General features: G+C 65.4%; 53 protein-coding genes (2 of these 53 running past the window's edge). 31 read left to right on the forward strand and 22 right to left on the reverse strand.

Features of this window, described 5'->3' with window-relative positions; translation table 11 throughout:
• Positions 1–1,101 carry the 5' portion of an MFS transporter gene (locus JQ617_RS32100; protein WP_212029843.1) on the reverse strand. The gene continues 102 nt to the left of window position 1, outside the view, so only the first 1,101 of its 1,203 coding nucleotides appear in the window; the start codon lies at positions 1,099–1,101; its stop codon lies off the left edge, out of view.
• A gap of 104 nt (positions 1,102–1,205) precedes the next feature.
• Positions 1,206–1,685 carry a cupin domain-containing protein gene (locus JQ617_RS32105; protein WP_212029845.1) on the reverse strand — a complete coding sequence of 160 codons (480 nt, stop codon included), beginning with the start codon at positions 1,683–1,685 and terminating at the stop codon, positions 1,206–1,208.
• A 234-nt stretch (positions 1,686–1,919) separates the two neighbouring features.
• On the opposite strand from JQ617_RS32105, the gene JQ617_RS32110 reads away from it, so the two are divergent.
• On the forward strand, positions 1,920–2,204 hold the full coding sequence (locus JQ617_RS32110; RefSeq protein WP_145663994.1) for a hypothetical protein: 285 nt from the start codon (positions 1,920–1,922) through the stop codon (positions 2,202–2,204).
• 80 nt (positions 2,205–2,284) lie between these two features.
• On the forward strand, positions 2,285–3,001 hold the full coding sequence (locus JQ617_RS32115; RefSeq protein ID WP_212029846.1) for a peroxiredoxin-like family protein: 717 nt from the start codon (positions 2,285–2,287) through the stop codon (positions 2,999–3,001).
• Between the two features lie 171 nt (positions 3,002–3,172).
• Here JQ617_RS32115 and JQ617_RS32120 read toward each other — a convergent pair whose 3' ends face one another.
• Entirely contained in the window at positions 3,173–4,060 is an 888-nt protein-coding gene (locus JQ617_RS32120) for a LysR family transcriptional regulator (protein WP_212029847.1), read from the reverse strand.
• Positions 4,061–4,258: 198 nt separating this feature from the next.
• Here JQ617_RS32120 and JQ617_RS32125 point away from each other — a divergent pair, with 198 nt between their 5' ends.
• Positions 4,259–5,407, forward strand: coding sequence for a patatin-like phospholipase family protein (locus JQ617_RS32125; protein ID WP_212029848.1), 1,149 nt, complete (start codon positions 4,259–4,261; stop codon positions 5,405–5,407).
• Positions 5,408–5,478: 71 nt separating this feature from the next.
• The gene (locus tag JQ617_RS32130) at positions 5,479–6,429 is read left to right on the forward strand and encodes an oxygenase MpaB family protein (protein ID WP_212029849.1); all 951 of its coding nucleotides are present in this window, start codon (positions 5,479–5,481) and stop codon (positions 6,427–6,429) included.
• A gap of 307 nt (positions 6,430–6,736) precedes the next feature.
• Here JQ617_RS32130 and glgA read toward each other — a convergent pair whose 3' ends face one another.
• Positions 6,737–8,152: a glycogen synthase GlgA gene (gene glgA, locus JQ617_RS32135; RefSeq protein WP_212029850.1), complete on the reverse strand. Its 1,416-nt coding sequence runs from the start codon at positions 8,150–8,152 to the stop codon at positions 6,737–6,739.
• 183 nt (positions 8,153–8,335) lie between these two features.
• On the opposite strand from glgA, the gene JQ617_RS32140 reads away from it, so the two are divergent.
• From JQ617_RS32140 to JQ617_RS32175, 8 genes are all read left to right on the forward strand, one after another.
• Positions 8,336–9,532: a CaiB/BaiF CoA transferase family protein gene (locus JQ617_RS32140; RefSeq protein ID WP_212029851.1), complete on the forward strand. Its 1,197-nt coding sequence runs from the start codon at positions 8,336–8,338 to the stop codon at positions 9,530–9,532.
• 131 nt (positions 9,533–9,663) lie between these two features.
• Complete coding sequence (locus tag JQ617_RS32145) at positions 9,664–11,199, forward strand: ABC transporter substrate-binding protein (protein ID WP_212029852.1); 1,536 nt, start codon at positions 9,664–9,666, stop codon at positions 11,197–11,199.
• 7 nt (positions 11,200–11,206) lie between these two features.
• A complete protein-coding gene (locus tag JQ617_RS32150) occupies positions 11,207–12,157 on the forward strand; it encodes an ABC transporter permease (protein WP_212029856.1) in 951 nt (316 codons plus the stop codon).
• A complete protein-coding gene (locus JQ617_RS32155) occupies positions 12,144–13,016 on the forward strand; it encodes an ABC transporter permease (protein ID WP_212029857.1) in 873 nt (290 codons plus the stop codon). The genes JQ617_RS32150 and JQ617_RS32155 overlap by 14 nt, the downstream gene beginning before the upstream one ends.
• Entirely contained in the window at positions 13,013–14,005 is a 993-nt protein-coding gene (locus JQ617_RS32160; protein ID WP_212029858.1) for an ABC transporter ATP-binding protein, read from the forward strand. Before JQ617_RS32155 ends, JQ617_RS32160 begins: the two co-directional genes overlap by 4 nt.
• Entirely contained in the window at positions 14,002–14,973 is a 972-nt protein-coding gene (locus JQ617_RS32165; protein WP_212029860.1) for an ABC transporter ATP-binding protein, read from the forward strand. Before JQ617_RS32160 ends, JQ617_RS32165 begins: the two co-directional genes overlap by 4 nt.
• Positions 14,974–15,050: 77 nt before the next feature.
• The gene (locus tag JQ617_RS32170; RefSeq protein WP_212029861.1) at positions 15,051–16,118 is read left to right on the forward strand and encodes an alcohol dehydrogenase; all 1,068 of its coding nucleotides are present in this window, start codon (positions 15,051–15,053) and stop codon (positions 16,116–16,118) included.
• Positions 16,119–16,224: 106 nt separating this feature from the next.
• Entirely contained in the window at positions 16,225–17,304 is a 1,080-nt protein-coding gene (locus tag JQ617_RS32175; RefSeq protein WP_212029863.1) for an isocitrate/isopropylmalate dehydrogenase family protein, read from the forward strand.
• 42 nt (positions 17,305–17,346) lie between these two features.
• Here JQ617_RS32175 and JQ617_RS32180 read toward each other — a convergent pair whose 3' ends face one another.
• The 5 genes from JQ617_RS32180 to JQ617_RS32200 form a co-directional block, all read right to left on the reverse strand.
• A complete protein-coding gene (locus JQ617_RS32180; RefSeq protein ID WP_212029865.1) occupies positions 17,347–17,628 on the reverse strand; it encodes a hypothetical protein in 282 nt (93 codons plus the stop codon).
• A 276-nt stretch (positions 17,629–17,904) separates the two neighbouring features.
• Entirely contained in the window at positions 17,905–18,720 is an 816-nt protein-coding gene (locus JQ617_RS32185; RefSeq protein ID WP_212029867.1) for an enoyl-CoA hydratase, read from the reverse strand.
• Between the two features lie 118 nt (positions 18,721–18,838).
• A complete protein-coding gene (locus JQ617_RS32190) occupies positions 18,839–20,188 on the reverse strand; it encodes a L,D-transpeptidase family protein (protein WP_212029869.1) in 1,350 nt (449 codons plus the stop codon).
• A gap of 407 nt (positions 20,189–20,595) precedes the next feature.
• Entirely contained in the window at positions 20,596–20,967 is a 372-nt protein-coding gene (locus JQ617_RS32195) for a helix-turn-helix domain-containing protein (protein ID WP_027558475.1), read from the reverse strand.
• 30 nt (positions 20,968–20,997) lie between these two features.
• Positions 20,998–22,044 carry a LysR family transcriptional regulator gene (locus JQ617_RS32200; RefSeq protein ID WP_212029871.1) on the reverse strand — a complete coding sequence of 349 codons (1,047 nt, stop codon included), beginning with the start codon at positions 22,042–22,044 and terminating at the stop codon, positions 20,998–21,000.
• A gap of 470 nt (positions 22,045–22,514) precedes the next feature.
• On the opposite strand from JQ617_RS32200, the gene JQ617_RS32205 reads away from it, so the two are divergent.
• Both JQ617_RS32205 and JQ617_RS32210 read left to right on the forward strand, forming a co-directional pair.
• Entirely contained in the window at positions 22,515–22,781 is a 267-nt protein-coding gene (locus JQ617_RS32205) for a hypothetical protein (protein ID WP_063691420.1), read from the forward strand.
• 203 nt (positions 22,782–22,984) lie between these two features.
• A complete protein-coding gene (locus JQ617_RS32210) occupies positions 22,985–23,716 on the forward strand; it encodes a cytochrome c biogenesis CcdA family protein (protein ID WP_212029873.1) in 732 nt (243 codons plus the stop codon).
• A 157-nt stretch (positions 23,717–23,873) separates the two neighbouring features.
• Here JQ617_RS32210 and JQ617_RS32215 read toward each other — a convergent pair whose 3' ends face one another.
• Positions 23,874–25,085: a 3-hydroxybenzoate 6-monooxygenase gene (locus JQ617_RS32215; protein WP_212029874.1), complete on the reverse strand. Its 1,212-nt coding sequence runs from the start codon at positions 25,083–25,085 to the stop codon at positions 23,874–23,876.
• Between the two features lie 21 nt (positions 25,086–25,106).
• On the reverse strand, positions 25,107–25,661 hold the full coding sequence (locus tag JQ617_RS32220; protein WP_063691414.1) for a MarR family winged helix-turn-helix transcriptional regulator: 555 nt from the start codon (positions 25,659–25,661) through the stop codon (positions 25,107–25,109).
• 177 nt (positions 25,662–25,838) lie between these two features.
• On the opposite strand from JQ617_RS32220, the gene JQ617_RS32225 reads away from it, so the two are divergent.
• The 3 genes from JQ617_RS32225 to JQ617_RS32235 all read left to right on the forward strand — a co-directional run bounded on the left by JQ617_RS32225 (position 25,839) and on the right by JQ617_RS32235 (position 28,784).
• Positions 25,839–26,906, forward strand: coding sequence for an amidohydrolase family protein (locus JQ617_RS32225; protein ID WP_212029876.1), 1,068 nt, complete (start codon positions 25,839–25,841; stop codon positions 26,904–26,906).
• Positions 26,875–28,233 (forward strand): MFS transporter, encoded by a 1,359-nt coding sequence (locus JQ617_RS32230; RefSeq protein ID WP_212029878.1) that lies wholly within the window; start codon positions 26,875–26,877, stop codon positions 28,231–28,233. Before JQ617_RS32225 ends, JQ617_RS32230 begins: the two co-directional genes overlap by 32 nt.
• Positions 28,234–28,319: 86 nt before the next feature.
• Positions 28,320–28,784, forward strand: coding sequence for a DoxX family protein (locus tag JQ617_RS32235; protein ID WP_212029880.1), 465 nt, complete (start codon positions 28,320–28,322; stop codon positions 28,782–28,784).
• Between the two features lie 81 nt (positions 28,785–28,865).
• Here JQ617_RS32235 and JQ617_RS32240 read toward each other — a convergent pair whose 3' ends face one another.
• The 8 genes from JQ617_RS32240 to JQ617_RS32275 form a co-directional block, all read right to left on the reverse strand.
• Positions 28,866–29,783, reverse strand: coding sequence for an MBL fold metallo-hydrolase (locus JQ617_RS32240; RefSeq protein ID WP_212029882.1), 918 nt, complete (start codon positions 29,781–29,783; stop codon positions 28,866–28,868).
• Positions 29,784–29,872: 89 nt separating this feature from the next.
• A complete protein-coding gene (locus JQ617_RS32245) occupies positions 29,873–31,078 on the reverse strand; it encodes an NAD(P)/FAD-dependent oxidoreductase (protein WP_212029883.1) in 1,206 nt (401 codons plus the stop codon).
• Positions 31,079–31,190: 112 nt separating this feature from the next.
• The gene (locus JQ617_RS32250) at positions 31,191–31,481 is read right to left on the reverse strand and encodes a hypothetical protein (protein ID WP_212029885.1); all 291 of its coding nucleotides are present in this window, start codon (positions 31,479–31,481) and stop codon (positions 31,191–31,193) included.
• Positions 31,482–31,578: 97 nt separating this feature from the next.
• A complete protein-coding gene (locus JQ617_RS32255) occupies positions 31,579–32,538 on the reverse strand; it encodes a helix-turn-helix domain-containing protein (protein WP_212030034.1) in 960 nt (319 codons plus the stop codon).
• A 265-nt stretch (positions 32,539–32,803) separates the two neighbouring features.
• Positions 32,804–33,937 carry a mandelate racemase/muconate lactonizing enzyme family protein gene (locus tag JQ617_RS32260; RefSeq protein WP_212029887.1) on the reverse strand — a complete coding sequence of 378 codons (1,134 nt, stop codon included), beginning with the start codon at positions 33,935–33,937 and terminating at the stop codon, positions 32,804–32,806.
• A 16-nt stretch (positions 33,938–33,953) separates the two neighbouring features.
• Positions 33,954–35,462, reverse strand: a complete 1,509-nt coding sequence (locus JQ617_RS32265; RefSeq protein WP_212029888.1) for a sensor histidine kinase — start codon at positions 35,460–35,462, stop codon at positions 33,954–33,956.
• Positions 35,463–35,609: 147 nt separating this feature from the next.
• Positions 35,610–35,759, reverse strand: coding sequence for a hypothetical protein (locus tag JQ617_RS32270; RefSeq protein ID WP_212029889.1), 150 nt, complete (start codon positions 35,757–35,759; stop codon positions 35,610–35,612).
• Entirely contained in the window at positions 35,756–36,100 is a 345-nt protein-coding gene (locus tag JQ617_RS32275) for a DUF1236 domain-containing protein (protein ID WP_212029890.1), read from the reverse strand. Before JQ617_RS32275 ends, JQ617_RS32270 begins: the two co-directional genes overlap by 4 nt.
• Before the next feature lie 137 nt (positions 36,101–36,237).
• On the opposite strand from JQ617_RS32275, the gene JQ617_RS32280 reads away from it, so the two are divergent.
• From JQ617_RS32280 to JQ617_RS32295, 4 genes are all read left to right on the forward strand, one after another.
• A complete protein-coding gene (locus JQ617_RS32280; RefSeq protein ID WP_063691401.1) occupies positions 36,238–36,471 on the forward strand; it encodes a hypothetical protein in 234 nt (77 codons plus the stop codon).
• A 363-nt stretch (positions 36,472–36,834) separates the two neighbouring features.
• The gene (locus JQ617_RS32285) at positions 36,835–37,833 is read left to right on the forward strand and encodes a TRAP transporter substrate-binding protein (protein ID WP_212029892.1); all 999 of its coding nucleotides are present in this window, start codon (positions 36,835–36,837) and stop codon (positions 37,831–37,833) included.
• Positions 37,834–37,917: 84 nt separating this feature from the next.
• A complete protein-coding gene (locus tag JQ617_RS32290; protein WP_212029893.1) occupies positions 37,918–38,433 on the forward strand; it encodes a TRAP transporter small permease in 516 nt (171 codons plus the stop codon).
• A complete protein-coding gene (locus JQ617_RS32295) occupies positions 38,430–39,749 on the forward strand; it encodes a TRAP transporter large permease (protein ID WP_212029894.1) in 1,320 nt (439 codons plus the stop codon). The genes JQ617_RS32290 and JQ617_RS32295 overlap by 4 nt, the downstream gene beginning before the upstream one ends.
• Positions 39,750–39,800: 51 nt before the next feature.
• On the opposite strand, the gene JQ617_RS32300 is transcribed toward JQ617_RS32295, so the two are convergent.
• Positions 39,801–41,075 carry a serine hydrolase domain-containing protein gene (locus tag JQ617_RS32300; protein ID WP_212029895.1) on the reverse strand — a complete coding sequence of 425 codons (1,275 nt, stop codon included), beginning with the start codon at positions 41,073–41,075 and terminating at the stop codon, positions 39,801–39,803.
• Positions 41,076–41,237: 162 nt separating this feature from the next.
• Here JQ617_RS32300 and JQ617_RS32305 point away from each other — a divergent pair, with 162 nt between their 5' ends.
• Positions 41,238–42,155 (forward strand): intradiol ring-cleavage dioxygenase, encoded by a 918-nt coding sequence (locus JQ617_RS32305; RefSeq protein WP_212029896.1) that lies wholly within the window; start codon positions 41,238–41,240, stop codon positions 42,153–42,155.
• 16 nt (positions 42,156–42,171) lie between these two features.
• On the opposite strand, the gene JQ617_RS32310 is transcribed toward JQ617_RS32305, so the two are convergent.
• Positions 42,172–43,908 carry a bifunctional protein-serine/threonine kinase/phosphatase gene (locus JQ617_RS32310; protein WP_212029898.1) on the reverse strand — a complete coding sequence of 579 codons (1,737 nt, stop codon included), beginning with the start codon at positions 43,906–43,908 and terminating at the stop codon, positions 42,172–42,174.
• 60 nt (positions 43,909–43,968) lie between these two features.
• Positions 43,969–44,808, reverse strand: a complete 840-nt coding sequence (locus tag JQ617_RS32315) for a formate/nitrite transporter family protein (protein WP_212029899.1) — start codon at positions 44,806–44,808, stop codon at positions 43,969–43,971.
• A gap of 674 nt (positions 44,809–45,482) precedes the next feature.
• On the opposite strand from JQ617_RS32315, the gene JQ617_RS32320 reads away from it, so the two are divergent.
• The 9 genes from JQ617_RS32320 to JQ617_RS32360 form a co-directional block, all read left to right on the forward strand.
• Entirely contained in the window at positions 45,483–46,802 is a 1,320-nt protein-coding gene (locus JQ617_RS32320; RefSeq protein WP_212029901.1) for a CmpA/NrtA family ABC transporter substrate-binding protein, read from the forward strand.
• Between the two features lie 60 nt (positions 46,803–46,862).
• Positions 46,863–47,759 (forward strand): nitrate ABC transporter permease, encoded by an 897-nt coding sequence (gene ntrB, locus JQ617_RS32325; protein WP_212029903.1) that lies wholly within the window; start codon positions 46,863–46,865, stop codon positions 47,757–47,759.
• Between the two features lie 13 nt (positions 47,760–47,772).
• Positions 47,773–48,567: an ABC transporter ATP-binding protein gene (locus JQ617_RS32330; RefSeq protein ID WP_212029904.1), complete on the forward strand. Its 795-nt coding sequence runs from the start codon at positions 47,773–47,775 to the stop codon at positions 48,565–48,567.
• A 338-nt stretch (positions 48,568–48,905) separates the two neighbouring features.
• Positions 48,906–50,285: an MFS transporter gene (locus JQ617_RS32335; RefSeq protein WP_212029906.1), complete on the forward strand. Its 1,380-nt coding sequence runs from the start codon at positions 48,906–48,908 to the stop codon at positions 50,283–50,285.
• A 121-nt stretch (positions 50,286–50,406) separates the two neighbouring features.
• Positions 50,407–50,835: a globin family protein gene (locus JQ617_RS32340; protein WP_212029907.1), complete on the forward strand. Its 429-nt coding sequence runs from the start codon at positions 50,407–50,409 to the stop codon at positions 50,833–50,835.
• Positions 50,836–50,845: 10 nt separating this feature from the next.
• On the forward strand, positions 50,846–52,063 hold the full coding sequence (locus JQ617_RS32345; RefSeq protein ID WP_212029908.1) for an NAD(P)/FAD-dependent oxidoreductase: 1,218 nt from the start codon (positions 50,846–50,848) through the stop codon (positions 52,061–52,063).
• A 1-nt stretch (position 52,064) separates the two neighbouring features.
• Entirely contained in the window at positions 52,065–54,770 is a 2,706-nt protein-coding gene (locus tag JQ617_RS32350; protein ID WP_212029909.1) for a nitrate reductase, read from the forward strand.
• Between the two features lie 378 nt (positions 54,771–55,148).
• On the forward strand, positions 55,149–56,051 hold the full coding sequence (locus JQ617_RS32355) for an SMP-30/gluconolactonase/LRE family protein (RefSeq protein ID WP_212030035.1): 903 nt from the start codon (positions 55,149–55,151) through the stop codon (positions 56,049–56,051).
• A 45-nt stretch (positions 56,052–56,096) separates the two neighbouring features.
• A protein-coding gene (locus tag JQ617_RS32360) for an aldo/keto reductase (protein ID WP_212029910.1) crosses the window boundary here: on the forward strand, positions 56,097–56,625 show its 5' portion. It continues 311 nt past the right edge of the window; the window shows 529 of its 840 coding nt (coding positions 1–529); its start codon is at positions 56,097–56,099; the stop codon falls past the right edge of the window.

Raw genomic sequence — 56,625 nt, forward strand, 5'->3', positions numbered from 1 at the left:
CACGGCGGTGCCGACCAGCCCGCCGCAGAAGTAGCACGCTAGATAGGTCCCGCTGGCGATGCCGCGGTTGTCGGTCGCCGCCTGTCCGACGAAGCCAGTCGCGGCGGCCTGCGCGAAGAAGGTGCCGACACCGACCATGACCATGCCGGCGAGCACTTCGCCGAGATGCGGTGCCACCATCAGCGGCAGGCCAACGCCTGCGACAGCGAGCGAGCTCCATATCGTGGGCCGCGTTCCGAGCCGCGCGGCCACCTTGCCGGCCAGGAGCGTCGTCACGACCGAGGGCAGGAAGACGACATAGACGAGGCCGAGATCCATCATGCCCAGCGACAGCGGCGGCCGGACCAGCACGAAATTCACGAATGTGAAGGTGCCAATGAAGGCGAACAGGATGCAGAAGCCGATGCCGTAGGCGGCGCGCAGGCGTGGATTGCGCCAGTGCGCGATGGTGGCGGCGAGCGGCGATGTCGCCGGCATCATCGCCTGCATCGGCTGCACGCGTCCGATGGTGAAATGAACCAGCACCGCGCCCGCCAGGTTGAGCGCCGCGAACAAATAGAAGTTCCAGGCAAGGCCAAGGCCGTCGGCGACCGCCGCCGAGATCAGCCGGCCGACGAGGTTGCTGGCGACGTTGCCGGTGATGTAGGCGGCAAACGCGCCACCGGCGTCCGTGGCGCTGCATTGCTCGCCGAGATGGGCAAGGGTGAGCGCGAAGGCGGACGCCATGCAAAGGCCCTGCGCGACGCGCAAGGCGGTGAAGACGGCAAGATTTGGTGCGGATGCCAAGAGGCTGGTGGGGATCGCCAGCAACGTCAGGCTGAGCAGGATGCCGGTCCGCCGTTTGATGTGCGGGCTGAAGAAGCCGACGACGAGGCTGGCTGCCGCCATGCCGAAGGTGCTGGCGTTGACCGCAAAACCCATCGCTGCCGGTGTGACGCCGTAGTGCCGCGTCAGCGAAGGCAGGATCGCCTGCGTCGCGAACAGGTCGACGACGGTCAGGAATGCGGTGAGGCCGATCACGAGCGAGCGGAGCGCGAGACCCGGCGAATGCGCCTCCATCGTCATGGCGGACAGTCTGATGGGCGCGGAAAGATCGGTCATGGCGTGATTGTCCCTTGAGGAATGTGGCGCCCGGCATGCGGGCAGCACGGGGGATCCCGGGCGCCACACCCGGCAACGATGCGCTGGGGCTGGAGGCGCGCTCGTTACATGTGATGGTCGTTGGGATCCTTGCGGACGTCGCCGACATAGAGAATGACGGTCTCCTTGCCGAGGTTCTTCCACCAGTGCGAGGTGCCATAGACTTCGGGACGGATGTCGCCGGCCTTGTGCACGATCGGGTCGACGCAATTGGAGGCGTATTCGACGATCTCGCCCTGCTGCACGAAGATCAGGGCAGGGCGGTCGTCATGGCTGTGCCAGGGTACGATGCCGCCGGGCTCGATGGTCAGCTTGCGAAAGCGCAGTTCGCGGCCCTCGATGTGGGCCGGCTGCTTGCCGAGATCGATCGCGCCGAGCGTGACGTCGGTGACGCCGACCGGCTTGTAGTCGACCATCTGCTGCGCGTTCGGCTTCAGCTTGCCGGCGGGACACTCGCCGGCGAAGACCGGCGTCGCAAATGTGAGCGTGCCGAGAACGGCAACGCCTGCCAAAACCACGCGCGACCCTGCGAGATGCCTGGACATGAACAGTCTCCTGTGTTGGCCGCAACCGTGATGGCCGCCGGCTATGGCAGGAGCTTCGTCGAGACCGTGGCCATTCTGAAATGCCGGTTTGCTTTCGATGCGATAGCGTAGCGCTATGTCGATGCGCGCCGGCTATCGAACCGATTGGGCATGGGCATTTCCGTTTTGAGGACATCCGTCGTCCGATGACAGGGCGCCCGATTGGCGGGCGTTCACGTCAATCCGGAGCATCCCATGACGAAAGTGTCCAAGACCCTGATCTTCACTGCCGCCTTTGCGGTGATTGCCACCTCGGCCTTCTCGGAAGCCGCCTGGGACATGAAGGCCGGCATGGCCTATGTCTATGGCGGGCCGGGCAAGATGTCGGCGATGGCCATGGCCCCGGCCGAGAAGAACCACGAGGCCATGATGAAGAACGCCAAGAAGGTGCCCGAGAACACCGTCTTCTTCATGGACAACGGCACGCTGTACTCCACGTCGGGCCGGCTCGATCCCACCGGCAATTTCTACGTGAACTGAACCGGCCTTCGCGCAACGGCCGCCCTTGCGGGCGGCCGGATCCGGAACCTAGAATTGAGCCCCAATTGCGGGAGCGGAAGATGACGTCTCTCTCACCAGCCGACGCCGATCGACTGAGGCTCGCCTTCCAGCGCTGCCGCGACATGGAGGGGACGCTGAACGAGCAGCTGCGCGCCTATGCCGACGCCAGCCGTCAGGTGTTTCCGGCCTATGGCGAGGCGGTCGATCGTCTGGTGACCCGCTTGAGCGGCAATGGCGGCGGCGAGACCGCGCCGCAGCCGGGCGATGCGATGCCGCCCTTCATGCTGCCGGATCAAGGCGGAAGTCTCGTCGCGCTGCCTGCGCTGTTGGCGCACGGCCCGGTCGCGGTGATGTTCTTTCGCGGCCACTGGTGTCCCTACTGCCGGCTCAATGTCCGCGCCGTGGTCCAGGCCCAGGATCGCATCAAGGAGGTCGGCGCGCAGATCGTCGCGATCATGCCGGAGACGCAGGAATATGCCCGGCAGCTCACAGATGATTCCGGCGCGCCGTTTCCTATCCTGACCGATCTCGACAACGGCTATGCGCTGTCGCTCAATCTCGCGATCTGGCTCGGCGCCGAGATCCAGGGCCTGCTGTCCTATCAGGATATGGCGAAATTCCACGGCAATGACGGCTGGATGCTGCCGATCCCGGCCGTGTTCGTCGTCGGCCGCGACGGGATCGTCAAGGCCCGCTTCGTCGATCCGGATTTCCGCAAGCGCATGGAGATCGATGATCTGCTCGCGGCCCTGGAGGGCGCGAGCCGGGAGAATTGAGCTTGGCCTTCTTCCCTTCTCCCCTTGCGGGAGAAGGTGGCGCGAAGCGCCGGATGAGGGGTATGTCTCCTCAAACTCAGGTCGACATTTGCGGAAACATACCCCTCACCCGTCTCGCCGCTCTGCGCCGATCCACCCTCTCCCGCAAGGGGAGAGGGTAAGCAGCACGCGCTACCCCGCAATCTCCCGCCAGTCCGCCCCGCGCAGCATCCGCATCACCGCATTGGCGACGGCCGTTCGCTGCCGGCCGGCGACGCCGTAAAGGCTGACGGTGCGGCGTGCATCGAGACCGGTGACCGCGGTGCGCTTGAGGGTCTCCGGCACCGGCGAGGTGTGGGGCACCATGGCGATGCCGATGTCGGCTTCGACCAGCTCGATCAGGTCGCGCTCGCTCGAGATCTCGTGACCGTGATCGACATCGATCCCGTGCTCGCGCAGGCTGGCGGAGATACGGCGGGAATGCTCGCAATAGGTCCGGCCGAGCATTTGCTCGGCGCGCAGATCGTCCGGCTCGATCGTGTCGTGCCCGGCGAGCCGGTGCGCTTTGCTGACGACGAGATCGAAGCCTTCCGTGAACAGCGGCCACACGTCGAGCCGGTCCCAGGCTTCGTCGATCTCGGCGGCGATGCCGAGCTCGGCTTCGCCCTTCTTCAGGAAATCGCCGACCTCGCGGCTGGTCCCGCGCAGGAAGCGCAGCTCGAGCCGGTTGAACTGCCGCCTGATCTCGTTGAGATGGGGAATGAGCAGCGCCAGGTCGATCGAATGTGTCAGCGCGATGCGCAGCGCGCCGATCTCGCCGCTCCTGAATGAGGAGGCGAGCGAGCGCGCGCCGGTGGCGGCGTCATAGCATTGCTTCAGCAGCGGATGCATGCGCTGGCCGAGTTCGGTCAGCTGCGCTGCCGGTCGCTCCCGGCGGAACAGGTCGCCGCCGAGCTCGGCCTCGAGCTGCTTGATCGCGCGCGTCAGCGAGGGCTGCGTCACGTTGCATTCCTCGGCGGCGCGGGTAAAATTCAACAGCTGCGCCACCGCGAGGAAATAGCGGACCTGGTGCATTTCCATGGATCGGCTCCCAGCAGGATCGACCGGAATCTAGCCGATCCGGACAGGGAATGACATCCCGGGCGCGATAGCGCATGCGTATGGTTATGGAAGCCAGCCGGCATTTCCAAAAGGCCCGACAATCGCCGAGAACGGCAGAATGTAACAATGGCCTTGCGCCCGACGAATGGTAACCACAGGGCTCGACAGGAGCGAGACATGAGCGGCATGCAGGACAATTTGCAGCGTAAGGGTACGGACCTGCCGGGGCAGGTCGTTCTCGTGCTCCAGGGCGGCGGCGCGCTCGGCTCGTACCAGGCCGGCGTCTACCAGGCGCTGCACGAGGCCGGCATCGAGCCGGACTGGATCATCGGCACGTCGATCGGCGCCATCAATGCGAGCCTCATCGCGGGCAATGCGCCGGAGCACCGGCTGGCACGCTTGAGGGAGTTCTGGAAGCGGATGGAGCAGCAGCCGGTCTGGGACTGGCGCGCCGCGTTTCCCGGCTTCAACGAGAAGCTGGCCTATTGGTCGACCGTCACTCACGGCATCTCGGGCTTTTTCCGGCCCAATCCGCTGGCGCATGTTGGCGATTCCTATCCGCTCGGCGCCGATCACGCCGGCTATTACTCCACCGCGCCGCTGGAAAAGACGCTGAGCGAGCTGGTCGATTTCGATCTGGCCAATCGCTGCGCGCCGCGCCTGACGGTCGGTGCGGCACATGTCGGCACCAGCGAGATGCGCTATTTCGACAGCCGCGACGGCGAGCTGACGGTGAAGCATGTGATGGCGTCGGGCGCGCTGCCGCCGGCCTTTCCGGCCGTGCGTATCGACGGCGAGCTCTATTGGGACGGAGGCATCCTGTCGAACACGCCGACGGAAGCGGTCTTCGACGACAATCCGCGCCGGGATTCGTTGATCTTCTCCGTGCATCTGTGGAATCCCGTCGGGCCCGAGCCGACCACGATGGCGGAGGTGATGAACCGGCACAAGGACGTGCAATATTCCAGCCGCATCGCCAGCCAGATCGTGCGGCAGCAGCAGGCCCATCGGCTGCGCCATGTCATCAACCAGCTCGCCGCGCGGCTCCCCGAGGGCGAGCGCACCGATCCCGCAGTCATGGAGCTGATGAGCTATGGCTGCCCGACCCGCATGCATGTGGTGCGGCTCCTGGCGCCGCAGCTCGAGCACGAGACCCATACCAAGGACATCGATTTCAGTCCGACAGGCATCACGCGGCGCTGGCATGCGGGCTACGCGCACACGCGATCGGTGCTGGCGCGCAAGCCGTGGATCGGCGAATTCGATCCGCTCGCCGGCGTGGTGCTGCACGAGCATATCGACGAGATGCCGATGGCGGCGGAATAGGGCCGGCCTTCATCGAATTGCCACAGGCCTTGCGGATCTTCGGCCGTCCGCCACAGTCGAAGGCCATGCCAATGGTGTCCGGTAACGACCTTGAAGCCGCCCTCGACCAGGTCCGCGCGCGCGCGGCGGGACCGGTCGCCGGCGTGTTCGGTCCTGACACCGCGACCTGGCGGATCGACCGCGAAGCCGTCATCTTCCTCGGCGCCGGGCGAGCGCTGCTGCTGCAACTGGCCCATCCCTGGGTCGCCGCCGCCATCGCCGAGCACTCCAAGACCTTTGCCGATCCGATCGGCCGCTTTCATCGCACCTTCGACATCGTCTTCGCGATGGTGTTCGGCTCGCTCGACCGTGCCTTGCTGTCCTCGCGGCAACTGCACCGGCGCCACGGCATGATTGTCGGCACGATGCCCGAGACGGTCGGCCCGTTCGCGGCCGGCTCGCGCTACTTCGCCAACGACATCCCGTCGCTGCGCTGGGTTCACGCCACGCTGGTCGAGACCGCGCTGATGGCGCACGACCTGGTTCTGCGGCCGCTCGGCGCCGAGGAGCGCGAACGTTACTGGACCGAGAGCCGGACGTTTGGCGCGCTGTTCGGATTGACGGCGGACGACCTGCCGGCGGACTGGGCCGGCTTTGCAGATTACACTAGCGCGATGGCGCAATCGGAGACGCTGACCGTCAGCCCTGCCGCGCGTGAAATCGCCGCGCAGATTTTTGGCGGCGCGCGTCCGTGGCTCCGGCCGCCGCGATGGTATCGCGCGCTCACGGCGAGCCTGCTGCCGGACCGCTTGCGCGCCGGTTTCGGATTCGAGCTCGATGCGCGTGACAGGAAGGCTGCCGACAACGCGCTGAGATGGATCAGGCGCGTCTATCCGAAACTATCCGACCGGTTGCGCTATGTCGGACCCTATCAGGAGGCGCAGGCACGGCTGCGCGGCGAGGTGCAGCCGGACTGGATGACCCGCTGCCTCAACCGCGCCTGGATCGGCCGGCCGCAGATGGACGTGCGCGGGAAGGGGTGAGAGCCCAAATCTATCATCCGTGTCCCGGACGCGCTGCAGCGCGCAGCGCTGGAGCGTGGTTGAGACGTGGGCCCCGGCTCAGCAGCGCACCACGTCGCAGGGGCGACGCGCTGCGCTGCGTCCGGGGCACGAGAGCGGGGTGAGGCGCGCGCTGCTTCCACATCCGTCGTTGCGAGCGTAGCGAAGCAATCCAGGCTGTCACTGCGGAGGCAGTCTGGATTGCTTCGTCGCTTCGCTCCTCGCAATGACGGTGGTAAGGGCTGCGCTCGCAAAGACGGAGAACGAGGAAGCGCAACGCCCCCCGGCCTCACGCCGAGGCCAGCTTCCGGTACAGCGCGCTGTAGCTCCCTGCCGAGATGCTCCAGGAGAACGAGCGGCCCATGGCGCTGCGGCGCATGGTGTCGAGCTGGTCCTGGGCCATGAAGGCCTCGAAGGCGCGGCGGACGCCGCCGAGGAAGGATTCGTGCGAGGGTCTTGAGAACAGGAAGCCGGTCTCGCCGTCGGTGATGGTCTCGGCAAGGCCGCCGGTCTGGTGGCCGATCGGCAGCGAGCCGAAGCGCTGGGCGTACATCTGGCTGAGGCCGCAAGGCTCGAACCGCGACGGCATCAGCGTGAAATCGCTGCCCGCGAAGATGCGCCGCGCCTGGGCGTCGTTGAAGCCGATGGTGACGCCGATGGCGTCGGGACGGCGGCGATGCGCGTCGATCAGTGCCTGCTCGAGCGCCGGCTCGCCGGAGCCGGTGACCACGATCTGCCCGCCGGCATCGACGATCTCGTCGGCCGCCGATAGCACGAGATCGATGCCCTTCTGATGCACGAGGCGTGCGACGATCGCGAATATCGGGCCGCGCGAGACCGCGAGGCCGAACTGCTTGCGCACATAATCCGCATTGGCCTTCTTGCCGACCCAGTCGCCGGCGCCGAATTGCTGGGCGAGCTGGGCACAGTAGCGCGGGTCCCAGCTCTCGTCGATGCCGTTGAGGATGCCGGTGAGCTCGGCCGCGTCCGAGCGGAGCCGAAGCAGCCCTTCCAGGCCGCAGCCGAACTCGGCCGTGGTGATCTCCCGCGCATAGGTGCCGCTGACGGTGGTGAGGTGCGAGGCGTAGACGAGCCCGGCCTTGAGGAAGGAGAGCTGGTCGTAGAACTCGACGCCGTCGATATGGAAGGAGCTCTCCGGTGCGCCGATCCGCCGCAGCGCCTCCTTCGGGAAGAGGCCCTGATAGGCAAGGTTGTGAATGGTCAGGATCGACGGCAGCCTGGCGCCGCGCCAGGCGAGATAGGCCGGCACGAGCGAGGCCTGCCAGTCGTTGGCATGGACCAGGTCCGCTGCCCAATTCTTGTCCACCTTGCCCATGGCCAGCTCAGCGGCTGCCGAGGCGAAGCGCGCGAAACGGATGTCGTTGTCGGGCCAGTCGCGCCCGGACTCGTCGCCATAGGGGTTGCCGGGCCGGTCGTAGAGCTGTGAGCACAACAGCACATAGACGGGCAGACCGTCCTTGGTCGCGGCACGGCCGAGCGAGCAGGCGGGCATCTCCGCGAAGGCGGGGCAGCGGCCAACGACCTGAATATGCGTGAGTTGCTCGATGATGTCGCGATAGCCGGGCAGCATGATCCGGATATCGGCGAAGCTGCGGAGCGCGCGGGGGAGGGCGGCGGAAACGGCGCCGAGTCCGCCGACGCGGACAAAGTCGTCCATCTCTGTCGTGACGAACAAGACCCTCAAGAACGCTTGCCCTCTTCCGATCCCGATTGCTGCTATGCAAGATCGGGTCCAGTTGCCCCTGGAAATCTCAGCCTGCCCGCGAGACGCGTTCGTTCGGTAAAGACTTTCCTACTCAGTCGCCGCCCTCTAGGGTCGGCGCACCAACAACAGAGAACGTTGATCGTTCCTAGGGGACCGCCGGGGATGCCGCTATCAGATAAGCACGAACGCACGACGACAAAGGCCTTCGCGGGCCTGCGGGTGCTGGATTTTTCGACCACCATCGCCGGCCCCCATTGCGCGCGGATGCTGGCCGACATGGGCGCCGAGGTCATCAAGATCGAGACCGACGGCGGCGAGACGATGCGGACCCGCCCGCCGCTGCGCAAGGGCTGCAGCACCGCGTTCGGCCAGCTCAATGTCGGCAAGAAGAGCCTGGTGCTCGACCTCAAGTCCGAGGAGGGCCGGGAGACGGTCCGCCGGCTGGCCGCGACGTCGGACATCCTGGTCGAGAACTTCCGCCCCGGCGTGATGCACCGGCTGCGGCTCGACTATGACAGGCTGCGCGCGGTCAATCCGAAGCTGATCTACTGCTCGATCTCCGGCTACGGCCAGACCGGCCCCTCGGCCGAGCTGCCGGCTTATGCGCCGGTGATCCACGCCGCCTCCGGCTACGATATGGCGCATCTCGCCTACCAGCCCGGACGCAGCCGGCCGGACTATTGCGGCATCTACCATGCCGACGTCCTCACCGGCACCTACGGTTTCGGCGCGATCGCCTCGGCGCTCTATCAGCGCAGCGTGACCGGGCTCGGCCAGCACATCGACGTCTCCATGCTGGAATCGATGCTGACCTTGACGCTGACCGAATTGCAGAGCGCTCAATTCGCGGTGACGCCGCCGCCGCGCCCGATGTTCGGCCCGACCGAGTCGGCGAGCGGCTATGTCATGATCACGGTCGCCAGCGAGAAGACCTTTCAGGCGCTGATGGGGGTGATCGGCCGCCCCGAATGGATTTCCGATCCGCGCTTCGCCGCCTACGCCCCGCGCCGCGAGAACTGGGCCGAGTTGATGGACGGCGTCGAGGTCTGGTCGCGGCAGCTGTCGACCGATGCATGCCTCCTGGCGCTCAGCGCTGCCGGCGTCCCGGCCTCCGCCTATCGCAGCGTCTCCGAGGCGCTGGCCGATCCGCAGCTTGCGCATCGGCAGGCGCTGTCCGAAGTGCGGGACGAGGGCGGCTCGTTTAGGGTGCTCAACGTACCGTTCCGGATGTCCGGCGCCGACACGACGCCCGCCCAGACGGTGGCCGCGCTCGGCGAGCATACGGATGCGCTGCGCGACGAGATCGGCCGCGCGGAGGAGACGTCAATTCCGACAGGCAAAACAGCCGCGACACATTAAGCAACACGCGCCGCACATGCGGCGTTTGATCTCGTATGCGTTCCTCTTGCCGTGGCGTGCATTTGTCGCCAAGCTCGCGCCCGAGTCATTCAACGATCCGAAACATCGGACGAGGGATCCCGGGAGGAACCATGACGAAGATTGTTGCCGCGGCGCGCTGCATTGCGCCGATTTTCCTTGTTGCGGCATTTGCACCTGCCACGCCGGCGCAGGCGCAAAAATCGGGCGGCAGCATCACCGTCGGTCAGGAACTCGATATTACGGGGTTCGATCCGCTCAAGGTCGGCGTCTACGACACCTCGACCTTCACCGCGGCGGCCGCGATCTTCGACACGCTCACCACGCTCAATGACAAGGGCGAGGCGGCGCCAAAGCTCGCGGTGTCCTGGACCCATTCGGACGATTACAAGAGCTGGACCTTCAAGCTGCGCGAGGGCGTGAAATTCCACGACGGCACGCCGTTCAACGCGCAGGCCTTCAAGGAGAATTTCGACCGGCAGAAAGACCCCGCCAACAAGTGCCGTTGCGCCTTCTACATCACCAACGTCAAGGAGGTGCTGGCGCCCGACGAATACACCGTCGTCTACAATCTCACTGACCCCTCGGTGAACCTGCCGGCGACGAACACCATCCAGAGCCAGAACAATGTCGTGCATTCGCCGACGGCCTGGAAGACCAAGGGCGACGATTACAATCGCAATCCCGTCGGCACCGGTCCCTACATCCTGAAATCATGGACCGCCGGCGACCGCATGGTGCTCGAGAAGAACCCCAATTACTGGGACAAGGGCCGCCCCTATCTCGACCGCATCATCTTGAAGCCTCTGCCCGATGCGCAGTCGCGCTTCGCCTCGCTGCAATCGGGCGAGGCCGACATCATCTGGGACGACGAGAACGACGCCGACAACATCATGAAGGCGCAGAAGGACCCCAAGCTCTCCGTGCACACCTACAAGGGCTCGGGCGCGCAGGTCTACGCCTTCAACACCAAGGTCGCGCCGTTCGACGACGTCCGCGTGCGGCAGGCGCTGGTGATGTCGATCGACCGGCCAAAAATGTCGCAGGCGATCAGCAACGGCCTGAGCCGGCCCGCGAGCAATCCCTACGGCGACGGCTCCTGGGTCAAGTGCAAGGACGACGGCGCGCTGCCGTTCGATCTCGAAAAGGCCAAGGCGCTGCTGAAGGATTATGGCAAGCCGGTCGAGTTCAAGACGCTGGTCACCGCGACGCCGCGTGGCCGCATGATCGGGCAGGTGCTGCAGCAATTCTGGAAGCGCGCCGGCGCCAATATGGAGATCGAGCAGGTCGATCAGGCCACGATCCCGCCGCGCGCCTTCACGCGTCAGTTCCAGTTGATACCCTGGCGCATCGTCGATCTCGCTGATCCCGATCCCCAGATGTATGCAAACTTCCGCAGCGGCAGTCCGTTGGCGCTCGCCAATTTCGTCGATCCGGAGCTCGACCGGCTGCTCGACCATTCCCGCGTCACCGCAGATACCGCGGCGCGGATCGAGGATTATTGCGCGATCAGCCGCCTGATCAACAAGGAGGCCATCTGGTTCTGGACGTTCCAGAACACCTACTACGCGCTGTCGAGCACGAAGCTGAAAGGCTTCCCGAAAATCTACAACGGCGTGATCGACGTCTCCTCCACCTGGCTGGAATGAACGCGCGATGCTGAACTTCGTCGTTCGGCGGCTGCTGGCTATCCTGCCGGTGCTGCTCGCCGTCTCGCTGCTGACCTTCCTGATCGCCTCGCTGCTCCCCGGCGATCTCGCCTATGTCATCCTCGGTGACCAGGCGACGCCTGAGAATGTCGCGGCGCTTCGCCGCGACATGGGGCTCGACCAGCCGTTGTGGTGGCGTTACCTGAGCTGGCTCGGCCACGTGCTGCAAGGCGATCTCGGCCGCTCCTTCCGTACCGGGCAGACGGTGCTGCAGGCGGTCGCCGAGCGCATTCCGGTCTCGCTCCAGCTGATGCTGATGGCCGAGTTCATTGGCCTCCTGATCGGCGTTCCCGTCGCGATCGCTTGCGCCGCGCGGGCCGGCGGGGCGTTCGACCGCTTCATGACCGGCAGCGCGTTCGCGATGCTGTCGATGCCGTCCTTTCTGATGGCGATCCTCCTGATCTATCTGTTCGCGGTCGAGCTGCACTGGCTGCCGGCGACCGGCTATGTGCCGTTCACCGAGGAGCCGCTGGCGAATTTGCGCTTCTTCGTGCTGCCGGCGCTGACCCTGGCGCTGGCGGAATGGCCGGGCATCATGCGGGTGCTGCGCTCCGACATGATCGCGACCCTGCAGGAGGACTATATCGCGCTGGCAAAGGCAAAGGGCCTCAAGCCGTCGCGCATCCTGTTCGTGCATGCGCTGAAGCCCTCGTCGCTGACGCTGGTGACGGTGACCGGCATCAATATCGGCCGCCTGCTCGGCGGCACGCTGATCGTGGAGACGATCTTCGCTCTGCCGGGCATCGGCCGGCTGCTGGTCGGCGCCATCTACACCCGCGACCTCGTCATCCTGCAGGGCGTGGTGCTGCTGGTCGCCTGCGGCTTCGTCATCGTGAACTTCATTGTCGACATGCTCTATGCCGTGCTCGATCCGAGGATCCGCCATGGCCACGCTTGAGCTGTCGATCCAGGACGAAGCGACGGCCGCACCTGTCAGGCGCAGGCGCAAGCTCGGCGTTTTGTTCTGGCTGGCAAGCGCCTGGCTCGCGATCATCCTTACGCTCGCGATCCTCGCGCCGCTGCTGCCGCTGCAGAACCCCGTCGACATGGACATGCTGGAGCGCCGTGCCGCGTTCTCCACCGAGCATTGGCTCGGCACCGACGGGCTCGGCCGCGACGAGCTCGCCCGTTTGATCTTCGGCGCGCGGGTTTCGCTGACGGTCGGGCTGATCGCGCCGATGATCGGTCTCGTGTTCGGCGGCGCGCTGGGCCTGCTCGCCGGCTATTTCCGCGGCCGGTTCGAGACGCTGGTGGTCGGCAGCATGGACGTGCTGCTCGCCTTTCCGCCGCTGATCTTCGCGCTGGCGGTGACCGCCTATCTCGGCCAGTCCATTCCCAATCTCACCGTGATCCTCGGTGTGCTCGGCATTCCCGCGTTCATGCGGGTGGCGCGGGCGGCGACGCTGACGCTGGCGCGGCGTGAATTCGTGATCGCGGCCGAGGCGTTGGGCGCCAGCCATGCGCGTATCGTCCTGCGCGAATTGTTGCCGAACGTGATCCTGCCGCTGCTCGCCTTCTTCCTGCTCGGCGTCGCCGTCACCATCGTGGTCGAGGGCGCGCTGTCGTTCCTCGGGCTCGGCGTGCCGCCGCCGATGGCGAGCTGGGGCAGCATGATCGGAGAGGGGCGCGACAGCCTAGATGTCGCGCCGCGGCTGGCCTTCCTGCCGGCAGCGGGGCTGTTCCTGACCGTACTGGCGTTCAACCTCGTCGGCGACACCATGCGGGCGCTGACCGACCCGCGTCAGGGGGCGCTGTGACCATGCCGCTCCTGACCATCGAGGATGTCGCGGTCGAGCTTCCGACGCCGCGCGGGAACTTGCGTGCCGTCGACCATGTCGATCTCTCGCTCGAAGCCGGCCGCACGCTCGGCATCGTCGGCGAGTCCGGTTGCGGCAAGACCATGCTGTCGCGCGCGGTGCTGCAGCTGTTGCCCAAAAAGGCCAAGTTGACGGGCCGCGTGATGTTCGACGGCGTGGATCTGGTGCGGCTCGATTCCGAGCGCCTGCGGCAGTTGCGGGGCCGCGATCTCGCGGTCGTGTTCCAGGATCCCATGACCTCGCTCAATCCGGTGCTGACCATCGGCACCCAGTTGATGGAGACGATCCAGGAGCATCTGGAGCTCGATGCTTCTACAGCGAAGGCGCGCAGCATCGAGCTGCTTGCCGCCGTCGGCATTCCCGCGCCGGAGCAGCGGCTCGCGCAATATCCGCATCAATGCTCCGGCGGCATGCGCCAGCGCATCGCGATCGCGATCGCGCTGTCCTGCGAGCCGAAGCTCTTGATCGCGGACGAGCCCACCACCGCGCTCGACGTCACCATCCAGGCGCAGATCCTCGACCTGCTGGCGCGCGAGCAGCGCCGACGCCACATGGCGATGATCATCATCACCCATGATCTGGGCGTCGTCGCCGGCCGCGCCGACGAGGTCGCGGTGATGTATGCGGGAAGGGTGGTGGAGCGTGCACCGACGCCGGCCTTGTTCAAGCGCATGCACATGCCCTACACCGAGGCGCTGCTGGCGGCGATCCCGAAGCTGGAGACCGCGCCGCACACGCCGCTGCCCGCCATCTCCGGCCGTCCGCCCGATCCGACGCGGCCGCTGAAGGGCTGCTCCTTCGCGCCGCGCTGCCGCTATGCCGCGGGACGTTGTCATGAAGCCAAGCCCGAATTGAAAAGCGCGGAGATGCCTGACCATCTCTATGCCTGCTTCCATCCGATCCAGGTCACCGAAGAGGTCGGCGCATGATGCAGATGGCCGTGCGCGACGTGCCGCTCCTGAACGTCGACGATCTCGTCGTCGAGTACGGTCTCGGCAACAAGACCGTGCATGCGGTGTCCGGCGTCAGCCTCCAGGTCGCGCGCGGCGAGACGCTGGGGCTGGTCGGTGAATCCGGCTGCGGCAAGTCGACGCTTGGGCGTGCGGTGCTGCAATTGCGCCGCGCCAAATCCGGCCGCGTGCTGTTCGACGGCGAGGACCTCACCGCGATGGAAGGCGAGGCGCTGCGCAAGATGCGGCGCCGGGTGCAGCTCATCTTCCAGGACCCGATTGCCTCGCTCAATCCGCGACGGCGCATCGGCGACATCGTGGCCGAGCCGCTGATCATCGCCGGTGTCAAGGACGCAGCCGAGCGCAAGCGCCGTGTGCACGATGTGCTCGCTGCGGTCGGGCTCGATCCCGATCTGGTGTCGGGGCGGCTGCCGCACGAATTCTCCGGCGGGCAGTGCCAGCGCATCTGCATCGCCCGCTCGCTGGTGCTCAATCCCGAGTTCATCGTCTGCGACGAGCCGGTCTCGGCGCTCGATGTCTCCATCCGCGCGCAGATCCTCAACCTGCTGGAGGAGATGAAGGCGCGCTTCGGTCTGACGCTGCTGTTCATCGCCCATGACCTTGCGGTGGTCAAAGCCGTGAGCGATCGCGTCGCGGTGATGTATCTCGGCCGGCTCTGCGAGGTGGGTCCATCGGAGCAGCTGTTCGCAAAGCCCGCGCATCCCTACACCGCCCTGTTGTTGCAGGCGATCCCGGTGCCCGATCCGGACGTACGTCCCGCCGAGAGTGTAGCGACCGGCGAGCCGCCATCGCCGATTGCACCGCCCTCCGGCTGCCGCTTCCGCACCCGCTGCCCGCGGGCGGACCAGCGATGCAGCGCGGAGATACCGGAGTTGCGCGAGGTCGCACCCGGCCAGTTCGCCGCTTGCCACCATCCGCTGGCCTGAACTAAGACCGGTTTGTCTCGCCCCGCCGGCCATGGCATGGTGGCGCCGAGAACGACAAGCGTGCCGGGAGGACGCCGATGAAGAGTTTCAAGGTCGCTGATTTCAAGGCGCCGCTGCAGGAGTTCGACGAGGCCACGCCGCAGCCGTCGGGCACGCAGGTGCTGATCAAGGTGAAGGCCGCCGGCGTCTGCCACAGCGACCTCCACATCTGGGAAGGCGGTTACGATCTCGGTCATGGCCGCAAGCCGCTGTCGCTGAAGGATCGCGGCATCAACCTGCCGCTGACGATGGGGCACGAGACCGTCGGCGAGGTCCTTGCCTTCGGGCCGGACGTGAAGCCGACCGACCAGGGCGACCTCAAGCTCGGCGATGTCGGCCTGGTCTATCCCTGGATCGGTTGCGGCAAATGCGCGACGTGCCTGGCCGGCGACGAGAACATGTGCCTGACGCCGCGCTCGCTCGGCGTCTATTGCGACGGCGGCTATTCCGATCACATGCTGGTGCCGCATCCGCGCTATCTGCTCAATCTGAAGGGGCTCGACCCCGCGTCGGCTGCGCCCTATGCCTGCTCGGGCGTCACCACCTACAGCGCGCTGAAGAAGGTCGAGCAGCATTTCGACACGCCAATCGTGATGTTCGGCGCCGGCGGCCTCGGCCTGATGGCGCTGTCGCTGCTGAAGGCGATGGGCGGCAAGGGCGCGATCATGGTCGACATCGATGCCAGGAAGCGCGAGGCGGCCGAGAAGGCCGGTGCGCTCGCAACCGTCGATCCCAAGGCGCCGGACGCGCTGGAGCAGTTGGCCAAGAAGGCGGGCGGCCCGATCCGCGCCGTGATCGACCTCGTCGGCAACTCCGCCACGACTCAGCTCGGCTTCGACTGCCTGACCAAGGGCGGCAAGCTCGTCATCGTCGGCCTGTTCGGCGGCGGCGCGACCTGGGCGCTGCCGCTGATTCCGATCAAGGCGGTGACGATCCAGGGCAGCTATGTCGGAAACCTGCGTGAAACGCAGGAACTGCTCGACCTCGTGCGCACCAAGAAGGTGCCGCCGATCCCGGTGACGACAGCTCCGCTCAACAAAGCCAACGACGCGCTGGTGCAATTGCAGCAGGGCGCGGTGGTGGGGCGGACCGTGCTGACGCCGTAACTCTTCGTCATTCCGGGGCGGTCCGCAGGACCGAACCCGGAATCTCGAGATCCCGGGTTCGGCTCTTCGAGCCGCCCCGGGATGACTCCTCTCCTCAGGAACCCCCATGTCCGCAAACAACGCCTTCCACATCGCCGTGCTCGCCGGTGACGGTATCGGTCCCGAAGTCATGGCGCCGGCGCTCGAGGTGCTGCGCAAGGTCGGCGAGAAATCCGGCCTCGGCTTCCGCTTCACCGAGGCCCCCGCCGGCGCCAACAATTATCTCGCCACCGGCAAGTCGATGCCTGACTCGACGATCAAGCTGTGCGAGGAGGCGGACGCGATCCTGCTCGGCGCCTGCGGCCTGCCGTCGGTGCGCTACCCCGACAACACCGAGATCGCGCCGCAGATCGAGCTGCGCTTCATCTTCGATCTCTATGCCGGCGTGCGTCCGGCGCGCCTCATTCCCGGCGTGCCGAGCCCGATCGTCGGCGCGGACAAGCGCGGTATCGATCTCGTCGTGATCCGCGAATCCACCGAAGGGCTGTTCGCCTCGATGGGCAAGGGCGTCGTCACCCACGAGGATGCGCGCGAGACCATGGTGATCACGCGCCGGACCTCCGAGCGCCTGTTCGACTTCTCGTTCCGCCTCGCCGAGCGGCGCAAGGCGCGCGGCAAGCCCGGGATGCTGACCTGCGTCGACAAGGCGAACGTGTTCAAGGCCTTTGCCTTCTTCCGCGGCATCTTCGACGAGATCGAGAAGAAGCATCCTGATGTGAAGACCGATCGCCTCTATGTCGATGCCTGCTCGGCGATGCTGGTGAAGCGGCCCTGGGATTTCGACGTGATGGTGATGGAGAACATGTTCGGCGACATCGTCTCCGACATCACCGCGAGCCTGATCGGCGGCCTCGGCATGGCGCCGTCGGCCGACATCGGCGACAAATACGCCGTGTTCCAGCCCTGCCACGGCACCGCGCCCGATATCATGGGGCAGGGCAAGGCCAATCCCACCGGCATGATCCTGTCGGCCGCGATGATGCTGGACTGGCTCGCCGAGAAGCACGGCGTCGAGAACGCGGCGGAAGCCGGCGAGACCATCGAGCGCGCCGTGGACCAGGTCTATGCCGGCGGCATCAAGCCGATGGAGTTCGGCGGCAGCAACGGCACGGCTGATATCACCAAGGCGGTGTTGGGAGCGCTGTAGTTAAACGCCGAAAGGAAAGGGGCCCTCGGGCCCCTTTGTCGTTCACCAGCGGCGCCAGTGGCGATGGCCGTAGCCCCACGGGCGACCATAGAAGCGGCGCGGGCCGCCGTAATAGCCATAAGCTCCGCCGTAATAGTTCGGGCGCCACCAGCAGCGGCCCCATTGATTACAGACCATCCGGACCTGATCGATGTTCGCAGCCGGGCCGCTCGCCACGCGATCGGCCTGCGGGATGCCATTCGGCATCGCCGCGAGCGCCTGTCCCGACGCCAGCGCCACACCGCCCAAGGCGGCAAGACCAAGAACAGCAAACCTGAGTTTCATCGCAATCTCCCTCGTTGGTGGCGGAAGAACTTGCGGCAGATCAGTTGGTTGCTATCGCAGTGCGGGCGGAAGAGGAATTTAATCTTCCTGAATGTCCGTTCACGCTGGCTGTCCAGGGAGCTCCGGATTACGGCGTCGACGTCGTGTGCGGTCTCTCCACATCGTCATTGCGAGCGTAGCGAAGCAATCCAGAATCGCTACGCGGAAAGATTCTGCTCCGTCGCTTCGTGCCTCGCAATGACGGTGGTGAGAGAGCTGCGCTCGGCGGCGGGAAAATCACTTCCCCTGGAACTTCGGCTTGCGCTTCTCCATGAAGGCCTGCCGGCCTTCGCGGAAATCCGCGCTGTCCATGCAGGCGGTGCCGATCGCCTTGATCGCATCCATGTCGCGTGCGCTCTCGTCCTTGAGCACCTGCGCGATGGTGATCTTGGCGGCCTTGATCGCGAGCGGCGCGTTCTGCGAGATCGTCTCGGCGATCGTCATGGTCTCGCCCCAGAGCTCGTCGACCGGGAACACGCGCTCGACGAGGCCAATGCGCAGCGCCTCGTCGGAATCGATGCGCATGCCGGTGTACATCAGCAGCCGCGCCCAGGAAGGCCCGACCAGCGACACCAGGTGCTTGAGGCCGTCATAGCCATAGGCGATGCCGAGTTTCGCCGCGGGGATGCCGAACTGGCTCCCATGGGAGGCGAAGCGGATGTCGGCGAGCATCGCGACCTGCATGCCGCCGCCGAGGCAGAAGCCGTCGATGCAGGCGATGGTCGGCTTGGGATAGTCGGCGAGCAGCGCGCGTTGGGCGGCGCTGCGCCTGGCATATTCCTCGGACGCGGCGGCGTTGTGGCGCGTCTTCTCGAACTGGCTGATGTCGGCGCCCGAGACGAATGCCTTGCCGCCGGCGCCGCGCAGGATCACGACGCGCACGGCATCGTCGTCGCGCAGGGCCGTGAGCGCCTCGCCAAATCCCTCCCACATCTCCAGCGACATCGCGTTGCGCTTGTCGGGATTGTTGAAGGTGATCACGCCGACGCCGCCTGTGGCGTGCTGGAGGATCCTGCCGTCGGCGTAGGATTTTTCGCTGGAGAGGTCGGGCATCACGCGCTCGCTTGTTGTTGGCGAGATGCAATGTGCGGCCGGGCCGAGGCCGCGGTCAACCGCGGCAGGGGATGCGGCTTTGCATCCGCCCGTGCCGCGATTGCATGGCGCGAAGCGCCTATTGCGTTACATGCATGTGCGCGGTCAGCGGATGGCCGGCGGCGTTGCCGAAGAACGCCGCCTCTTCGGCGGTGGCCTCCAGCAGCTGCTCGTCCTGGTTATAGACGTCGTTGCGGAACTGGATGGTCTGGTCCTTGGTCATCCACGCCGTGAGATAGATCCAGGCCACCGGCACCTTCTTCGCCATGGCGACTTCGAGGTGCTGGCCGCTGGCGATTTCCGCGTCGATTGCGGCGCGGGTCCATTTCGGCTGGTCCTTGAGCAGCCAGGCGGCGAGGTCGCGCACGTTGTCGACGCGCGAGCAGCCGTGGGAATCGAAGCGGTAGTCGTCGCTGAACAGATTGCGCTGGTTGGTGTCGTGCATGTAGACCGAATAGGAATTCGGCATGTCGATCTTCACCGCGCCGAGCGCGTTGAAGGTGCCGTTGTGCTGGCGCACCGTGAAGTTCGGCGTGTGCGTGCCCGACCAGTCGACCGAATGCGGATCGATCGGATTGTCGTGGGCGTCGAGCACCTCCATGTGCATGCGCGACAGATAGGTCGGGTCCTTGAGCATATGCGCGGAGATCTCGGTCTTGGCGATCGAGGACGGCACCGTCCAGGTCGGGTTGAGCACGACGCTGCTGATCTGCGCCGTCAGCGTCGGCGACGGCTTTTCGGTCTTGCCGACGATGACGCGATAGCGCCGCACCACGACGTCGTTCTCGACCGCCTCGGCGAAGGCGGCGGGAATGTTGACCACGACATAGCGCTGGCCGAAACCGAAATTCATGTTCTCGAGCCGTTCGAGCGAGGCTTCGAGCTGGCGGATGCGCTTCTGCACGGAGACGTTCATCGCCGCGAGCGTGCGCGGGGTCACCGTGCCCGTCGGCGCGAGGCCGTGGCGCGCCTGGAAGCGCTTCACCGCATCGGCGAGATCCTGGTCGAAGGCGCCGCTGGCCTTGTCGGCGGCAAGATCGCCCGAGAGGATCAGCCGCTTGCGCAGGAGCTCGTCGCTCGTGCCCTGCACGCCGGGCGTGAACTTGGCATCCGCGGGGATCGTCGGCCAGCCGCCGCGCACGGCGAGCGCGGAATAGCTGAACGCAGCCTCCTTGATGCGCTGGGCGGAGCCTTCGTCATAGGTCGGCTCGTGCGTCATCGCGAGTGCCGCGGCTGAGCGGCTCTCCGGCGTCGAGGCGGGCGCCGTCGCGGTTTTGGGTGGGGCCGCGTGGGCCGGATTGGCCGCCGCAGGCACCGTCCCGGCCGTCGCGGCCTTGGGTGTCGCCTGTCCGACGGTCTCGGTTTGCGCCAGCGCAGAGGCGCTGGCGAGCATGCCGACGGCAATGATCATCGCATGGCGTTTCGACATGTGTCCCATCTTCCCCCAAGAGAACGAAGCCCGGGCGGGCCCTCGCATCAGCAATTTCCGGCGGCCGCGCTGCATGCGCCGATTCGTGCAATCGGCGGGAAATTAGGACACCGGTGTTGAGGTCCCATTAAGCACGGCCGTCGAAAGCTCCGCTCATACAGGCGGAGGCTCTCGATTGGGTCGCGGCAAGGGCGCGAAGGGTTCGCCAAAAGCGTGGGGCGGGAAGGGGAAAAAGCACAAGAAAAAAGGGCGGTCAGCCCGCCCCGAGAACCAAGGCCACGCGCGAAAAGGCGCGCGGGCCAAATCTGATTCAGCAGATCCGATCCAGTCGGCCTCGTCCAATCCGGCCGCGCCCCCGCGACGCGGCGGATTGAACAATCGGCCGTCAAGGCCGGACCGTCGATGGCTCAGCCTTCGTTCGCTGCGATCGATTCCATCAGCGAGACGAGCTGGCGCTGCACCGTCTGATCCTTGATCTTGCTGTAGGCGCGCAGCAGGCGGAGGCTGAAAGCCGAATCGAGGAAGAGCAGGCTCTCGACTTCGCGTGCCTTGTTGTCGCCGTCATAGAAGAAGGTGACGGGCACATCGAGCGCGGAGGCGATCTGCTGCAGGCGAGCTGCGCCGACGCGATTGACGCCCTTCTCGTACTTCTGGACCTGCTGGAAGCTCACGCCGAGCTTCTCACCGAGCTCGGCCTGCGAGATCTTCATCTCGACGCGCCGCAGACGGATCCGCTTGCCAAGCTCAATGTCCGGCTTGCCGGCACTGCGCTGCTTCATTCTTTTCGCCGCTGTTTTCATCGTCGTTTCTCACCGTTCTTCGGTTGAAAATCCCCCGAAGAGCTGGGTCAGGGGTTCGCCCATATACGAGTCCTCGAATTCATGCGGGTGCACGAACTCTTCCTTAAACCACGGGAAGCGAGCCGGATTGAAAGCCTCGATCAGCCAATCAATCATGTGCCGTACCCGCGGGATGCGGCCGCTACCGGGATGGTAGGACAACCATATATCCAACGGTCGGTTCAATTCGACCTCCAGTGGAATCAACTTCCCGCCAAGCGCAATGGCGTAGCTCGGGAAGACGCCGATTCCGGCGCCATTCGCGACCGCCCAGTAGTTGGCGCTTGAGACGTTGGTCTTCATGACCAGAAGGTCACGTTCCTGAACGCCCGGGAAGAAGCTCTCAAAGGTTTCCTTGGCGGCGAGCTGGTCGGCGAATTGCAGCACCAGCCGGTGCTTGATCAATTCGTAGGCCGTACGCGGCGTGCCGTGTTTCTCAAGATATTTCTCGGAGGCCCAGAACATCAGATGCATGCGGCCGAGCCGCACCAGCTTGACGTCGAGCGCCGAAGGCCTGGAGAGGTGGATGGCGACGTCGGCCTCGTGGCGCGAGACGTCGGCCGAGCGCATCGCGCAATGCAGGTCGACCAGGATCTTCGGGTAGGCCTGCTGGAATTCGACAAGGCGCGGGGCGAGCCAGAACGTGCCGAGGCCCTCGGTGACGGCGACACGGACCTCGCCCGACAGGGCATTGCCGGTCGAATCGCTGGTGCGCAGCACGTCGAACGCCGCCGCTTCCATCCGCTCGACGGCGGAGACCACGAGCGCGCCTTCGTCGGTCAGATGAGTGCCGTGCACGTCACGGGTGAACAGTGTGGTGCCGGTCTGTCGCTCGAAATCGTCAATGCGGCGGCGGACAGCGTTGATCGACAGCGACAGGCGTTCGGCCGCCGAGCGAAAACTTCCGCAACGGACGACTTCGAGGAAAATACGCGCCGCATCCCAATCGGAGAGGCTGCTGAGATTTGTTTTCGGGCGTTCCTCTGGAGGAACGCCCCTTTCCGCCAAGGAGTGCATACAAGTCCCTTCGGTCCGCTAAACTGGCAGAATCTGGCGCAAACCACAACCACGACGGGTTGGGGAACGTAGAGTTTTGAACGTCATCCTTACTACCTTGCGGGTGGTATGATGTTGCTGTCAGATATGGGGAATTGGGCGGACGATCGCCTGGATGAGGGGTGTCGCGTGAGTTCCGTTGCGAGCCTTGAGATGGCTGCGGGATTGTCGGCGCTGTCCGGAATGGACAACCTTGCGCAGCGAGCGCTGCGGCTTTCCGCAATGGATCAATCACGACACGACGGGCGTTCTTCGCCCGATGTTCAGCGGCGCATTGCAGCGGCGCGCACCAAAACCGCGGTTTCAACGCAGAAACACACTGAAATCATGTTCAGAGCCGTAGGGGCCTCGTGTTATCCTCGGCCTCCCATGGGGGCCAAAGGGGTCGTCGCCAATACGTCTCACAGGCCGAATTAACGGAAAGAACGCCGGTGTCGCATTCAGACGAACAGTTGCAGTCGGTGCTGGAAACGCTCGAGCAGTGCCGCAGGACGCTCAACGAGATGAACAGCCGTGAGTCGGCCGAGCTGCTGTCGATCGTCATTCTCGACGTGCGGATGAAGCTCAAAGGAATTGACAGTGCCGATCTCAAGGCACTGTGCGACGAAATGCTGCGGAGCGCCGGAAGCGAACCGCAGCCCCCTTCCAAGCAGACGCAGGACCAGCCCCGGCGTCCGCTGCTCCGCGTGGTGAAGTAGCCGCGCCGCCTGGTCTCGCTTTTTGGCGAGATTTGTGCGCGTCCCGATGCCGCATCTGTGATCACGGACGGCATCGGGAGGAGCCCTGGTTTTGTGCGCCTCTGTTGCGCATTTCCCGGCATCGGCTACACCAGAGCCGGTGCTCCCGGCCGCGCGCATTTCCCGCGTGCCGCACTGGAGCCTGAGATGGCTCCGACTGCATCATGCAAAATGTTTCGATCCCGGCGGCGCTGATTGCCGGCCTCGTCAGCTTCCTCTCCCCTTGCGTCCTGCCGCTGGTTCCGCCCTACCTGATCTATCTCACGGGCGCGACCATCGAGCATGTCGAGAGCGAGGAGCCGGCATCGGCCTCCAAGCGCGCGATCATGATGTCGGCGCTGTTGTTCGTGCTCGGCTTCTCCACGGTGTTCGTCGCGCTCGGCGCCAGCGCCTCGCTGGTCGGCGGGCTGATCCGCGCCTGGTCGGCCGAGCTGTCGATCCTCGCCGGCATCGTCATCATCATCATGGGCCTGCACTTCCTCGGCCTGACGCGCATCGGCCTGTTGATGCGCGAGGGCCGCCTGCCGATCCCCAAACCGGTCGGCCTCTGGGGCGCCTACATCATGGGGCTCGCCTTCGCCTTCGGCTGGACGCCCTGCATCGGCCCGATCCTGGCTGCGATCCTCTCGATCGCGGCGGCGGAGGCAACGGTGGCGAAGGGCGCGGGGCTGCTCGCGGTCTATTCGGCGGGCCTCGGCATTCCCTTCCTGATCGCGGCCCTTATGATCGAGCAGTTCTCAAGACTGTTCGCGCGCATGAAGGGCCATCTCGTCAATGTCGAGCGCGCCATGGGCGTGCTGATGGTGATCACCGGAATCGGCTTCCTCACCGGCGCGGTCTCGAATGTCAGCATCTGGCTGCTCGAGACGTTTCCGGCGCTGCAGACGATCGGATAGGTCGAACCGCTTCGTCGGAGACGTCAGTCCGATCGACGGTATCTCGACCGTCTAGCGGCCGGCGATCCAGGGACCGAACCAGCGAGGCTGGGCCACGAAGTGGCTCAACCCGCACAAGCGCCGGCGGCGCCGGTCGTCGTCTGCGAGGGCTGCCCGCTCAGTGCCGAGCGAGATGTCCGATTGAATTCCGTTCCGGGAACGGCGACTGATACAGCCAGGCGACATTCTCGCAGAAGCGTTCCAGGCTGGTCTCGCGCATCATCTGATTGCGCAGCAATGCGTGGACGCCCGCGGGGTGATAGACGTGATCGCCGAGCTCGCGCGCCTGGAGCTGGACCCGCGCGGTGCGCAGCAGCCGGGCATTCCTGTATCCCGCGAGCGCATGGGCGACGTCTCCTTCCGTCTGGTCGAGCTCCTCGGCGAGGCAGACCGCATCCTCCAGCGCCATGCAGGCCCCTTGCGCGAAATATTGCAGCATCGGATGCGCGGCATCGCCCAGCAGCACGACGCGGCCGTCGGTCCAGCGATCGGTCGGATCGCGGTCGCAGGTCACCCACGCCTTCCAGTCCCTTCCGTGATGGATGATCGCCTTGGCGCGCGGATGCACGTCACGAAAACCTTCCAGCACCTCGTCATGGGTGACGGGCCTTGCCGCGAACGCCTCAGTGGGATCGTTGTGGCAGGTGATCGCGAGATTGAACACCTTCCAGCCCGAGAGCGGGTAATGCACGAGATGGCACTTGGCGCCGGCCCATAGCGTCGCGGCGTTCCAGCGCAGATCCTCGGGCATCTGCTCGGTCGGGATGACGGATCGATAGGTGGTGTGGCCGGCGACCCGGGGCGCGCCGTCCGCGACCATCTGCTGGCGAATGTGGGACCGCAGCCCGTCCGCACCGATCAGGAGGCATCCGGCAATGCGCTCGCCGGACTTGAGCAGGGCCGTGGCCCCCGCGCCGTTCTGCTCGTAGCCGACGACATCGCAGTCGGTCCGCAGCGTGACAAGCGGGTTCGCCTCGCAGGCGCGCACGAAGATGCCGTGGAGATCGCCGCGATGAACCACCGCGTAGGGATTGCCGAAGCGCTGCCGGAAATAGCTGGTCAGATCGATGCTGGTGATCTCTTCCGCCGAGATCGCGTCCATCAGGCGAAGCTGATCGATGAACACGGAGATCGCGCGCGCGGCATCGCCGAGCGCGAGCCGGTCGAAGGCGTGGAATGCGTTGGGACCGAGCTGAATGCCGGCGCCGATCTCCTGATAGCGCGCCGCGCGTTCCAGGACCGTGACCCGAAAACCCTTCTGCGCCAGGGCGATCGCGGCTGCCAGTCCGCCGATGCCGCCGCCGGCTATGATGATGGGATCCTGTCGCATGTCCTCTCCTCGGTGGTGTCCCTATTTTCTCGATGTCTTCAGGCGCGGCTTGCTCGTCCTGGCTCGCGCCTCCGGCTGCTCGTCGCGAACGTCCTTCGGACGCGATGACGGCGGCACCTTGATCTGCCCGGCTTCGACTTCCTGCTCGAGCCGATCGATGTTGTGGTAGAGCTCGACCAGCACGCGCTTGAGCTCCGCCGCTTCCTTGGCGGACATGCTGCCGGTGACGACCTCTTCATAATAGGCGGCGAGCGGCATCAGCCGTCCCGCCAGCTCCGTGCCTTTGGGCGTGAGGACGACCTGGAGGCTGCGCTGATCGTTCTCGGGACGGTCGCGCGTCAGCAAGCCTGCACGGCTCATCTCCGCGACGATGCGCGACAGGGTCGAGACGTCGGCCGATGTCAGCTCGGCGATCTCGCCGAGCCGCAGCGGGCGGCCCACCTCGGACAGCGCGGCGAGCACGCGGTACATCGGCAGCGTCAACTTCTCGTGACGGATCACGCGCGTAAACAGATCGCCCATGCGCACGCCGAGCCTGGCGAGCAGATAGGGAAGCGAATTCGAAAATCGGTACATGAGGTTAGGTCCGGGCTTTTGTCCTGGCGGGAGAGCTCCGCCCGGAATAAGCGCCAACCTTCGCAGGTGCAATATTTGCGTTTCCATTATTTGCATTTGCAATTTTATCATTGACAAGTATTTGCGCCCGATGCTTTGCTTTGTCAACGCCGAAAGCAAAGCCGAAGGAACGACGCCATGCAGGGCAAGATTGCGCTCGAAGAGCATTTCGCGATGGACGACACCGTCCAGGACAGCGCCGGCTTCGCGCCGGCCGAGGACTGGATCGAGCTCGAGAAGCGGTTGCTCGACATTCACGACCGGCGGCTCGCCGAGATGGACGCGCACGGCATCGAGATGATGCTGCTGTCCCTGAACGCGCCGGCGGTCCAGGCTATTCCGGACCGCGCGCGTGCCATCGATCTGTCGCGCCGCGCCAACGATTTTCTCGCCGAGCAGGTGGCGAGGCGGCCCGACCGCTTCCAGGGACTGGCTGCGCTACCGTTGCAGGATCCTGACGCGGCCGCGCGCGAGCTCGACCGGTGTGTCAGCGCGCTCGGGTTTCGCGGCGCGCTCGTCAACGGCTTCAGCGAGCTCGCGGGCGCCGGCAACGCCATCTATTACGATCGCAAGGAGTTCTGGCCGTTCTGGTCGGAGGTCGCGCGCCTCGGCGTTCCCTTCTATCTGCACCCGCGCAATCCGCTGGCGAAGGATGCGGCGATCTACGAGGGACACCGCTGGCTGCTCGGGCCGACCTGGGCATTCGGGCAGGAGACCGCGGTGCATGCCCTGCGCCTGATGGGCTCCGGCCTGTTCGACGCCTATCCCCGACTGCAGGTGATCCTCGGTCACATGGGCGAGGGGCTGCCTTACTCGATGTGGCGGGTCGACAATCACAACAAATGGATGCGCAGCCAGAACGCCTATCCGGCGCGCCGCAAGATCGCCGACTACTTCCGGGAAAACTTCTACATCACCACGTCGGGCAATTTCCGCACCCAGACGCTGATCGACGCCATGCTCGAGATCGGCGCCGACCGCATCCTGTTCTCCGCCGATTGGCCGTTCGAGAACATCGACCACGCCGCCGAATGGTTCGACACGGCCGCCATCTCCGAAGCCGACCGCTTCAAGATCGGCCGAGGCAACGCGCGTGCCCTGTTCGGGCTCGACGACGCATCGATTCAATCTGCCGCAGAGCAGAGCACGTCATCAATTCACATGGAGGAACCCCGTGAGCATCTCGTCCGAAATCGACGTGCATGAGGAATTGTCCGACGCCCCGATCGGGCCGTTCCACAAGCTGCTCGGCATTCTCATCACGCTCATCACGCTGTTCGACGGCTATGACACGTTCAATCCGGCGTATGTCATTCATTATGTGGTCCAGCCCTGGGGGCTGGCACCGAGCCAGGCGGGCTTCCTGATGAGTTCGGGTCTCGTCGGCTTCCTGTTCGGCGCGATCGGCCACGGCAGTGTCGCGGACCGCTTCGGCCGGCGCGGGACGCTGCTTGCGGGTCTGTGGATCGTCAACGTCTTCACCGTTCTGACTGCGTTGCTGGCGAGCGATTTCTGGAGCTACTGCGCCTTGCGCTTCGCCACGGGGCTTGGCCTTGGCGTATTGTTGCCGCTGGGGACGACCTTCATCAACGAGCTCGCGCCAAAGCGCGTCAGCAACACGTTCTCCCTGTGGGGCGTGACGCTGGGCTGGTCGCTCGGCGGCGTCTGCGCCGGTCTCGTCGGCGTGTTCCTGACGCCGCAGCATGGCTGGCAGATTCTCTATTACGTCGGCGCGCTCTCGATCCCGCTGACTTTCGTGGCGCATGCCATCCTGCCGGAAAGCCCGCGCTTCCTGGCCACCCGCTCGCGTGTTGCGGAGCTGCGCGCCTTGCTCGCCCGGCTGCGGCCGGAGCGGGCGGACATCTATCGTCACGCGACGTTCGGAACTGCCGAGAGCAAGGCGGAGCAGGGCACCATCGCCGCCTTGCTCGGCCCGCGCTATCGCCGTGTGTCGTTGACCATCTGGATCACGGCGTTCCTCAGCCTGTTCGCGATATTCGGTCTCACCGGCTGGATTCCGACCGTCATGCTGAAGCGCGGCGAAACCTTCGCGGCCTCGTTCGGCTTCGGCGCCCTGATGCAGGCGATGTCATTCATCGGCGGCCTGACGCTGGCGATGCTGGCCGATCGCAACTTCGAACTGACGCCCCGCTATCTCGCCACGTGGTGGCTCAGCGGCGGGATCGCCGTTCTGGCGCTGATTTTCGTCAGCGGCCATGGCGTCAACCTCGCCATCGTCGCGATTGCCGGGTTCTGCATCATCGGCGCGCAGCATGTCCTCAACAATTTCACGGCCGGTTCGTACGAGACCTGCTTCCGGGCCAGCGGCGTCGGGATGGAGCTCGGCATCGGCCGGGTCGGAGCGATCCTCGGCCCTTACGTCATCGGCCTGTTGCAGCAGGTCACCGGCGGCCCCGACGCCGTGTTCTGGGCGATCGGCGGCGCGGCCATCGTCGGCGCGCTGGCGATCGGATCGCTCGGGCTTGCCGCTGAAAGACGCCTGCCGAGCGCCGATGTCGCGGCCGCGGAGTGACGGAGCAGGTTGATTCATCCACGGGACGGCCGATGTCGGTCGGCCGTCCGCTTTCACCGACGAAACTTCGCCAGAGGAGATCCGAAATGCCGACGTCCGCCCGTTCCGCCGAGACCGCAGCCCAGCGCGATGCCTGGGTACTCCTGTTCGCGCGTGCCGCGATCGCGCCGCTGTTTCTCTACAGCGGTGTCGGCAAGGTGCTCGCATTTGCCGTGACCGCCGGCAGGCTTCCGGGAGGAGCGGACGGGCTCGGCTCCGTTCTCGCCGCAGGCGCGATTGCGGTCGAGCTCGGCGGCGGCATGGCCCTGCTGTTCGGGTTGTTTGCGCGCCAGGCAGCCATGGTCCTGTTGGCGTTCACGATTGCCGCGACGCTGATGTTCCACAATTTCTGGGCTGTGCCGGAGGCGCAGGTCGTGATGCAGACCATCAACTTCCTGAAGAATCTCGGCTTGCTCGGCGCACTTTCCCTCATCGCGACGTACGGCCCCGGCGCGTATGCGATGGAGGCCGCCCTCAGGCCCGGCTCGAAAGGCGCGCCGGGTCTCTCTTGATCGGGGACGGCGACGAGTCGCAAAGCGAGGCGCGCGGCCTGATGCCGCGCGCCCTGGTCTCGGCTTCGAGCCGATGCGTGCTCAGTAGTCCCAGAACACCGGCACCCAGCGGAAGGCGTCGCCGTCAATCGCCACGCGGCCGACGGACGGGAACGGCAAGTGGGTGGCCACCAGCATCTCGCCGGAGGCGGCGAGCTCTCGCAGCAGGTTGACACGAACGCGCGCGGCCTCGTCGGGGTCGTGCTCGAAACCGTTGTACCAGTGGGGCTGCTCGAAGCCGACGGCAAACACGGCATCGCCCGCAAATGTCAGCGCGTCGTCGCCGGACGCGATGCGAACCACGCTGTGTCCGGGGGTGTGACCGCCGGTGCGGCGGGCGACGACGCCGGGCGCGATCTCGTGCGTCTCATCGAAGGTACACAGCTGACTGCCGTACTCGCTCACGAACCGCTTCGCGGTCGCGCGCAGCGCGTCCGGAAAACCCTGCGGCATGTTGGTGTGGGTAAAGTCGGGAGCCTCCCAGAATTTCACCTCGGCGGCAGCCACGTGGATGCGCAAATCCTTGCGCAGTCGCTGCTTCACGCCGTCGACGAGCAGCCCGCCGATGTGGTCCATGTGCATGTGGGTCAGCACGATGTCCGTCACGGACGACAGATCGATGCCGACTGCCTCGAGCCGCTTGATCAACTGGCCGGCCCGCGGCAGATTCAGGTTCGGGTCGGATCCCAATCCTGCGTCGATCAGAATGGTCTTGCCGCCACTGCGGACCATGACCGCATTCAGCGCCCAGTCGAACGCGTCCTGCGGCAGGAACATGTCGTGCAGCCAGGCCGCGCGCTCGGCCGGAGCAGCATTGTGCCCCAGCATCGTGGTCGGAAGCGGCAGCACGCCGTCGCTGACCACCAGCACGTCGATGTCGCCGATCTTCTGCGCGTAGCGCGACGGGACGAGCTCTTCGCGACCCGATGACTGGGGATATGAGGTGTTGTGCAGGTTCATGTTCGTCTCCTGTTTCAGTCCTGGTCTGGCTGATCGTGGTCGAGCAGGCCGCGCAGCCAGCGGAGCGCGGCCTGTCATTGCTGCGGGCGTTAGAGACTGGTGACGCGTTCCGGATCGGCCGAGGCGAGCGCGGCGGCGCGCTCGGCCTTCGGCGGATAGATCCAGACGGTGTTGATCTCCTGCTTCGTCTTCTTGGCGACGTCGCCGACCATCTCGACCTTGCGCTCCCAGCCGCGCGTGAAAAGCGCGCCGGCTTCGCCGAGGTCGAGACAGGTGACATAGGCCTTCTGGTGGTAGGGCTTGGTCGGAAGACCGAGCAGCTCGGCGGCGGCGTTGTTGCCGGCGAAGGCGCCCATGCGCGTGGCGTGCTGGCACGACATCAGCGCGTAATTGCCCTCGTCGTCGCAGGCGGCCCGTGCGGCATCGCCGGTGGCGAAGACGCCGGAGACGCCGGGCACGCGCAGGTCGCGGTCCACCAGCAGCCGGCCGAAATTGTCGCGCTCGGCGGCAATCTGTGCCGTCAGCGGCGCGGCGCGGATTCCGGCCGCCCAGACCACCGTCTCGGTTTCGATGTGCTCGCCGGTCGAGAGCGTCACGCCCGACTTGTCGAGCGAGGCGACGCCCGCGCCGAGCCGCGTCTCGACACCGAGCTTGCGCAGGGCATCCTCGATGTGCGGGCGGGGGCCTTCACCCATGTCGGGCGCGATCGCGCCGTTGCGCTCGACGATGATCACGCGTGTCTTCGCATCCTTGCCGAAGATCTCGCGCAGGCGTGCGGGCAGCTCGGTGGCCGCCTCGATGCCGGTGAAACCGCCGCCGGCGACGACGACCGTGTCGCGTCCGTTGACGGCTGGTCGGCCCGCAAGACCGTGCAGATGCTTGTCCAGTGCGACGGCGTCATCGAGCGAGTCGACGCTGAAGCCGTGTTCGGCAAGGCCCGGGATGTTCGGACGGAACAGGCGGCTCCCGGTGGCGATCACCAGGCGGTCGTAGGACAGGGTCTTGCGCGTGCCGCCGGACGTCGTGATCTGCACCGTCCGCGCCTCGGTGTTGACGGTCTCGGCGCTGCCCTGGACGTAGTTGACGTCGATGGCCTTGAGCACGTCGAGCAGCGGCGCGGTCAGCGTTTCCGGCTTCGGCTCGTAGAGGCGAGGACGGACCACCAGCGTCGGCTCCGGTGCGATCAGCGCAATCTCGAGATCGTCGGGGGAAACGCCCTTGATCTCGCGCAGGCGCGCGGCGGAAAGGGCGGCGTACATGCCGGCAAAGCCGGAGCCGATGATGAGCAGTCGCATGTGGTTCACTCCTGAGTTCGATTTGGCTTGGGTTGTTCGCGCGTCATCGCGGCCGCCCGATGCGAGCGGAGCCCAGTGGTGATGACGGCGCGGAGAGGTGACGGTTGTGCCGCTACGGCGCGGTGCAGCTCGGCAATGAGGACATGAGCGCAGGGCCTTCACAGGCTGCGCGGCAGCTTCGCGGGCCGAGCGGCCAGCCGCGCAGCGCTGCAGGCAGTGTCGGCCTGTTGGGCCAGCTCCGGTCGATCAGGATCGATGCCGCGCGACCGGCGCCTTGAGCGACCTGTGGCGGCGCCTCTTCGGCCGTCGGCGAGGTCAGGCGCACGGTCAGCGAGAGGCCGTAGATGAGAGCCGTGGAAATGGCTTTGCGTCGCGGTGCAATCGCTGGGAGTTTCCAGTTCATCGTCCGTCTCCGTCCGCGTGGTGTGTTGCCAGGATGTTTAGCGAACCAGATCTTCGACTGCCCCAGAGCGATTGCCGTCCCTGTCGCGAGATTGCTGCTAACGCACGCGCCTGCGCCAATCGCTCGGCGTCTCACCCGTCAGCTTCTTGAACGCCGCGGCGAACGCGGTCTGCGAGGAATAGCCGAGCGCCGCCGCGATCGAGACGACCGACTCGTCGCTCTCCCGCAGCATGTTCATGGCCTGCTCGAGCCGGTGCTGGCGCAGCCAGGCATGCGGCGACAGTCCGGTGCTTTCCTTGAAGGAGCGGCAGAAGTGAAAGCGCGACAGGCCCGCGTCGGATGCCAGCGCCGAGAGCGAGACGTCGGCATCGCAGTCGGAGCGCAGGCGTTCGATCGCCCGGCGCAGCACCGATGGTGAGAGGCCGCCGACGATCGGTTGCGGGGTAGCCGGCACGCCGGCATGCGCGGCGAGCAGGCGCGTGGCGAGCAGATCGGTCAATTGCTGCCTGAACAGGGTGTCCAGCGCGGCGCTGCCTTCGAGCGAGTCGGCGGCGCTCAGCAGCAGGCGCGACGTGATGGCGTCGGGATGCCCGGTTCTTTCGAGGAGGTCGCCGGCGCTTGCCGTGCTCGCCTCGTCGGCGATACGCAACAGCGTCCTCTGCGGAAGATAGAGCTGAACAACATGCATGGGCCGGTGAATGTCCCATCGGGAGGTCGATCCGGCCGGAATGATCGTCACCACGCCGGGACGCGCCGTGCTGATCGCAGCCGATTTTCCGCTGCGACGCTCCAGCGCCTGCGATCCGGCGGGATAGGCCATGACGACGTGATCGACCATGGGCTCGACCACGTCGTGCAGCGGCTCGTGCTTCCAATAGGCGATCGCGCCGCTTTCGGAATCGGAGGCCATGCGGAGCGGCTTGGTCTTGAGCACACGCGCCATCTCCGCATCGGCGGCGCGCAGCTCGGAGGTCTCGTTGTCGTCCGGCTTGGCGCCGGGTATGGGTGGCAAGCCCTTTGGCGAGGGATTGCGCATGGGTGCGGTGCTCCCGATCATCATGTGGCTTCTCCTGATCGTCTCAGGCTGCACATCAGTCGTCCGTATTTGCACGGGTCGGCGGGCGTTCTAGGCGCGTGGGCGCACAGCGTCTTTCCTGAAGCGGCCGTGCTTTGCCCGATCCTGCTCCGGGCCGGCGCGCGTTTTCGCAAACGCACGCCGTGCGGCGGCGAGGCGTTATCGAAGTGAACGCGCGAGAGGCGTCAAATGTCGTTGAAATGTCTCGCGAAAAGTGGCTTTCGGGCGGTCTGACGGCGGACGCGAATCAGCTCGCGGCAAACCGCGCCAGCGCGTCGCGGTCGATCTCGATTCCGAGTCCAGGCCCGTCGGGTACGCGTACGATTCCGTTCGCATGCTCGATCGGATGTTTCAGGATCGCCTGCCGGATCGGATGTTCGGTGCGGTCGAATTCGAGCATCGGCTCCAGTGGTGCAAGCGAGGTCGGCGTGTGCGACGGCAGCACGGCGAGGAGCTGGAGCGAGGCCGCGATCGCAATCCCGGTGCCCCAGACATGCGGATTGTAGCGGATGCCGAATGCCTCGCTCATGTCGGCGATCTTCTTGCATTCGGTGAGGCCGCCGGCCGCGCAGGTGTCGGGCTGGGCGATGTCGAGCGCATGCGAGGCGAACAGGTCGCGGAAGCCGAAGCGCGTGAATTCGCACTCACCGCCTGCGATCGGTATAGACAGCGCCGATCTCACTGCGCGGTAGCCCGCGACGTCCTCCGGCGGCACCGGCTCCTCGAACCAGCCGATGTCGCAGCCTTCGATCAGCCGGCCGAGCCGGATCGCAGCGACCGCGTCATAGGCATGGTTCGCATCCACCATCAGCGCGACGTCGGGGCCGATCGCCTCGCGCACGGCGCGGGTGACTGCGACATCCTCCTCGACGCCGAAGCCGACCTTCAACTTCACGGCGCGAAAACCTTCCGCGACATAACCGGCCGCTTCCTCCGGCAGATATTTGAGCGGATCGCCCGTCTTGCGCCGGTAGAGCCCGGTCGCATAGGCCGCGACCTGCTTTCGCGCCGCGCCGCCGAGCAGCAGATAGACGGGCACGCCGAAATGCTTGCCCTTGATGTCCCACAGCGCGATGTCGATGCCGCTCAGCCCCTGGATCACGACGCCCTTCTGGCCGTGATCGCGCAGGCGTGCGTAGATCGTCTGCCACAGCACGTCGCTGCGCAGCGGATCTTCGCCGATCAGCCAGGGCGCGATGGCCTGCACGACCGCCGCGGTCATTCGCGCAGGTCCGTAGCATTCGCCCCAGCCCGTCAGCCCGGCATCGGTCTCGATCTCGACCAGCATCGCGGTACGGGTGTCGTACCAGGCGCGCGAATAGGCGAAGGGTTGCGAGAGCCTTGCCTCGAGGATGTGGGTGCGAATCCCTGTGATCTTCATGGCCGATATCCCGGGTTCACCGCGCTTCGTCCAGCGTGCAGGTCACGGTGCAGACGACGCCGCGCGGCAGGAAGTCGACGGTCGCCTCGCCGCCGAGCTGGTCGCGCGCGCTGCGCTCGATCAGACGCGAGCCGAAGCCGCGCTGCACCGGCGCGGTCACCGGCGGCCCGCCGATCTCGGTCCAGATCAGGCGCAGCCGCGGCTTCGGCGTCTCGGTGACGACCTCCCAGTCCAGCGTGACCCGGCCGGTCTCATTCGACAGCGCGCCGTACTTCGCGGCGTTGGTGGCGATCTCGTGCACGATCATCGACAGCACCACGGCCAGCCGCGGCGACAGCGGCACGGCGGGGCCGGCCATGCGGATGCGGTCGGGATTGGTCAGCAGGAAGGGCTGCAGCGCGCGGGCGATCACGTCCCGCAGCTCCGAGCCCGCCCATTTCTCCTGGCTGAGCAGGTTGTGCGCCTCGGCGAGCGCGCCGAGGCGTCCCTCGAATTTCGTCCGCTCGTCGCGGCTGGCGCTGCGGAAGGTCTGCACCGCGATCGCCTGCATCAGGGCGAGCGTGTTCTTGACGCGGTGGTTGAGCTCCTCGATCAAGAGATCGTGCAGCATCTCGCCTCGGGCGATCGTGGTCGCCATCCGGACCGCGAAGGTGAGGCCGATCAGCAGCAGGATGCCGCCGATCAGGCTGGTGATCGCGATGTTGCGCCATAGCGGGGCGATCAACGAGCTCTCGGGGACGCCAGCGGCCACCGTCCATCCCGTGAGCTGCGATCGGGTGTAGGCGGAAGCGAGCGGGACGCCGTCGAGCGAGACCGACGACAGCGTGGCCTCGGGCGCGCGAAACATTTCCGCGTAGAGCGACGGCGAGGCGCGCTTGCCGAAGGTCTCGTTGGGGTTCGGCACGCGGGCGAACACGGTCCCGGTGGTGTCGAGCAGGGATACGGTCCAGTGCCGATCCGGCCGCTGCTTCTCGATCAGCTCCTGGAAGATACCGATCGGCGGACTGAAGCACAGCGCATAGATCACCTCGCCGTTGCGGAACACCGGCACTTCGACGGTCAGAACCTGCCGTCCGTTGATCGCGCCGGTGAACAGGTCGGAATATTGCGGGACCTTTTTTGCAAAGACCCTCTCGACGATCTCCAGATTGCCGCGCGACGGCAGGCTCGCGGTGTCCTCCGTCGTCGAGGAGAACAACAGCCGGCCCTTGCGGTCGGAGATCAGCAGCAGGCCGCCCTTGCCGTACTGGTCGAGGAAGCCGAGCGCGATGCGGCGGAAGTTCACGAAGTCGTCGTTGCGCAGCGAGTTGGTCAGCGCCAGGACCTGCAAGCTGCCGGTCATGCGCTGCACCTCGGAATCCAGCACGAGGCGCATGCTGCGCACGTTCTCCAGCACGCGGCGCGTCGCGTCGCTGCGATCCTGCTTGTAGTGATAGAATGCGATGCCGACCGCGAACACGATCATCGGCAGCGTCGTTCCCGCGACCAGGAGAGCGAGCCGGACCGGCAGGGTGAGCTTTGACAAACGCGGGCGTCCCGATCCCGGCGCCGCGGCGCCGGATTATGATTTTGGCGAGAACCATACGGGCAGGACTGGCAGCGCGCCACGATTTTCGGACGTGGCGCGCCTTCGGGGAGAATTTTGCAGCGCAGTGCGGGGCAGCCCCGCGCCTCAGCTCATGCTGATCGCGGTCAGCAACAAACACATGGCGTAGACGGCCGCCAGGCTGAGCCCGGCGATCCGCGCCTCTCGATGCGGTTTCATGCGGTCAATTGCGGTGGGCGGCCGCGTTTGCTGCGGCCGCCCGTCCGTCCCGGTCAATCGATTTCCTGAACGACGGTCCGCGTGCCGGGATCCACCAGCATCACGCGTTCGCCGGAATAGACGTAGCGATACTTCGTCAGCGACGGGCCCCAATCGGCCGGAACCGCTTCGAGCTCGACCTCGCTCGGCACCGTCGCGCCGACGATGATCTTCTCCTTCGTCGTGACCGGACGCACGCGGTGCTCGGTGACGTAGGATTTGATCTTGGTGCGATATTGCGGCTCGATCTGAACCGCGGCCGCGTGGCCGGTTCCGGTCGTGGTCACCACGGTCGACTGCGCGAATGCGCCGGTCGAGATCAGAACCGCTGCCGCGGACAGCAGGAACAGCTTTTTCATCTTGTCCTCCTCGTTGAAACAGGCGCCGCAACAACACCTCACCGTGCACGCCGTTCCAGCGCGTAGGAACAAATTGCCTCTTTTTCCCGTTGGGGCTTCGGCTGGGCCGGAATGCCCGGCAATTGGAGGAGGAGAAAATGAAGCTGAAGATTGCGACTGCTGCGCTGATGGTTGCAGCGATGTCCCTGCCGGCGTTCGCGGCCGACGAGTTCTACGTCGTCCAGGACGTCAAGACGAAAAAGTGCACCATCGTCGACAAGAAGCCGACCGACACGTCCATGACCGTCGTCAGCCCGTCGGGCACGATCTACAAGTCGCGCACCGAGGCCGAGAGCGGCATGAAGACCGTCAAGGTCTGCACGTCGAACTGAGGAGGATGACGAATGCCAGTTCTGATTCTGTGGGCCGTGCCGGCCGTGCTGGTGATCGGTGGCGGCATCTATCTGATCGGCCACATGCACTAGGTCTTCCGTGGAAGACGCGCGGGCCTTTGCAGCGCAGGGGACCGCACGTCTTCCCGGTTGCCGGCGGAAGCGTGAGCCTGTCATGCGGGCTGCCGAGCGCCGGCAGTTGCAGTGCAGCAGGTCGCCTCCTGCGACGAAGAGTACCCTCGGCACGCGCGAAATGACTTTCGTCCCGCCGGGGTTTTTCATACGCTTCCCCTCGCAAGCCGCATACCGGCTGCGCGCACGGCCCCTCGCAACGGGGCCGGAGCATCAAAGGGAGGGGAGACGATGAAGCGAAGGTCATTTCTCGCTGGTCTCGGTGCGACCACTGCTGCGGCTGCGATTGGCATGCCGTCGGTCCTCAGGGCGCAGGCGCCGATCACATTGAATGGCGCGGTCCAGTTCAACGACGATCATGCCTTCAACCGGGCGCTGCTCCGGTTCGAGGAGCTGGTGAAGAAATATTACGGCAAGCCCGTCAACTTCACGCTGCACAGGAATTCCTCGCTCGGTCTCGAGAAGCAGTATTTCGAGTACATGTCGCAAGGAAAGGCGGTCGACTACGGCATCGTCTCGCCGGCCCACATGTCGACCTTCGCCAAGGCGGCTCCGTTCATCGACGCGCCCTTCGTGTTCAAGGGCATCGACCACATGAACAAGGTGGTCGAAGCCAATATCCTGGCGCCGATCGCCGACGAGGTCGCGGCCAAGGCCGAGGTCGTCCTGATCGGCTATTCCGGCGGCGGCATCCGCAACATCTTCGCCAACAAGCCGCTCAAGAACCTCGCCGATCTCAAGGGCCTCAAGGTCCGCGTGCAGGGCGCACCGATCTGGTCGAAGACCTTTGCGGCCGTCGGCATGAGCCCGACCGTGATCGCCTATAACGAGATCTACAATGCGATCCAGAACGGCGTGATCTCGGCCGGCGAAAACGAGGCGGCCGGCGTCGAGGCGATGAAGTTCTACGAAGTCGCCCCGCATCTCAACCTGACCCAGCACGCCGTTTCGATCCGGCCGATCTGCTTCTCGGTGAAGACGCTGAAGACCCTGCCGAAGGATCTGCAGGACGCGATCATGAAGGCCGGCAAGGAAGCCGGCGACTACGGCCGTCAGCTGGAATCAAGCGAAGAGGTCATCAAGCTCGACACGCTCGAGAAGGCCGGCAAGCTCAAGCGCGTACCGTTCGAGGAGCGGGACGCCATGAAGAAGCTCGCCGACCCCGTGATGGCCACCTACGCCAAGGAGATCGGCGCGGAGGGCATTTTCGAGAAGATCAACGTCGCCTGAGCTCGTTGCATCCGCCGACGGCATGTCCGGGCAAGCCCCGCTTCTTGCCCGGCCGTGGCGGATGCGCTGCCGCACGGAGTCCCAATGTCCGAAATGCCCGTCCCGTCCACGCCGTCGTTATGGCGCCGCGTCACGGCGGCCTATGCGAAACTGCTGGAAATCCTGCTCGCGGCCTGTGTCGGCATTCTCGTCGTCCCCGTGACGCTGCAGATCATCTCGCGCTACACGCCCTTCATTCCGTCCTACATCTGGACGGAGGAAATGGCCCGGTTCCTGTTCGTCTGGACGATCATGATCGGGGCCATGGTCGGCGTCCGGGAATCGCAGCATTTCGAGGTCGATGTTTGGCCCGATCTGTCGCGGCGGTCGGAGGCCGCGGTGCGGATCCTCGCGCGGCTCGGCGTGCTGGCGCTGGCGCTGGTGTTCGTACGGGCCGGGATCGAGTTCACCCGGTTTGCCTGGAACAGGACGTCGGAGCTGGCCGATCTGCCGCTGTGGCTGATCCATATCGCCTGGCCCGTGACCGGGGTGACGTGGATCGTGTTTGCGGGCGAACAAATCGTCGATGAAATGCGCGTTCTGGCGGGAGCACGGCGATGAGCGGCAATGTCCTCTCCGCCGGCCAGGCCGCGATGGTGCTGTTCGGCGTGTTCGTCGGCCTGCTCATCGCGCGCGTGCCGGTCGCCTTCGCGCTCGGCCTTGCCTGCGTGCCGATCCTGCTGATCGAGCCGCATCTATCCCTGATGATGCTCGCGCAGGAGACCTTCAACGCCTACAATTCATTCATCCTGCTCGCGGTGCCGTTCTTCCTGTTGACGGCGAATCTGATGAGCATCGGCGGTATCACCGACCGCCTCGTGGCGTTGTCGCGTTCGATGGTCGGGCACTGGCCGGGATCGCTGGCGCAGATCAACGTCGTGCTGTCGGTCTTCTTCGCCGGCATCTCGGGCTCGTCGACCGCCGACGCGGCGAGCCAATCCAAGATCTTCATCGATGCGCAGACCAAGGAGGGCTACGACCTCTCGTTCTCCATCGCCATCACGGCGGTGTCGGCGGTTCTGGCGGTCATTATCCCGCCGTCCATCCTCATGATCGTGTGGGGCGGGCTGATCTCGACCTCGATCGCGGCGATGTATCTCGCCGGCATCATACCGGGCCTGCTGATCGCGGGCGCGCAGATGGCGACGGTGCACATCTATGCGGTGCGCCGCGGCTATCCGACCTATCCGAAGGCGACCTGGGTCGAGATGCGATGCGCCATCTGGCAGTCGATACCGGCCCTGATGACACCGTTCATCATCGTCGGCGGCATCCTGCTCGGATGGTTCACCGCGACCGAATCCGCCTGCGTCGCGGTGCTCTATTCCGTGGCGCTCTCGACGTTCTTCTACCGCGAGACGGGTCTGCGCGAATTGTACAGAGCCTTGCTCGACACCGGGCGTCTTGCAGGCGTCGCGCTGTTTTGTGTCGGCACGGCCAGCGCGTTCGGCTGGCTGCTCGCTTACTACAAGATCCCGCAGGAGCTGCTGGCCAACGTCTCGACATGGGGCATGGGCCCGGTCGCGGCCGGCTTCTTCATCGCCTTCTGCTTCCTGGTGGTGGGGTGCTTCCTCGATGCCATCCCGGCCATCATCATCGTCGGGACCGTGCTGGAGCCGCTGGCCAAGTCCGTCGAACTCCATCCGGTCCAGTTCGCGATCATATCGATCGTATCGCTGGCCTTCGGACTGGTGACGCCGCCTTACGGACTGTGCCTGATGATCGCCTGTTCGGTCGCCGGCGTGCGGCTGCGCTATGCGCTGAAGGACACCGCGATCATGCTGGTTCCGATGCTGCTCGTGCTGGCGGCACTCATCGTCTGGCCGAGCGTGTCGCTGTTCCTGCCGCGGCTGATCGTGCCGGAGATGCTCAAATGAGCATCTGATCGTGCGATCCCGCGGCCGGAGGCCGCGGGATCAGTTCGATGGTTACAGATTGCTCTCGGTGATCGCGGCATACACCATGCTGCGCAGCTCGCGGCGGAGCGGATAGGCGCTCGACGGCAGCACCTGGGTCATGAAGATGGTGATCAGCTCTTCGGCCGGGTCGATCCAGAACGAGGTCGTGGCCGCACCGCCCCAATTATATTCGCCGGGGCTGCCGGCGATCAGCGTCTCGGCGGGGCGCATCGTCACGGCAAAGCCGAGGCCGAAGCCGATGCCGTTATAGGTGGCTTCCGAGAACAGCGAGCGCGACACTTCCGGCAGCGCGCGGCCGCCGGGAATGTGGTTGGTCGTCATCAGCGCCAGCGTCTTCGGTCCGATCAGCCGGACGCCGCCGAGCTCGCCGCCGTTGAGCAGTGCACGGCAGAAGGTGAGGTAGTCGGCCATGGTCGAGCACAGCCCGCCACCGCCGGAGATGAGCGAGGGCGGTGACAGGAACGAGCTGGTCGTCGGATCGTCCTGCAGCGTCAGTCCCTCGCGGCGCTGGCCGGCATGGAAGGTCATGCCACCGCCGGGATCGGCGGAGTAGCAGGCGGCGAAACGGTGCGCCTTGGAGGCCGGCACGTGGAAATCGGTGTCGGTCATGCCGAGCGGATCGAGTATCCGCTGCTTCAGGAACTGCTCGAACGGCATGCCGGAAATCTTGCCGACGAGATAGCCGAGCACGTCGGTCGCGACCGAATAGTTCCAGGACTCGCCCGGCGAGAATTCCAGCGGGATTTTCGCCAGCGCCTCGATCATGGTCTGGAGCGTGCCCGACTTCTCGACCTCGCCGATCTTCTCGGCCCGGTAGGCGGCATCGACATTGGAGCGCTGCTGGAAGCCGTAGGTAAGGCCGGAGGTGTGGCGCAACAGGTCGACGATCAGCATCGGCCGCGACGGCGGACGGGTCAGGAAGGCCGGCGCGGTGCCGGCAACGAACACGCCGAGATCCTTCCATTCCGGAATGTACTTGGCGACCGGCTCGTCGATCGCGACGAGGCCTTCCTCGACCAGCATCATGAACGCCACGCTGGTGAGCGGCTTGGTCATGGAATAGATGCGGTAGATGGTGTCGTCCTTGACCGGCACCTTGCGCTCGACGTCGGCGAGGCCCTGAACCGAGCTGTGGGCGATCTTGCCGCGGCGATAGACCAGGAGATGCGTCCCCGGGAAGCGGCCGGCATCGATGTACCGGTTCTTCAGGTGCGCATCGACGCGGTCGAGCGCGGCCTTGGACATGCCGACAGATTCGGGTGAGGCAGGGGTAGGGGCGAGCATCGGTTCCTCCGGGCAGTTTCTCGAAAAGGTGATAGCCAAATGGCGGGCCCATTCCAAGCCGGTCGCGCTTAACGCGGGGCCGCCGACTGGTGTAGTCTGTAGCCTGGAACGCTTCCAGGAGCCCGCCCGGGCCAACGAGAGAAACGCGAGGGCAAACGCACCATGACCCAGTTCAACGAGACCGACCTCACCGAAGCCGTCGTCAACAGCTTCGACCAGACCCCTAACCCCCGCGCAAAATTCCTGCTGCAGGAATTAGTGAAGTCGCTGCACGATTACGTGAGCAAGACCGGTCTCACCTTCGAGGAATGGGAATACGCCATCGATTTCCTGACCCGCACCGGCCAGAAATGCACCGACACCCGCCAGGAGTTCATCCTGCTGTCCGATGTGCTCGGCGTCTCCATGCTGGTCGACGCGGTCAATCACCGCGACCGCGACGGCGCCACCCAGACCACGGTGCTCGGCCCCTTCTACGTCGGCGAGCACAAGGTGACCGCGCATGGCACCGACATCTCGCCGAACAATCTCACGGGCGAGCGCATGTTCGTGCAGAGCCGGGTCACGGATCTGCAAGGCAAGCCGCTGGCGGGCGTGCCCGTCGACGTCTGGCATGCCGACGACGACGGCTTCTACGATTCACAGAAGGCGAACTACGACGAGGTCGGCGCCTCGGCGCGGGCGCGCTTCATCACAGACAGCGACGGCCGCTTCTTCTTCCGAACCATCCTGCCGTGCAGCTATCCGATCCCGACCGATGGCCCGGTCGGCGAGATGATCCTGCAGACCAATCGCCACCCGATGCGGCCCGCGCATGTGCACTTCCTGGTCAATGCCAGGGGCTATGAGCCGCTGATCACCCACGTCTTCATGGACGGCGACAAATATCTCGATTCCGACGTCGTGTTCGGGGTCAAGGACGACCTCGTCGCCAAGGTCGAGCCGCGCAACGATCCTGCGATGCCCGACGGCAGCAAGGCGAACGGGCAGTGGCACCTGATGACCTACGACTTCCATCTCAAGCCCGGCGGCGGCATGGCGCCGAAACCGCTGGGGACGAAGGCGGCGGAGCCGGCGTGATCCGGCCCGTGTCGGGCTAGCGCAGCCGGAGCGCTGCGAGCAGCACGATCACCGTGCAGGCCAGCACCGCCGTGGTCAGTTTCCAGAACAGCAGCGGATTGCGCTCCAGCAGGGGCGTGGTCCGCGTGGCGAGATAGGCCGGATTGGGGTTTCTGAGCTCGAACACGAACTCGGACATGTCTTCGTGTCGCTTGTAGGGATCGGGATGCAGCGCCTTCCTCAGTGCGCCGTCGATCCAGCCCGGGATGCCCCGCTCGGCATCGACCGCCGGGCGATATCTCAGTTTCCACGCATCCGATCGTCCCCGGATCTTGGCGAGCTGGGCGCCGTAGGGCAGATGGCCGGTGAGCATGTGGTAGCAGATCGCGGCCAGCGAGAACATGTCGGACCGCGGCGTGCCGCCCTCGCCGAGGAAATACTCCGGCGCCGTGTACTGCACCGTGCCGAGGATCTCTGCATCGGCGGATATCGGCGCCGCTTCGGCGACCCCTGCGACCCGGACTGACCCGAAGTCGATGATCTTCGCGGTGCCGGTCTTGTCGATCAGGACGTTGTCGGGCCTGAGATCCTGGTGCAGCATCTCCATGCGGTGGAAGGCGCGAAGTCCGGTGGCGATCTGCTCGACGATCCTGCGCACGGTCTCCAGATCGGGACGCGGGTTGTCGAGCATCCATTGCCGCAGCGTCTGTCCCTCGACGAATTCGGTCGCGACGTAGAGATAGTTGCGGCGCGCCGATCGCGACCTCGGCTTCAGCACGTACGGACTGTCGATCCGCCGCGCGATCCATTCCTCCATCAGGAAACGCTTCAGATAGGCCTGGTTGTCGCGCAGGTCGATCGATGGAATCTTGAGCGCGACGGTTTCCTCGGTCTCCGCATCGACCGCGAGATAGATGTGGCTGCGGCTGCTGCCGTGGATTTCCCTGATGATCCGGTAGCCGTCGAACACGGCCCGGGGTTCCAGCAGGGGCGGTAGCGGCAGTGTCGCGCTCTGATCGAACACGCCGGAATCTTCCTCCGGCACCGCATCGATGCGCAGGATCTGCACGGTGATGTTGTCGTCGCTGCCGCGCCGGTAGGCTTCCTCGACGATCGCCTTTGCCGCGCCGTCGAGCTCGGCCGCATGCTCGTTGATCGCGCCCGTGACGAAACGTGCATCGACGAATTCATAGGCGCCGTCCGTTGCCAGTAGGAAGGTGTCGCCGGCCTGGACGTCGACGGTCTGGTAGTCGATCTCGAGCTGTGGATTGATGCCGAGCGCGCGGCCGAGATAGGTCTGCTCGGACGACACGATGATGCGGTGATCTTCGGTCAGCTGTTCGAGCGTCTTGCCGGCGACGCGATAGATGCGGCAGTCGCCGACATGGAAGATGTGCGCGGTCGCCGCCTTGATGACCATGGCGCTGAGGGTGCAGACATAGCCCTTGTCGCGGTCATAGGCATATTGGCTCTTGCGCGTCTGCGCGTGCAGCCAGGAATTGGTGGCATTCAGCACGCGGCGGGCGGAGGTCTTCACCGTCCAGGATTCCGACGTGCAGTAATAGTCCATCAGGAAGCTCTTGACCGCCGACTCGCTGGCGATCTGGCTCACGGTGCTGCTGGAGATGCCGTCGGCGAGGACGGCCGCGATGCCCTTGAGGCTGAGCAGCGGCTCCTCGGGAATGAGGACGCCGTGAAAATCCTGGTTGAGGGGCTTGCGCCCCTTGTCGGAGTGCTGGCCGACCGAGATCAGGAGTCCGCGGGACATCGTCATCACCAGGAGAGGGGAGCCTCACCCTGCGCGGGCGAAGCTCCCCTGTCGAGACGTATTCAATCAGGCGGCGACGCGGGGCTTTGCAGCCTTGTCGGCCTGGCGCTTTGGCAGGGTCAGCACATGGGTGGTGTAGAGCGTCATGCCGGTGAAGGCGAGGCCGCCGACGAGGTTGCCGAGCACGGTCGGGATCTCGTTCCAGATCAGATAGTCCAGGATCGAGAACTTCGCACCGAGCAGCAGCCCGGACGGGAACAGGAACATGTTCACGACGGAATGCTCGAACACCATGTAGAAGAACACCAGGATCGGCATCCACATCGCGATGACCTTGCCGGGGACCGAGGTCGAGATCATGGCTCCGACGACGCCCGTCGAGACCATCCAGTTGCAGAGCATGCCGCGCATGAACAGCGTCGCCATGCCGGCCGCACCGTGCGCGGCGTAGCCGAGGGTGCGGCTTTCGCCGATGATCCCGATCGCGGTGCCGACCTTGTCCGGCGGCTGGGTGAAGCCGAAGGTGGTGACGAAGGCCATCATGAAGGCGACCGTGAACGCGCCGGCAAAGTTACCGACGAACACCAGGCCCCAGTTGCGCAGCACGCCACCGAGCGTGACGCCCGGGCGCTTGTCGATCAAGGCGAGGGGCGAGAGCACGAACACGCCGGTCAACAGATCGAAGCCCAGCAGGTACAGCATGACGAAGCCGACCGGAAACAGCAGCGCGCCGACCAGCGGCTGACCGGTGTTGACGTTGATCGTCACGGCGAACCACGCGGCGAGCGTGAGGATGGCACCGGCCATGTAGGCGCGGATGATCGTATCCCGGGTGGACATGAAGATCTTGGACTCGCCTGCATCCACCATCTTGGTGACGAATTCCGAAGGCGCGAGATACGACATCAATGGTTCCTTTGCTTCGTAAGTGAGATCGACACGCCCAAGAGAGCGCGGCTGAACGTTTTGGGCCGTGCGGACGGCCTTGCCGCGCACGAGGGTTATGGAGGTCTGGAAGCCCTTGGGAATCGCGTCACGAGAACTGAGCCGGGAGGGGCCCGCGAAGCAGATCGGCTTCCAAAATGCAGCCGGCGGAGGCTGCAACAATGCGGCGAACCGCAGTCTTCGTTGACGCCAATAGAGAAGCAAGTTGCGTGCCGCCGAAGCGCGAGAGAAAAATCGAGCTATATCAATATGATGCGTCTCTCGTGACCCCTGGCCCGAGGCGTTTGGCGGCCTCCTGCTTGAGCGGCTGCACAAGGTTTGTGCGCCGCACAAGGATTGGGCAGTGCGCAAATTTCGCAAGCGCCACAGCCCTGCGGCAGGATAGCGCGGGTCTTCTAAGTCGATGATTCTATTTGTGATTTTGCATCGCAGCGCTTGGCACGATGCTTGAATAGTTCCAAGCTGACGCCATTGAAGCCGTCCCGCGAGACTTCTCATCCGATTTGCTGACGCCACCAGACGGGGGTCTCCCCGTCGTGCGTTCGCATGCGCCAAGGACGGCGCCGCCGGACGGACGGGCTGCTCGTGTGCACTGACGCATCAATTCTGCAACGACGCAAAGGACGACACTAGACATGACCAAGCGCACCCGCAGGCCCTCGGACATTGGGCTCAGCCGCCGTCAATTGTTGAAGGCCGCAGGCTCGACCGCCGCTCTTCTTGCCGCTGCCAAGCTCAATTTCCCCGCCGGCGCCTTCGCCCAGGATGCAGGCCCCGAGGTCAAGGGCGCCAAGCTCGGCTTCATCGCGCTCTCCGACGCCGGCCCGCTCTTCGTCGCCAAGGACAAGGGCCTGTTCGCCAAATATGGCATGCCTGACACCGACGTGCAGAAGCAAGCGTCCTGGGGCACCACGCGCGACAATCTCGTGCTCGGCTCGGAGGGCAACGGCATCGACGGCGCACATATCCTCACCCCCATGCCGTACCTGATCTCGGCCGGCAAGGTGACGCAGAACAACCAGCCGACGCCGATGTACATCCTGGCTCGGCTCAATCTCGACAGCCAGTGCATCTCGGTCGCCAATGAATATGCCGACCTCAAGCTCGGCGTCGACGCTTCGCCCTTCAAGGCGGCGCTGGAGAAGAAGAAGGCTTCCGGCAAGGCGGTGAAGGCGGCGATGACCTTCCCCGGCGGCACGCACGACCTCTGGATCCGCTACTGGCTCGCCGCCGGCGGCATCGACCCCGACAAGGACATCGAGACCATCGTGGTGCCGCCGCCGCAGATGGTGGCCAACATGAAGGTCGGCACGATGGACTGCTTCTGCGTCGGCGAGCCCTGGAACCTGCAGCTCATCCACCAGAACATCGGCTACACCGCCGTCACCACCGGCGAGCTCTGGAACAAGCACCCGGAGAAGTCCTTCGGCATGCGCGCAGCCTTCGTCGACAAATATCCGAAGGCGGCCAAGGCGCTGCTGATGGCGGTGATGGAAGCCCAGCAATGGTCGGACAAGGCCGAGAACAAGGCCGAGCTCGCCGCCATCATGGGCAAGCGGCAGTGGATGAACTGTCCCGTCGAGGACGTGCTCGATCGCACCGCAGGCAAGTTCGACTACGGCATCCCCGGCAAGGTGGTGGAGAACTCGCCGCACATCATGAAGTACTGGCGCGACTTCGCCTCCTATCCGTTCCAGAGCCACGACCTCTGGTTCCTCACCGAGGACATCCGCTGGGGCAAGTATGAGGCGAATTTCGACACCAAGGCGCTGATCGCCAAGGTCAACCGCGAGGACATGTGGCGCGATGCGGCCAAGACGCTCGGCGTCGCTGCTGCCGACATTCCAGCCTCGACCTCGCGCGGCAAGGAGACCTTCTTCGACGGCAAGGTGTTCGATCCCGAAAATCCGGCTGCCTATCTGAAGTCGCTCGCGATCAAGCGCGTCGAAGTCTGATGGAGCCAGCGGCCGCCGAGAGGCGGCCGCATCGTCTTTTGCAGCCGGAGAGATATTGCGATGAATATGACTGCCACGAAGATTGAGGTCGAGACTGCGGCGCCCGCGGCCGTTGCCGCGCCGGTCGTCGCGATGACGCCAAAGCGCCCGCCGCGCAGCGAGACCTATGCCCGCATGGCAAGGGAGACGGCGGTGCGCGTCATCCCGCCGCTGGTCGTGATCGCGCTGCTGACGCTGGTGTGGGAGCTGGTCTGCCGGCGAGCCGGCTCGGCGCTGCCGCCGCCGTCAAAAGTGTTCAAGGACACCAAGGAGCTGATCCTCGATCCGTTCTTCGATCATGGCGGCATCGACAAGGGCCTGTTCTGGCATCTCTCCGCCAGTCTGCAGCGCGTCGCGCTCGGCTATTCGCTGTCGGCGATCGCCGGCATCGCGCTCGGCGTGCTGGTCGGCCAGTCGGTCTGGGCGATGCGCGGGCTCGATCCGCTGTTCCAGGTGCTGCGCACGATTCCGCCGCTGGCCTGGCTGCCGCTGTCGCTCGCCGCGTTCCGCGACGGCCAGCCTTCGGCGATCTTCGTCATCTTCATCACCTCGATCTGGCCGATCATCATCAACACCGCGGTCGGCATCCGCAACATCCCGCAGGATTATCGCAACGTCGCGGCGGTGGTGCAGCTCAACCCGCTCGAGTTCTTCTCCAAGATCATGATCCCGGCGGCCGCGCCCTACATCTTCACCGGCCTTCGCATCGGCATCGGCCTGTCCTGGCTCGCCATCGTCGCGGCCGAAATGCTGATCGGCGGCGTCGGCATCGGCTTCTTCATCTGGGACGCCTGGAACTCCTCGCATATCAGCGAGATCATCCTGGCGCTGTTCTATGTCGGCATCGTCGGCTTCGTGCTGGACCGCCTGATCGCGGGCCTCGGCAAGGTCGTCACCCGCGGCACCGCGACAAGCTAAGGAGAAGGGACACATGACCGCCTATCTTAAGCTCGATCACATCGACAAGATCTTCACCCGCGGCGCTGCGAGCACCGAGGTGCTGAAGGACATCAACCTGACGATCGAGAAGGGGCAGTACGTCTCGATCATCGGCCATTCCGGTTGCGGCAAGTCGACCCTGCTCAACATCATCGCAGGGCTGACCACCGCCACGATCGGGGGCGTGCTGCTGGAGAACCGCGAGGTCAACTCGCCGGGGCCCGATCGCGCCGTGGTGTTCCAGAACCACAGCCTATTGCCCTGGCTCACCGTCTACGAAAACGTCAGGCTCGGCGTCGACAAGGTCTTCGCCCGGACCAAGACCAAGGCCGAGCGCGATGCCTGGGTGATGCACAATCTCAACCTCGTGCAGATGGCCCATGCCAGGGACAAGCGCCCGTCGGAAATCTCCGGCGGCATGAAGCAGCGCGTCGGCATCGCCCGGGCACTGGCGATGGAACCGAAGGTGCTGCTGCTGGACGAGCCGTTCGGTGCGCTCGACGCGCTGACGCGCGCGCATTTGCAGGACTCGGTGATGGCGCTGCATCAGAAGCTCGGCAACACCATCCTGATGATCACCCATGACGTCGACGAAGCCGTGCTGCTGTCCGACCGCATCGTGATGATGACGAACGGGCCGAGCGCGCGCATCGGCGAGGTGCTGGAGGTTCCGCTCGCAAGGCCGCGCAAGCGGCTCGAGCTCGCGACAAACGCGACGTACTTGAAGTGTCGCCAGCGCGTGCTCGAATTCCTGTACGAGCGTCATCGCTTCGTCGAGGCCGCGTAACGTAATCGTTAACGCGCGGAAACACCGCGCCTAATTTGAAATCATCAAGCTCAATCCTTGTGCGCCGCACAGGGATTGAGCGAATCGCAAAATTTGCGTGCGAAATGCGCGTGCAAAAATTTCGGGCAATTCGAATAAGCTGCTGAATTCCCTGTATTTCCCGATTCCAGGCAGTTGGCACGGAAGTTGAATTACCTTGTCCGACGCCAACGACGACGTCCCTCAACATCATCAATCAGCATCGTGAACTCGCCACCGGGGAGAAGCCCCGGAGCGTGCCTCCGTGATCGGAGGCTGAGCCTGCAACGACGCAGCGGTGAGCCTGGAAGGGATACTCAATGACGAAGAATCCTACTTGGATTTCAGACTGGCGCCCCGAAGACGAGGCGTTCTGGAATGCGGGCGGCAAGACAATCGCCCGGCGTAACCTGATCTGGTCGATCGTTGCCGAGCATATCGGCTTCTCGGTGTGGCTGATCTGGAGCATCGTCACCACCAAGCTGCCGCAGGCGGGCTTCCAATACAGCACCGACCAGCTGTTTCAGCTCGTCGCTGTGCCGGGGCTCATCGGCGCCTTCATGCGCTTTCCCTACACCTTCGCGGTCACGACCTTCGGCGGTCGCAACTGGACCATTTTCAGCGCGGCGATCCTGTTCATCCCGACGCTGTCGCTGGCGTATTTCGTCAGCCATCCCGATACGCCGTTCTGGCTGATGCTGCTGGTCGCTTCGACCGCCGGTCTCGGCGGCGGCAATTTTGCCTCCAGCATGACCAACATCTCGTTCTTCTTCCCTGACAGGATGAAGGGCTGGGCGCTCGGCCTCAATGCCGCCGGCGGCAATATCGGCGTCTCCAGCGTACAGCTGCTGACCCCGATCCTGATGACGCTCGCCGTGATCAACCTGTTCCAGGCAACACCCGTCGACGGCATCTTCCTGCAGAATGCCGGCCTGATGTGGGTGCTGCCGATCGGGATCGCGGTGTTCGGTGCGGTGTTCTTCATGAACAACCTGACCACGGCCAAGTCGTCGATCAGGAACCAGCTCGCGGTGGTCAAGCGCAGGCACACCTGGATCATGGCGTACCTTTACATCGGCACGTTCGGATCCTTCATCGGCTACTCGGCGGCGTTTCCGCTGTTGCTCAAGACGCAGTTCCCGTCGGTGACGATCTCGATCGCGTTCCTCGGTCCGCTGGTCGGATCGCTGTCGCGGCCGTTCGGCGGCTGGCTCGCCGACAGGATCGGCGGCTCGGTCATCACCTTCTGGAATTTCATCGTGATGGCGGCGGCGACGGTCGGCGTGCTCTACTTCGTGGGCCACAAGGACTTCACCGGCTTCCTGTCGATGTTCCTGATCCTGTTCGTGACGACGGGCATCGGCAACGGCTCGACCTACCGCATGATCCCCTCGATCTTCCGCGAGCAGAATCTGGCCAAGGTGCGCGGCCAGGGCGATGCGGCGCGCGCGGTCGCGCTGAAGACCGCGAGCATCGAGAGCGGCGCCGCTGTCGGCTTCATCGGCGCGATCGGTGCGGTCGGCGGCTATCTGATCCCGAGCGGGTTCGGCAAGTCGATCGCCCTGACCGGCGGACCGTCGCTCGCGCTTGCGATCTATCTCGTCTTCTACGCCTCCTGCCTCGGCCTGACCTGGTGGTTCTACCTGCGTCGCAGTCCGCAGGGGGAAGGCGCTGCAGGCCTCGCCGAAGCGCGGGTCTGAACTTGGTACGAATCTCGCTTCTCCCCGTACGCGGGGAGAAGACTCTCTGATGACGTTTGACCCATGAACCTTGTTCGCAACGGCGCGCACCAAGGCAAACCGAAACAGACAGGAGACCATCATGACGCCCGAACAAGTAACCCTCATCCAGCAGAGCTTTTCCAAGGTCGCGCCGATCTCGGAAACCGCTGCGGTGCTGTTCTACGATCGCCTGTTCGAGGTGGCGCCGTCGGTGCGCGCGATGTTCCCTGAAGACATGACCGAGCAGCGCAAGAAGCTGATGGGCATGCTCGCCGCCGTGGTCGGCGGTCTGTCGAACCTCGAGACGATTCTTCCTGCGGCCTCGGCGCTGGCCAAGCGTCACGTCGCATATGGCGCCAAGGCCGAGCACTACCCCGTGGTCGGCGCGACCTTGCTGTGGACCCTGGAGAAGGGCCTTGGCGAGGCCTGGACGCCCGAACTCGCCAGCGCCTGGACCGACGCCTACGGCGTGCTGTCCGGCTACATGATGTCCGAGGCCTATGGCGCACAGCCGCAGGCCGCCGAATAGGAGATGCTCTGTGAGTGAGCCACTCGTCATCGTCGGTAACGGTATGGCGGCCGCGCGTCTCGTCGACGAGCTCGCCAAGACCGCACTCGGCCGCTACGCGGTCGCCGTGATCGGCGAGGAGCCGCGGCTCGCTTACAATCGCGTCCTGCTGTCATCCGTGCTGGCCGGCGAGACCGGCTCGCACGAGATCGAGCTGCGGCCGGCGGACTGGTGGCGCCATCGCGGCGTCACCGTGCGCTACGGCTACCGCGTCACCGAGATCGACACCGGGCGCCGCGAGCTCAAGATCGCCGGCGAGGAGAGCATGGAATATTCCAAGCTCGTGCTCGCCACGGGCTCGACGCCGCTGCGGCTCAACGTGCCGGGCGCGGACCTTGCCGGCGTGCACACGTTCCGCGATACGCGCGATGTCGATTTGCTGCTGACGCTCGCCGCCGCGAAGAAGCGCGTCGTCGTGGTCGGCGGCGGCCTGCTTGGCCTTGAGGCCGCCTATGGCCTCGCCAAGGCCGGCGCGCCCGTCACGCTGCTGCATCTGATGGACCGGCTGATGGAGCGCCAGCTCGATCTTCCGGCCGCCGACCTCCTGAAGACGCTGGTCGAGCGCAAGGGCGTCCGCATCCTGCTCAACGCCTCGACCGCCCGCATCCATGGCGAGGGCCATGTCGAGGCCGTCGAGCTTGCCGACGGCAGCCGCATCGAGGCCGATGCGGTGATCTTCGCCGCCGGCATCAGGCCGAACGTCGCGCTGGCGAAGGAGGCGGGGATCGCGGTGAACCGCGGCGTGGTCGTCAACGACGTGATGCAGACCTCCTCGTCCGACATCTTCGCGCTCGGCGAATGTGCCGAGCATCGCGGCACCTGCTATGGCCTGGTCGAGCCGGCCTATGAGCAGGCGCGCGTGCTGGCGCGGCATCTCGCCGACCGGCCAGCCGCCTATCACGGCAGCGTGGTCTCGACCAATCTGAAGGTCTCCGGCGTCAGCGTGTTCTCGGCCGGCGATTTCATGGGCGGTGAGGGCAGCGAGAGCCTCGTGCTGTCGGACCGCAGGCGCGGCACCTACAAGAAGCTCGTCATCGCCGACGGCCGGCTCACCGGCGCCGTGCTGATCGGCGATACGATCGACGCGCTCTGGTATCTCGAGCTGATCCGCAACCGCGACAAGGTCGCGGCCATCCGCACCGACATGATGTTCGGCCGCGTGCTCGCGCAGCCTTCGAAAGCGGCTTGATATGACGGCGATCGATCCCACGCTCCGTGCGACCCGAACGGCCTGTCCCTATTGCGGCGTCGGCTGCGGCGTGCTGGCGACGCCCGACGGCAAGGGCGGCGCGGCGATCGCCGGCGATCCCGACCATCCCGCCAATTTCGGCCGGCTGTGCTCGAAGGGCTCCGCGCTCGGCGAAACCGTCGGGCTCGAGAGCCGGCTGCTCTACCCCATGATCCGCTGCAAGGGCGTGCTGGAGCGCGTCGCCTGGAGCGATGCGCTCGACCATGTCGCCCATCGCATGCAGCACATCGTGGCGCGCGACGGCGCCGACGCGGTCGCGTTCTATCTCTCCGGCCAGCTCCTGACCGAGGACTATTACGTCGCCAACAAGCTGATGAAGGGATTTGTCGGCACGGCCAATGTCGACACCAATTCGCGGCTCTGCATGTCGTCCTCGGTCGCCGGCCACCGCCGCGCCTTCGGCGCCGATACGGTGCCGGGTTGCTACGAGGATCTCGACCAGGCCGATCTGCTGGTCTTCGTCGGCTCGAACGCGGCCTGGTGCCATCCGGTGCTGTTCCAGCGCATGCTGAAGAACCGCGCCGAGCGCGGCGCGCGCATGATCGTGATCGATCCGCGCCGCACCGACACCGCGAGCGACGTCGATCTGTTCCTGGGCCTCAAGCCCGGCACCGACACCGCTCTGTTCTCCGGGCTCTTCGTGCATCTCGCCGACAATGGCGCGCTGGACCAGGAGTACATTGCGCAGAACACGTCGGGCTTCGAGGATGCGCTGGCGCGCTCGCGCAATATCGCCGGCAGCGTCACCGCGACCGCGCTGGCGACCGGGCTGTCCGAACAGGACGTCGCGACCTTCTTCAAGATGTTCCGCGACACCGGGAAGGTCGTCACGCTCTATTCGCAGGGCGTCAACCAGTCGGCGCAGGGCACCGACAAGGTCAACGCGATCCTCAACTGCCATCTCGCCACGGGCCGCATCGGCAAGCCCGGCGCCTCGCCGTTCTCGCTCACCGGCCAGCCCAATGCGATGGGCGGCCGCGAGGTCGGCGGCCTCGCCAACATGCTCGCCGCCCATATGGGTTTCACGCCGCCCGACATCGACCGCGTGCGCCGGTTCTGGAAGGCGCCGCGCATCGCCACCCATGAAGGCCTGAAGGCGGTGCAGCTGTTCGAGGCCATCAACCGCGGCGAGGTCAAGGCGCTGTGGGTGATGGGCACCAACCCCGCGGTGTCGCTGCCCGATGCGGACTTCGTGCGCGAGGCGCTGAAGAAGCTCGAGCTGTTCGTGGTCTCCGAGAACGTGCTCTCCAACGACACCGTCGAGGCCGGCCCGCATGTGCTGCTGCCCGCACTCGCCTGGGGCGAGAAGTCGGGCACCGTGACCAATTCGGAGCGCCGCATCTCGCGCCAGCGCTCGTTCCTGCCGGCGCCGGGCGAGGCGCGCCCCGATTGGTGGATCCTGAGCGAGACCGCCAAGCGGCTCGGCTTCGGCGACAGTTTCAACTACAGATCCGCGGCCGATATCTTCCGCGAGCATGCGGCGTTGTCGGCGTTCGAGAACAATGGCAGCCGCGATTTCGACATCGGCGCGCTGACCTCGCTGTCGGACGATGCTTTCGACGCCTTGAAGCCGGTGCAGTGGCCGGTTCGCGAAGGCGGCACGCCCGGCGAGCGCTTCTTCGCGCAAGGCGGCTTCTTCACCAATGACGGCAAGGGCCGCTTCATTGCGCCGGAGGTGCCGACGCTGCGCAGCGAGACCGGACCGTCGCGCCCGCTCAGGCTCAACACCGGCCGCATCCGCGACCAGTGGCACACCATGACGCGCACCGGCCTCAGCCAGCGGCTGGGCGCGCATCTGCCCGAGCCGTTCGTCGAGATCCATCCCGACGACGCCGGCAAATACGGCATCGCCCATGACGGCTATGCCCGCATCACCACCGATTACGGCCAGTGCATCCTGAAGGCCGTCGTCAGCGAACGGCAGCAGCGCGGCACCCTGTTCGTGCCGATCCACTGGAGCGCGATGAATGCCTCGCACGGCCGCGTCGGCGCGCTGGTGCAGTCCTTTACCGATCCGTTCTCGGGCCAGCCTGAATCCAAGGCCACGCCGGCGGCGATCGCGCCCTATGAATTCGTCTTCCGCGGCTTCGCGCTGTCACGCAAGGAGCTCGATCTGCCGCAGAACCTGTTGTGGACCCGCGTCACGGTGGCCGGCGGCTTCGGCTATCTCTTCGCCGACAATGCGGACCTCGCCCGCTGGCCGGCCTGGCTCGAGGGCATCGCAGGCGAGGACGTTGCCGAGTACCGTGATTTCGGCGGCGGCGTTTATCGTGCCGCGTCGTTCGCGGGCGACCGCATCGAGACCTGCCTGTTCGTCGGCCCGGCGCACGATGCCGGCGACTGGGAGGTGGTGAAGGGCCTGTTCGTCGCCGATCAGGTCACCGACGACCAGCGTCGCATGCTGCTGTCGGGCAAGTCCAGCGAGGGCGCGGCTGCAACCGGCCCGATCGTCTGCGCCTGCTTCGGCGTCGGCCGCGGCACCATCTGCGACACCATCGCGGCCGGCGCGCGTACCGCCGCCGAGATCGGTGCAAAGCTCAGGGCCGGCACCAATTGCGGCTCCTGCATCCCCGAGCTGAAGCGGCTGATCGCGACGACGGAAGCGGCGCCCGTGAAGCCGGCGAAGGTCGCGGGAGTGGCGGGGTAGGTCTCGTAGGGTGGGTCAGCGCAGCGTAACCCACCACGTCTGCTCCCCCGGAGAAAGAAGAGGTGGGTTACGCCTTCGGCTAACCCACCCTACGCGCTTTGCTCCATCCGGGCGACGCGCGGTCTCGTGCCTCGGACGCAGCGCAGCGCTCCCGGCGATGCGAAGCATCGTCCGGTGTGGTGCGCTGCATGGCCGGTGCCCATCCAACAGCAGAGTGCTTGGCTTTCTGGGTCCCGGCTCTGCGCAGCAGCGTTTCACGCTGCAGCGCGTCCGGGACACGAGAGAGGCGGGGATGCAGCCATGCCCTCCGCCCAATCGACGCGACGTCGATTGTCGCCTATGCTGCCGTGCGCTCACCCTCAACAATCAAAAAAAATGATGTACCTGGAAACGCCGCCGCGCCTGATCGAGACCAAGCTTTTCTCCGCCATGCCCGACAAGTTCCGCCGCAAAAGCGAGCGGACCGACTGGGCTGACGCCAACCGCCCGGGCGTGCCGACGGACAGCTTCATCGAAGGGCCGTCATTCGACAGCGACGGCAACCTTTACATCGTCGACATTCCCTTCGGCCGCATCTTCCGGATCGCGCCCGGTGGCGAATGGTCGCTCGTGATCGAATATGAGGGCTGGCCGAACGGGCTGAAGATCGCAGCCGACGGCCGCATCCTGGTTGCCGACTACATGCACGGCATCATGGAGCTCGACGCCAAGGCCGGGAAGATCAAGCCGATCCTGACCGCGCGCAATTCGGAATCCTTCCGCGGCTGCAACGATCTGCATCTCGCCTCCAACGGCGATATCTTCTTCACCGATCAGGGCCAGACCGGCCTGCACGACCCGAGCGGCCGCGTCTATCGTCTCACGCCAAATGGCCGGCTGGATTGCTTGATCGACACCGGCATCAGCCCGAACGGCCTGGTGCTCGACCCCAGCGAAACCGTGCTGTTCGTCGCGATGACGCGCGACAATGCGGTGTGGCGGCTGCCGTTCATGAAGGACGGCAGCGTGTCCAAGGTCGGCCGCTTCTGCTCGCTGTTCGGCACCTCAGGCCCTGACGGCATGACCATGGATGCGAAGGGGCGCCTGTTCGTCGGCCATGCTTCGCTCGGCCATGTCTTCGTGTTCGCGCCGAACGGCGAGTTGGTCGCGCGGGTCAAGTCTTGCGCGGGGCCGAACTGCACCAATGTTGCGATCGGTGGCGCGAAGAGGGATCGGCTCTATATCACGGAGTCGGCGACCGGCAGCGTGCTGGTTGCGGATATCAGCGGATTGAACTCCTGAGCTCGATGGCGGTTGCCTGAGCGAAAGAGTGACATCGGAGCGAACATGAACAGCAAACCCTTCGGCAAGACCGGCGCCAACGTCTCGATCATCGGGCAGGGCACCTGGTATCTCGATCACGGCGATCGCAAGCGGGCGATCGCGGCGCTTCAGCGCGGGCTCGATCTCGGCATGACCCACATCGACACCGCCGAGATGTACGGCGATGCCGAGCTCGTCATTGCCGACGCGATCGCGGGCCGGCGCGACGAGGTGTTCCTGGTGTCGAAAGTTCTGCCGAGCAACGCCTCGCGCCGTGGCACCATCACTGCTTGCGAACGCTCGCTGAAGCGGCTGAAGACGGATCGTCTCGATTGCTATCTGCTGCACTGGCGCGGCTCGTATGATCTCGAAGACACCGTCGGCGCATTCGAGGAACTGGTGACATCAGGCAAGATCAAATCCTGGGGCGTCTCGAACTTCGACGCGGATGATCTCGACGAAATCCTGGCCGTTTCCGGCAAGGGCAAGATCGCCTGCAATCAGGTGCTCTATCACCTCAGGGAACGCGCGATCGAGCATGCGGTGATCCCGT

The sequence above is a fragment of the Bradyrhizobium sp. KB893862 SZCCT0404 genome (assembly GCF_018130885.1).
Lineage (GTDB): Bacteria > Pseudomonadota > Alphaproteobacteria > Rhizobiales > Xanthobacteraceae > Bradyrhizobium > Bradyrhizobium stylosanthis.

Coding starts and splice junctions, on each gene's coding strand:
- JQ617_RS32295 (WP_212029894.1), top strand. CDS start 38,430: ATGAGCGGCAATGTCCTCTCCGCCGGCCAGGCCGCGATGGTGCTGTTC.
- JQ617_RS32250 (WP_212029885.1), bottom strand. CDS start 31,481: ATGAACTGGAAACTCCCAGCGATTGCACCGCGACGCAAAGCCATTTCC.
- JQ617_RS32285 (WP_212029892.1), top strand. CDS start 36,835: ATGAAGCGAAGGTCATTTCTCGCTGGTCTCGGTGCGACCACTGCTGCG.
- JQ617_RS32305 (WP_212029896.1), top strand. CDS start 41,238: ATGACCCAGTTCAACGAGACCGACCTCACCGAAGCCGTCGTCAACAGC.
- JQ617_RS32120 (WP_212029847.1), bottom strand. CDS start 4,060: ATGGAAATGCACCAGGTCCGCTATTTCCTCGCGGTGGCGCAGCTGTTG.
- JQ617_RS32310 (WP_212029898.1), bottom strand. CDS start 43,908: ATGACGATGTCCCGCGGACTCCTGATCTCGGTCGGCCAGCACTCCGAC.
- JQ617_RS32240 (WP_212029882.1), bottom strand. CDS start 29,783: ATGAACCTGCACAACACCTCATATCCCCAGTCATCGGGTCGCGAAGAG.
- JQ617_RS32170 (WP_212029861.1), top strand. CDS start 15,051: ATGAAGAGTTTCAAGGTCGCTGATTTCAAGGCGCCGCTGCAGGAGTTC.
- JQ617_RS32190 (WP_212029869.1), bottom strand. CDS start 20,188: ATGTCGAAACGCCATGCGATGATCATTGCCGTCGGCATGCTCGCCAGC.
- JQ617_RS32300 (WP_212029895.1), bottom strand. CDS start 41,075: ATGCTCGCCCCTACCCCTGCCTCACCCGAATCTGTCGGCATGTCCAAG.
- JQ617_RS32315 (WP_212029899.1), bottom strand. CDS start 44,808: ATGTCGTATCTCGCGCCTTCGGAATTCGTCACCAAGATGGTGGATGCA.
- JQ617_RS32185 (WP_212029867.1), bottom strand. CDS start 18,720: ATGCCCGACCTCTCCAGCGAAAAATCCTACGCCGACGGCAGGATCCTC.
- JQ617_RS32215 (WP_212029874.1), bottom strand. CDS start 25,085: ATGCGACAGGATCCCATCATCATAGCCGGCGGCGGCATCGGCGGACTG.
- JQ617_RS32155 (WP_212029857.1), top strand. CDS start 12,144: ATGGCCACGCTTGAGCTGTCGATCCAGGACGAAGCGACGGCCGCACCT.
- JQ617_RS32125 (WP_212029848.1), top strand. CDS start 4,259: ATGAGCGGCATGCAGGACAATTTGCAGCGTAAGGGTACGGACCTGCCG.
- JQ617_RS32180 (WP_212029865.1), bottom strand. CDS start 17,628: ATGAAACTCAGGTTTGCTGTTCTTGGTCTTGCCGCCTTGGGCGGTGTG.
- JQ617_RS32140 (WP_212029851.1), top strand. CDS start 8,336: ATGCCGCTATCAGATAAGCACGAACGCACGACGACAAAGGCCTTCGCG.
- JQ617_RS32130 (WP_212029849.1), top strand. CDS start 5,479: ATGGTGTCCGGTAACGACCTTGAAGCCGCCCTCGACCAGGTCCGCGCG.
- ntrB (WP_212029903.1), top strand. CDS start 46,863: ATGAATATGACTGCCACGAAGATTGAGGTCGAGACTGCGGCGCCCGCG.
- JQ617_RS32235 (WP_212029880.1), top strand. CDS start 28,320: ATGCCGACGTCCGCCCGTTCCGCCGAGACCGCAGCCCAGCGCGATGCC.
- JQ617_RS32320 (WP_212029901.1), top strand. CDS start 45,483: ATGACCAAGCGCACCCGCAGGCCCTCGGACATTGGGCTCAGCCGCCGT.
- JQ617_RS32330 (WP_212029904.1), top strand. CDS start 47,773: ATGACCGCCTATCTTAAGCTCGATCACATCGACAAGATCTTCACCCGC.
- JQ617_RS32225 (WP_212029876.1), top strand. CDS start 25,839: ATGCAGGGCAAGATTGCGCTCGAAGAGCATTTCGCGATGGACGACACC.
- JQ617_RS32195 (WP_027558475.1), bottom strand. CDS start 20,967: ATGAAGCAGCGCAGTGCCGGCAAGCCGGACATTGAGCTTGGCAAGCGG.
- JQ617_RS32350 (WP_212029909.1), top strand. CDS start 52,065: ATGACGGCGATCGATCCCACGCTCCGTGCGACCCGAACGGCCTGTCCC.
- JQ617_RS32255 (WP_212030034.1), bottom strand. CDS start 32,538: ATGATCGGGAGCACCGCACCCATGCGCAATCCCTCGCCAAAGGGCTTG.
- JQ617_RS32110 (WP_145663994.1), top strand. CDS start 1,920: ATGACGAAAGTGTCCAAGACCCTGATCTTCACTGCCGCCTTTGCGGTG.
- JQ617_RS32340 (WP_212029907.1), top strand. CDS start 50,407: ATGACGCCCGAACAAGTAACCCTCATCCAGCAGAGCTTTTCCAAGGTC.
- JQ617_RS32335 (WP_212029906.1), top strand. CDS start 48,906: ATGACGAAGAATCCTACTTGGATTTCAGACTGGCGCCCCGAAGACGAG.
- JQ617_RS32200 (WP_212029871.1), bottom strand. CDS start 22,044: ATGCACTCCTTGGCGGAAAGGGGCGTTCCTCCAGAGGAACGCCCGAAA.
- JQ617_RS32115 (WP_212029846.1), top strand. CDS start 2,285: ATGACGTCTCTCTCACCAGCCGACGCCGATCGACTGAGGCTCGCCTTC.
- JQ617_RS32260 (WP_212029887.1), bottom strand. CDS start 33,937: ATGAAGATCACAGGGATTCGCACCCACATCCTCGAGGCAAGGCTCTCG.
- JQ617_RS32150 (WP_212029856.1), top strand. CDS start 11,207: ATGCTGAACTTCGTCGTTCGGCGGCTGCTGGCTATCCTGCCGGTGCTG.
- JQ617_RS32245 (WP_212029883.1), bottom strand. CDS start 31,078: ATGCGACTGCTCATCATCGGCTCCGGCTTTGCCGGCATGTACGCCGCC.
- JQ617_RS32165 (WP_212029860.1), top strand. CDS start 14,002: ATGATGCAGATGGCCGTGCGCGACGTGCCGCTCCTGAACGTCGACGAT.
- JQ617_RS32105 (WP_212029845.1), bottom strand. CDS start 1,685: ATGTCCAGGCATCTCGCAGGGTCGCGCGTGGTTTTGGCAGGCGTTGCC.
- JQ617_RS32210 (WP_212029873.1), top strand. CDS start 22,985: ATGCAAAATGTTTCGATCCCGGCGGCGCTGATTGCCGGCCTCGTCAGC.
- JQ617_RS32275 (WP_212029890.1), bottom strand. CDS start 36,100: ATGAAAAAGCTGTTCCTGCTGTCCGCGGCAGCGGTTCTGATCTCGACC.
- JQ617_RS32145 (WP_212029852.1), top strand. CDS start 9,664: ATGACGAAGATTGTTGCCGCGGCGCGCTGCATTGCGCCGATTTTCCTT.
- JQ617_RS32280 (WP_063691401.1), top strand. CDS start 36,238: ATGAAGCTGAAGATTGCGACTGCTGCGCTGATGGTTGCAGCGATGTCC.
- JQ617_RS32290 (WP_212029893.1), top strand. CDS start 37,918: ATGTCCGAAATGCCCGTCCCGTCCACGCCGTCGTTATGGCGCCGCGTC.
- JQ617_RS32175 (WP_212029863.1), top strand. CDS start 16,225: ATGTCCGCAAACAACGCCTTCCACATCGCCGTGCTCGCCGGTGACGGT.
- JQ617_RS32355 (WP_212030035.1), top strand. CDS start 55,149: ATGTACCTGGAAACGCCGCCGCGCCTGATCGAGACCAAGCTTTTCTCC.
- JQ617_RS32220 (WP_063691414.1), bottom strand. CDS start 25,661: ATGTACCGATTTTCGAATTCGCTTCCCTATCTGCTCGCCAGGCTCGGC.